Source organism: Acinetobacter sp. UC24323 (assembly GCF_024151445.1).
Taxonomy (GTDB): Bacteria; Pseudomonadota; Gammaproteobacteria; order Pseudomonadales; family Moraxellaceae; genus Acinetobacter; species Acinetobacter baumannii.
The window spans coordinates 1-56,518 of sequence record NZ_JAHIBY010000008.1; the positions used below are offsets into that span (position 1 = coordinate 1).

Consider the following 56,518-nt stretch of genomic DNA (forward strand, 5'->3'; position numbering starts at 1 on the left):
ATCTAAATAAGCTTGAATGACTTTTAATTTTAACTCTTTTGAATGCTTCGGAATTGGCATAGGGCACACCTCATAAGTTTAAAAAGTCTAACTTATGGGGTGCAGTTCAGGGCGAGGGAGGGACGCCTTGTGCGTGCTGATTCTTGTGTGTCAGTCTGTCAACCTTCTCTCGTTCTACCACCATCATTTGACAGTGATCAGGTAGAACTCCTTTACACACAAGGAGTCCGCACATGCGTACTATTTCATCTCTCTCATTGGCAACCTTCGCCAAAATCTTTGACTCTATACCCAACAGGTCTTTAAAACGGTTTAACCGACTCTAGGTTTTAAGCCATAGGTCATTACGACTAAAAAATCATAGCAACAATAAAACCCGAGATAGGCGAGCACACCATTTTGTGCGGCTTTTGCATGTCTGTTTTTAGCGCTCAATTTAAGAGCGACGGCATTTCTATCTCTTTTATTTACAACAAAAAATTATTTTAAGCGATATACATGAAAAATTTAGAAGCTTCATTTAGAGCATTGCGAGTGCTTCACACGGCAAAAGATTTATTTAACCAATACGGGTTTCATAAGGTAGGGGTAGACCGAATTATTGCCGACTCCCAAATTCCCAAAGCTACCTTTTACAACTACTTCCACTCAAAAGAAAGACTCATTCAGATGAGCTTAACTTTTCAAACAGACGCTTTAAAAGAAGAAGTATTTTCTACGATCTATTCGTACCGTGAACTGATGGTGTTCGATAAACTCAAGAGAATTTTCTTTTTACATGCTGACTCAGACGGGCTTTATCGTTTGCCTTTTAAAGCAATTTTTGAAATAGAAAAGTATTATCCGTCGGCTTATAAAGTGGTGGTTGATTATCGAAACTGGCTTATTCAGGAAATTCACAAACTACTTTTAACCGTAAAACCTGCCGCTACAGTTGAAGATGCGCATATGTTTTTGTTTGTGGTCGATGGAGCAATGGTGCAGCTTTTAGGCTCAAATCAAACGGATGAAAGGGAATATCTGATTGATTATTTTTTAAGTCGGGTTTAAGGGGGGAAGGCCTAGATTTAGGCCTTTTTAAAATTTAAAAATTTGAGTACTCAAGCATATATTTTATGGGGCTTAATCGCCTAAGGTAATTCTTAGTCTGTTTAATGCCCCCATTAAAGAAATACTTGCCGTTAAATCTACAATTTCTTTTTCACTAAAATGCTGAGCCAAACTTTCTCTGATCGCTTCAATTTGTTTCGGGTCATTTAAAGAAGTAATTGCGGATGCAAACTCCAAAACGACTTTTTGTTTTTCAGAAAAGGCTTTTGAATGTTTATAACCCGGTATTTGGTCGATAACTTCTTGAGCTATGCCAAAGTCTCTTAATTCCTTGGAATGAAAAGCACAACAATACGCGCAACCATTGATTTGAGATACATACAACTCGGCTAAAGCAATCAGTTTTGGGTCTAAATCTGAAGATCTAATAGATGAATGAGCTGAATATAAATGCCCGATGGTTTTCTTTGAAATTTCTTTATATTCCACAGTAAATATCCGTGATGGGTTAGATAGAAGCATTATTTATAATTAGGTATAGGTTGTAAATTAGGCATTTTTTTGTTATGTAGGTATATTTATTATACTTAGTAATCATCTATGAAAGATAACATTTCAGGCTGTACAGTCGAAGAAGCCATGACGGTGTTAGGCGGACGTTGGCGTATGCTCATTATTTCTTTTTTATTAGAAAGAACGATGCGTTTTAATGAGTTACGCAGAGCAATTCCTAATATTTCACAAAGAATGCTAACTTTAGAGCTACGTTTTTTAGAAGAAGAAGGATTTATTTTAAGAGAAGTCTATGCAGAAGTGCCTGTTAAGGTTGAATATTCTTTAACTGAGGAAGGCCGGAAATTAGAAAAATTAGTAGATGTATTAAAAGAAATTGGTGGATGGCTTAAATCGAGATAGTTTTATTTGTTGTAAGAGGAGTTGTTTGATTATTTTAAAGGTGGGAGGGGGAAAGGCTAATAGAGGCTACCTTAAAAGATTATTTTCTATTCAGTGTGTTAGAGCTATTATTTAAAAATTCTCCAAAAAAATATTCATCTTTGGTTTGAAAAAAGAAGTTAAATTCTTTGCTCATCATAGAGTCATGTTGAGCTTGCTTACGAAAAATAGGAGATATTTGGTTTAAATAATAATAAATACAGTCAGCTATATTATTAAATACTTTTAATGGTTTTAAGCTGGAATATAATTCTGTCAGTGCATTAATAATAGGCCGAATATCTGGGTTAAATGTCCATAGCAAAATTTCATTTTTCTCACATCTAATTACTTCATATTCTTCTAGTTTATTAGGTTGAATTGAGTAAATTTGTGCCCCATTTTTACTATAAGTCGAATATAATAATTTTGTGATTTCTAACTGTGAATGTGAAATTTCTTGTTCACGTATTAATTTAGATGTCTTCAATAAATTTGGTAGTTCATGAATATTCTGTTTCGTAAAATTATTGAAAGAAAGCATAACATTTTGGATAAGGTTTAATTCGCCAGTTCCTGTAATAATACCGTTTTCCCATGGAAAGAACTTTTGAACACCGTCTTGATATAAATATGAGCCATTATCCTGATACGATATAGTACTACGTGTGTCTGCTGCAATCACAATACTATCCTCAAGTTGAATAGCAAGAATAAAGGTCATAATATTAAGATAATTTAGTTAATTTCATGAAATCTATTGTAGGAAGACAAATAAATTTTTACCAGATAAGGTTTTGTATATGGCCGGCGGTTCTCAGATTATTATCAATAAAAATGGTATTACATTAATTACTCCAGCAAAGTTTGAGGTAAAGGCTGGACAGCACCTATTTAAAGGTGGGGCTGAAGTCGGGGTAAATATTCAAGGATTACCCGCTTATGAGGCATATAACGAGAAATTCCAAATGTTATTACCTTCGGGTGAACCCATGAAAAAAGTAGATTATAAAATTTCTACCGATGGAAATGAGTACATCTCTCAAGCAGATGACAAGGGTAGATCTAAGCGTATTCATACTTCAAAGGAAGAAAATTTAAAATTAGATTTAAATTGGATAAGTTTCGAGGCTGATTCTGCTGACAATAATGGTGATGGTAAATGAGTGGAAGTCTTGATTGGGACAGTAATACCAATACTACGGAAAATAGCTGTAAAACCGTTCAATGTGATTGCTTAACTTTCTGGGAAATTTATCAGCAAGAGGCCATAAAAAGAGTTTCTAACCTTAAAAGTGCGAATCATTACAAACTTGAACCTGGGTATGAGGCCAGAGCAAGGCGTATTGCTTCTGTTTATGCCAGAATTTATTTAGAACAAGAAATCTCAGGTACTAAACTATTTAAGGGGCGTTACTATTGGATGGGGCTTGGGGCATTTGCTTCTAAAACAGTAGCTGCTATTTTTAAACATGGATTGACTGCATGGGGATACAAGTGGGCACCTGTGATTTCTGGTGCCCTAGGCGGTGTTTTAACAGCTCCTGTTATTAATTCTATGATTCGGGATCCTGTACACTCTTTTGCTAAGGGCAATTTATGGTTATTTATGGATATTGCCCCATGGCATTATGCATGGAGTGCTTCATCAACCTCCTTTAAAACTTGTATGAAAGCCCGAAAAGTATCTGGTTTTAAACATATTAAAAAACAAGTCGAGAATTTACCTTGGTCTAACTCCTTATCAGTTATTAAACAATTAGGATGGACTGACCAAATAGAAGAAGGTTTTGGGTATTTACCTGATATTGAGAACACTTTTAAGCGAGTAGGGAAAACTCGAAATGATAATTTTAAAACAGCCTCTAAAAATCTTTTTGATCATCTAATGGCGATTGCAGTTCAAGAACAATATAATATTTTACAAGAACTTGTTTGGAAGGAGTGGAAAGTCCAGAAACAGGCTTCTTTACAACGATTTACTGGTTTACCAGATAGTACTCTTGTTTTAACTAGCGATTATGGGGTCGATGCAGTTAAACCTAATAAACAAGGACAGTATAAAGGGCGTCATGCAGGGGTTCTATCCCAATTGCCTGAAACGGTTTATAGCGAACCATTAGAGGGTACACAAGTTGAAGTTTATGATAGTCGTATGAAATGGATTAAAGTTGCAGCAGCTAAGTATCATCGATTAATGCAAAGTGATAAAGGAAGAGACTTTTTAGAAAAAGAATTAGAAACTATTGCAGGATGGGGAAATAGCAAAGCAGAGTTTAAAGTAGGGAAAGATAGTAATGATGGCAAAATTTAAACAATATTTCCTAATCTTTATTTTTGGATTATTACTTTCCGCTTGTCAGCCAACATCAGAACATAATGAGAATTTGACTATGAATCAGCAAGCCTACACTTTGCATATGGGTGAACAAGGTATTCAAGATTTTTCAAAGTATAGTAATGGTAATGTCGATAATCATCCGGCTGGCGTTAGCTTTAGAGAGCTTCAATTTTCTCCTCCTAACTTAGGAAAATTAACTATAGATAATGGTCCTAACAGTTTATCGATTGACCATGTTTTCTCTGTATTAGGAACTCAATATGACAAAAATGAAGGGATCCAAGTTTTAGATATTGATGCTGGCCTCACAAAAGAAGAATTTGCTACCCCAGAGCAGGTTTATCAAAGCTATGTAGCTTTAATGAAACGTATTAATCAGGCTGGCTGGAAAAACTATTTCTTTACAGATGCTCCGCGTATTGCTAAAGGAGATAATATTAAGCATCTATCGAAAAGTCGTGATGTCATTGATCCTAGTTATATTTTTAGCTTTGAGGAGTGGAAAAATATAATAAACAACAGCCCAACAAAATCATTGGGTTATAGATTGTACGCTAATGGGATTATTTTAGATATCAGTTTAAAAAGAACAGCTAAGAATGAGCGTAATGAAGAGCAATATATGCTTAGATTTAGCTTTCAGAGTGTTCGATACAATGAAAGAGACTCAATTCCTGACTCTGATAAAATGACACCTAGTGAATTCGAGCAAGCGTTTAAAAAGAGATTAATTGAAAATAAAAAATATCGGGAAAAGGAGGAGAGAAAAGCTAAGGCTGAGGGCTATCATATCGATGAAGAATATACAGATCCTGATGTTTGGTCATATGTTAAATAGAAGTTTTTAAAATAAAAAAAAGGCTTAATTTACTTAAATTTAAGCCTTTTAAATAATTCTATTTTTAGCTTTCACTCAAAACCAATTGTTTAATCTTCACAGCCTTCTCGAAGTGATCTAGCTTATGCTCCATAATCCATCAATGCGCTGCTTCCATAAGTAGTTCAGGGTTATCATTTTTATTTTTAAAAAAAGCATAAAAAGACAGACCGACATTATCTCCCTTCTTCTCAATTTTATCGTCGCATCCCTTAATAAAAATTTCTCTTAATTCATGTCTCATATTGAGTATCACTTTCAGTCTATAAAACTAAGAATTCATATTCCGCTCGCCCCATTGGCACATCATATCTAGCAAAGGAATTAAAGACTGTCCTCTTTCAGAAAGACGATACTCAACCTTTGGTGGAATTTGAGGATATTCCTTACGAATAATCAGTTCGTCTCTTTCTAACTCTTTGAGTGTATTGCTCAGCGTTCTAAATGAAATATTGCCAATACAGCGCTGCAACTCATTAAAACGCATAACGGTTTTTCCATACAGCCAATACATGATGATCATCTTATATTTGCCATTAATTAAAGAAAGGGTATAGCCAAAACCTGTTTCTTCTAATGGCGTATTTGATGGAAGGCAGTCAGTCATTTTTAAAATCTACACTATCTTTTAGTATAGTATATAACAAAAATTACCGTACTTATATTTAGGAAAGCACACTTCTATAATCGATTTATCTACTTTTCGATAAGAGTGTTTTTATAATGAAAAAGACATTAGTGATCGTTGCACATCCTCACATAGACCAGTCTGTAATTAATAAAAGATGGGTAGAGGAGTTAGAAAAATATCCCGACCAATTTACAGTTCACCAGATTTATCAAGCCTACCCAGATGGCGTAATTGATGTTGCCAAAGAACAAGCGCTTGTAGAAGAACACGAAAATTTAGTATTTCAATTTCCAGTGTATTGGTTTAACTGTCCGCCGCTTTTGAAACAATGGCTTGATGAAGTTTTGGCATATGGCTGGGCTTATGGTTCAACAGGCGACAAACTTAAAAATAAAAAATTTATGTTGGCTGTGTCTGCAGGTGCTCAAGAAAAAGTTTATTCAGAGCAAGGCGAATATAAGCTTTCATTAGAGCAGATTTTTAGTTCTTTTGAACTCACCGCTTTATATGTTGGGGCGGTCTATCAACCGCTTTACGCATTTTATGGTTTAGACACAAACCCTTCACCAGATGATGCTATTCCAACTCACCAAGAAATAGATAACAGTGCCGTTCAGTACGTTCAGAAGTTATTAGCGCTGTCTGATTAAGTTTTAAGAGGAGGAGGCCTGAACGTGAGGGTTTGGGTCTTTCCTTACAAATAAATAGTTTCAGTGTAAGATATCTTTATGATTTAAATAATTATTATTTTTTCAATTAAGCGACAATGGAAATTTAGAGGAGTAAAATTACAGCTTTACTTATAGATTACTAAAAATTCAGTTATGTTCAGTTCAGATTTAACAGATTATGTCATTCGACAATTAGGTCGGACTAAAAATAAACGTTATGAAGCATATGTAGTTAGTCGAATTATTCATTTACTTAACGACTTTACTTTAAAATTTGTCACTCAACAGTTTGTTAGATTATCAAATAAGAAAATTGCTTTAACTGATTTATATTTTCCTCAACTTGGTATTCATATTGAAGTTGATGAAGGGCATCACTTTTTAAGAAATAGTAAAATGGAGTATTCACTCAACCAAATAGATGAGCCTCTTTATAGTATCTCTCAAACAGAAAGTGACGCTATGAGAGAAGAAGATATTATTAGTATTACTGGACATAAAATTTTTCGGGTAAATGTTTATAAAAATCAGGAAGGTCAACCTCAAAATTTAGAGAGTATCCATCAACAAATTGATAAAATTATAGAAGAAATAAAGACTGCAAAGAATAAGCTAATAGAGGCTTCTACTTTTAAAGAATGGAATATAGAAACAGAATATAACCCTCAAACTTATATTAATTTAGGACGCATCAGCCTAGCTGACAATGTAGTATTAAAAACAACAAAAGATGTCTGTAATTGCTTTGGTTATAACTATAAAAATTATCAGAGAGGAGGGGCTATTCATCCGTATGAAAAAGATACCTTAATCTGGTTTCCTAGACTTTATGAAAATAAGGATTGGATTAATACTATATCGCCTGATGGCTTAACGATTACTGAAAAGTCGACGGATGAAGCTATTACCCTTAAAAAATTAGAAGAGTGGAAAAATGGTCCACAGAAAAGAATTGTCTTTGCAAGAGTTAAAGATAATTTGAGTAGTCGGGCTATGTACCGTTTTATGGGCTTATATGAATTTCAAAAAGCGGATTTAAAAGATGGAGCGGTATGGAAACGGGTGGAATGTGAAGTCCAAACGTATTCTCCCAAGGAAACCAAATGCTAAAGCCTAGAATCTTTATAACTATCGGATTACTTCTTGCTGGATTAAGTTTATTTGCAGTCCTTGAAGCATACGAGAAAAAGACTAACGTTGAAAAAGAACAGGCAAGTCGAGTTGCTATTTCCTTTTTTAATTCACTTTCTAATGGAGACTCAGCTACAGCATACAAATATATTTGGTCAGGCGAGAACTTAAATATTCGAAATGCTGAAATACCCCAAATTTATAAAGACTCAAAAGTTTTAGAAGTGCTAAAAGTTCGTTACGACTCGGCAAAAAATAGACCTGATTACTATCAACAATTTTATAAAATGATTTCACTTACCATAAAGATAAAAACAGTACATGCAGATCTTGCTGGTAACCCTGCGGGAACCTATATTGTGTTTGTAACTGTTGTAAAAAAAGATCCAAAATCTAATTGGCTCGTTACTGAGCTGGGCAGTGGGGGCTAATAAATAATTATTTTTAAATCGTTTGCAAAAACCAATTTTGTCTATAAGTTGAAAACACAATAATACGTCTTTGGAAAAACTATGAATATCGCACCTTTTCCATTTCAAATTACAAATTGGGAAGAAATAGAAGTCACTGAATATAGTGGTGAAACAGGTAAAGCTTATTGGAAAACTCAATTTTTTGGTGAAGAAGGAAATAAAATAAGAGTAAGGCTTGTAGAGTACTCTTCAAACTACTTAGCTGATCATTGGTGTGAAAAAGGACACATATTATTTTGTCTAGAAGGTGAGCTAGAAAGTAGATTGAAGGATGGCCGAACATTTACTTTAACTTCAGGCATGAGTTATCAAGTAGGGGATAACTCGGAGCCACACCAGTCTTTTAGCCTGAATGGTGCGAAGTTACTTATTGTTGATTAAATTGATTTTATTTAAGTTAAATAAAAAAGACCTAAATCAAAACGATTAGGTCTTTTTTGAATTCTGGCGGTGAGAGAGGGATTCGAACCCTCGATACGCGTAAACGTATACACACTTTCCAGGCGTGCTCCTTCAGCCACTCGGACACCTCACCAAGGCGTGCGATAGTAACTAAAAAAACGAGTCCTGCCAAGATTTAAGACGAGCTTTACAGAAAAAAAATAATAGAGGTGATAAGATTGCGCTAAAAATCATATTGGTTTAATTACACAATGCAAAATACGGCCAAAAAAGCGACCTTGCCTGCCACGGCTTTGGCAGCTCTTGGAGTGGTCTTTGGAGACATCGGAACAAGTCCGCTCTATGCCTTGAAAGAGTCCTTCCATGCAGCGCATGGGTTGGGAATTCAGCCTGAAAACGTATTAGGAATTTTATCCATTATTTTTTGGTGCTTAATGCTGATTATTAGCATCAAGTATGTCGCAATCGTGATGCGTGCAGACAACAATGGCGAAGGCGGCATCATGGCCTTACTCGCGTTGAATTTGCGTAAAGCGAAAATTGCCGACAACAAAAAAATCTACATGATTGCGATAGGCTTTATTGGAGCATCACTGTTCTTTGGTGACGGTATTATTACCCCAGCCATTTCGGTATTGTCTGCGGTCGAAGGGTTGTCTATTGCAACCGATGTATTTGACCCGTTCATTATGCCTATTGCAATTGCCATTATCGTCACGCTGTTTTTGGTGCAAAAGCACGGTACGGCGTTTGTAGGTAAGTTTTTTGGTCCAATTACGCTTGTGTGGTTCTTATCTTTAGGAATCTTGGGTATTCACAGTGTCATCCAAACCCCTGTGGTACTAGGCATGTTTAGTCCGCATTGGGCGATCCAGTTTATCTATCACCATCCGATCATGACATTTTTTGTGATGGGTGCTGTGGTGTTAACAGTGACTGGTGGCGAAGCGCTATATGCCGATATGGGACATTTCGGACCAGTTCCGATTCGTCTGGCGTGGTTCTTTGTGGTATTGCCATGCTTGGTTTTAAACTACGCAGGACAGGGCGCGTTATTACTCAGAGACCCAGCGGCAATTGAAAACCCGTTCTATTTACTGGTGCCGCAGTGGGCCTTGTACCCAATGATTATCATGGCAACCATGGCAACAGTCATTGCCTCTCAAGCTGTAATTTCTGGGGTGTTTTCTCTTGCGCGCCAAGCAATTCAATTGGGTTATTTACCGCGTTTAAGTATTAAACATACGTCTGAGTCCGAAGAAGGTCAGATTTATGTACCTTTCTTAAACTGGTTACTCTTAATCGCAATTATTATCTTAATTTTAATCTTCAAAACCAGCTCGAACTTGGCAAGTGCATACGGTTTGGCCGTAACCTTGACCATGCTCTGTGACACGATTTTGGTTGCCGTGTTTATCTACTCGGCGTGGAAGTGGAGCCTGCCAAAAGTGCTTCTCCTGATTATTCCGTTCTTTATTTTAGAGTCGGTATTGGTCGGTGCAACTTCACTTAAAATCTTGTCGGGCGGTTGGGTACCATTACTGATTGGTGCAATTGCAGTGACCATTTTAATGACATGGAAACGTGGCCGTGAGCTTACTTTTGCTAAGCTTGAACACGATACTTTGTCACTCGATTTGTTTGTAAAAAGTATTGGTAATAGTGTGCACTGGGTGCCGGGCGATGCTGTATTTATGACAGGTACACCGAACGTTGTGCCACATGCCATGCTGCATAATATTAAGCACAATAAAGTACTGCATCAGCGTAATATCTTGGTCACTGTAGTGATTGAAGATGTACCGTTTGTTGCACCTGAAGAGCGTATTACGACAGAAACCTTAGCCGAACATTTCTTCCGTATTAAAATTTTCTACGGCTTTAAAGATGAAATGAATGTACCGAAAGCATTGATGCAAGCCTATGAACAATTAGGCCTTGAATATGACTTGATGCATATCAGCTTCTTTATTTCGCGTGATCGTATTGTTCACTCTGTGGGAGACGGCATGTCGCCATGGAGAGAAAAGCTGTTTATTTCAATGCAGCGTAATACCAGTCCGGTCAGTGATTTCTATCAAATTCCAACTAACCGTGTTGTTGAATTAGGTAGCCAAATCGAAATATAAAATTTGATGTAATAAAAAAACCAAGACATAAGTCTTGGTTTTTTTATGGCTCGGATTATTGAGCTTGTGGCATAGGTGCATCTGCTGGTAACGCCCCATCTTTTGCCATTGGGTCTGCTGACTGGTTCGGGTTAGCAGCTGGCGGTGGAGTGTTCGGATCTTGTGGCGCTGGAGCCGCTTGATTCGGTGCAGGTGGCACTGCATCAGTTGGTGCAGCTGGAGGAGCCATTTCACCGCCTGCTGGAGGTGCTGGTGGAACATCTGCCGGAATAGGAGCACCGGTAGGCGCTGCGCTTGTTGGTGCAGCAGAAACTTGCTGTACTTGTCCGCTATTGACCAAATCGCTAATAGAACCTGGTTGGCCGTTAACGGTTGTAGTCACTTTTACTTTAGATAAGCTTTCTAAAGTATCACCTGGCTGGACTGCTGGTTCAGCCAAAGCAGCCATACTACACAATCCTGTGATTACGCCAATACCAATAATCTTTGAATGGATCATTAAATGGACTCCGATTATATTTTTATCCAAATTTGTGGAGCTAACCATGTCATAAGCCATAAGTGCATTTCAACGAAAGATACGCAATTGGCGCAATTCAATAGCCAAAGGCTCTCATAATGCCAACAGACTGTTACGTAAAACCGATTAGAGTTACAAAAAAGATGACCACGTTTTAACCATTTGAAAGATAAGCGATATACTTAAAAAAGCAGGATTGTTAAGCTGCGTGTGGACAGTGGTATTGATAGAAACATGGCAAGTAAAAAACGTAGTAAAGGTACAAATTCATTTTCTCTAAGTGAGCATTTTGGCAAGATTATTCTTGCTTGTATTGCAGCCGGAAGCTTTGCAATTGCTTTCGGCAGTGAAAAGATTTCGCAGTGGTTTTCGCCTTTAAGTACTAACTCGACTTGTCTTAACCAGTTTTATCGTGAAGTTCCGCCTGCGTTAAATAAAGAAAGCTTAAAAAAAGACAGCTATCCGCTGTGCTTTAACGGTTTTAATGTCCTCTATTCTGGCATTTCTAAAACACCATTATGGTCAGCCGAGCATTTAGATGCAGAACGTTTAAGTGTCAAAATTAAACGTGAAGATAACTTCCATGAAGAAACGCGTGTTCCTCAAAAGCACCGGGCGTTGTTAAGTGACTACCGTGGTTCAGGGTATGACCGTGGGCACATGGCACCAAATGGCGATATGCCAAATAAAGAATCACAGTCTGATAGTTTCTCGCTCAGCAACATGGTGCCGCAAGCGCCTAAAAATAACCAAGAAGTCTGGCGTAAACTTGAAGAAGCAACCCGTGCCATTGTCACCAAGCAAAAACAAGATGTATATGTCGTGACAGGACCTGTTTTTGAGGGTAAACGTCTCAAAACGATTGGGCAGGGTGTGATTGTACCTACCGCAGTTTATAAAGCGGTGTATATGCCAAAAACTGGCGCTATTGGGGCTTACTACGCACCTAACAATAACTCGCAGCAAGTGAAGGTAGTGAGTGTTTGTTATATAGAAGAAAAGCTTGGTATTAACTTATTTCCACAGCTTACAGAACAGCAAAAACGTAACGTTTACCGCTTACCGTTAACCGCTAGCCAAGTTAAACCCAACCAAAAGCTCGACTATTTGCATTGGGATGGTGAAAGCCAGTGCGAACAAGACCTAAGCGCAGAACAAATTCAAGCGTTACAAGATCAGTTTAAAAAGCAAAAAACTGGTTCTTCTGAACCGATGGAAGCAAAAGTTCCAAGTATTGATGAAGAAACTAGAAATGCCATTGTGAAACAATTGGTTGAAGCCTTGGTGAACTATTTCTTGCAGATAATGAAATAAGACGCTTAGCACTGTTGTGAAGCCTGAAACGATTCAATAAGATGAATAGACAGATCTGTCTGTTCATCTATTTATTCGAATAAGGATAATAACAATGTTTGCCTCGATGTTTCTTTTTTCTTTTGCAATGTCGATTACACCCGGTCCCGTCAATACAGTTATTTTATCGACCAGTTTAAATCATGGTTTAAAAAGATCACTTCCCTACATTTCAGGTGCCACCATTGGCTTTACCTTACTTTTGATTTTTATGGCCTTTGGCCTTCAAAGTGTATTAACTCAGTTTCCAGTTGTCTTAAAAATTCTTGCAGTTTGTGGAACGCTCTTTGTTTGCTATATCGGCATAAAAATTATTCTTTCTGCTGCCAATATTTCAATTTCAAGTGCACCTGTAGGGCACATGCTTATTCCCAATTTTAAAGATGGTTTCTTATTACAGTGGCTTAACCCAAAAGCGTGGTTGGCTTGTGTGTCGGGTATTACCATGTTTACTAGCATTGAAAACCCGCAGTCGTTGCCGATCTTTATTATTATTTATTTCTTCACATGCTATGCATGCTTGTTCTTTTGGGGATTATGTGGTGATAAATTTTCAGTGGTACTGAATCAGGGCAACCGTTTGAAATATTTTAATATCCTGATGGGCGCTTTCTTAATTTTGTCGGCTCTTTTAATTTTGATTGATTTTTTTTAAATTGGTCGTATTACACTGTGAAGATATAACAACGAGACAACAGCTATGTTTAAGCCATTTGAAAAGGGTACTGAGTCTTCTTCAATTGAAGATTTAACATTAGAAAATGATGTCGATTGCGTGAGCATTTATGGCAATTTGCAAATCACTAAAGACAAAGTCGGGTTAGAGCAGGCAAAGGCATTGCAGAGTTTTTTAAATGATGTAGTTGCAGCTTTGGAAAAAGAAGAATTGCCTGAGAAAATTGAACGTCCAGCTGAACAAGAAGTTAATAATCCGTTTTTGTAATAAATATATTTTACTCAATTTGCTATCGCGACGGCGGCACGGATGCCGCCTGTTTCACTGCGTTACATGGAAGTAACGTCAGTGAAACGAATGAGTTTTGTCACTTTTGCTCACTCAAAAGTGAGGCATTACCTATACAATTACAACTTGAGTGACCGTGGTGTTTGCGGTTGTGCAGTTAATCCTTATCCCCAGCAACTACCTTATAAATAATTGCCCCAATCACAGCCCCTAAAATCGGTGCTACCCAGAACAACCACAACTGACTTAAAGCAGCCGTTTCAGCAAAGAACGCAACACCTGTACTACGTGCTGGGTTTACCGAAGTGTTCGTAACCGGAATACTGATTAAGTGAATGAGTGTTAAGCCTAAACCAATCGCGATAGGAGCGAAGCCAGCAGGCGCACGGCGGTCAGTTGCCCCTAAAATAATGATTAAGAAGAAAGCGGTAAGAACCACTTCAATAATGAAAGCGGAACCTAAACCAAATTTATTTGGTGATAAGTCACCAAAACCATTGGTCGCAAACCCGCCAACACCACTAAAGCCTGCTTGGCCTTGAGCAATAATATAAAGAACAAATGCAGCAGCGGTCGCACCAACCACTTGCGCAACAATATACGGAATTAAATCTTTAACATCGAAGCGGCCACCGACCCAAAGGCCAACACTTACCGCGGGATTGAAATGTCCACCTGAGATATGCCCTAGAGCATAAGCACCTGTGAGTACGGTTAAACCAAAGGCAAGGGCTACACCTGCAAAGCCAATACCAAGTTCAGGGAAAGCTGCGGCTAAAACTGCGCTACCACAACCACCAAAGACTAGCCAAAACGTACCTAAGAATTCAGCAAAATATTTATTCATTGTGATTACTCATCTATTGATCTATTTTTTAATTAATGTGAAATACGTCACAAAAAATTAAGCATGTGACTATATGAAATTTTTGTTTTCAGTGTTGTTTTAATCAAGAAAAGATTTGTAAGTTTTGGTTGGTTATTCTTTGTTTAAAAATTGATCTCTCCACTGCTGTGGTGTTTGCTTGGTCCAATGTTTAAATGCTCTTTGAAAGGCACTTTGTTCTGAATAACAAAGTAAAAGCGCAATCTCTTGTAGGCTTAAATGTGGGTTTTTTAAATATTCAGTTGCCAGCATAAAGCGTACTTGTTGAACGCGCTCTTGAAAGGTGGTGTTTTGTTGTTGTAAATGTCTTTGGAGCTGTCGAACCGATAGGCCTAATTGAGCTGCAATATATTCAATTTGATACTGATTCTTTTGCAGACCAGTCAAAATTGAATGCTGTAAACGCTGATCGAGTTGGGTTGAATTGGGTAACTGTTCTAAAAGTGCTTGAGCCTGCTGAACCAATAGTTGCTGTAATGTGTGGTCTGCGCTGCTAAGCGGTTTATGAATTTCCGTAATGGGTATAAGTAACTCTGTACGGGGCTGGCTAAAACGAACGGGACATTGAAAGTACTGCTCGTAAACTCTGATATTTTTAGGGGCTGCATTTAAGAAACGTACTTCATGTAACTGCACATCTTCATGAGACATAAAAAGACGTAAGAATTGAATCACCAAGGCAATTGCGATTTCATCGGTAAGCTGGGTAGGGTGTAGCTCAGTCGCTTCCCAGCGAATAGAACCATATCTCCCTTGTAGCTCAACCACTAATGGGCTCCCGTCATAAATCAGACGGTGAAAGTCATGGTAACGAATTAAGGCTTCACCTAAGTTATCGCAAGAAAGAGCAAGGTAGGCAATAATGCCTAAATGTTTGGGTTGTACATATTTGGCAATTTCTAGCCCTAAACCCGGCTTAGGATCCAGTTTATAAATAACTTCTAATAGGTCGCGCCAAACCACATAGTCAAAGCGTTCCAGATTTTGGATTTGTTCTAATTGTTCAGGAATAGCTAACTCATTGGCTTCGCAATAAGCTTTTAATAAGTGCCCCAGTCCTCCATATACCGAGCCTGTATAATTTTTTAGTTGTGGCATCCTTAACCACCTCTTTCTTGTCGTGATTTGTCAATGAAACCATAAATTCTGGTCAATACCTAGCATAACGAATTTTATATGCTGAATAAAAAGAAAAAGGAGTTAGGTGATGTTAAAAGGGTTTATTGCCGGAATTGCAGTTGCGAATGCATTTGAATGGGTGGCACATAAATATATTTTGCATGGTGTGCACCGTGCCGGACAACCGCGCTATAGCCCAGTGCCGAAAAGTATGGAGTCGCATTGGGCACACCATCGTGAAGTCCGTAAACAACAATTTCATGATGATTGCTATGTGGAAGGCGTGGGAAACTGGCGAACTAAAAATGAGTTAATTTCGCTTGCTGTGGTGGCAACCGTTTCAAGTGCAATTTTTTACCCTTTTTCAAAAGGCATGGCACTCGCAGCTTGGTACAGTGCAGGAAACTATTATTATATTCATCGCCGTGCACATTTAGAGCCTGACTGGGCAAAGCGTAAAATTCCGTGGCATTACGACCACCATATGAACTCTAACCAAGATGCCAATTGGTGTGTGACCAAACCTTGGTTTGACTATGTAATGGGAACACGTGTAGTGTCTTCGGCAGATTTAAAAGAACAAAACCCTTTGGGGATACGGTTACCTACTGTGCTTGCTAGGCCACTCTCTCAAGTTGTAGAAAAAATCTTTCCAGCAAAATGGGTCGAGAAAAAAGAACAGCCTAAACTCGTTAGTGATGTAAATGCGATAGAAGGTGCTGCATAAAAAATTAAAGGGGCATATTGCCCCTTTAAATATAAATAAGCTTACAAGCGCATTTCGATGCCTTGTTCAGCCAAATATTGTTTAGCTTCTGGAATTGTATATTGGCCAAAGTGGAAAATACTTGCTGCCAATACTGCATCGGCACCACCTTGTAAAATACCGTCTGCAAGGTGTTGTAAGTTACCTACACCGCCTGAGGCAATCGTTGGAATGGTCACGCGGTCATTAATGGCACGCATTAAAGCAATATCGTAACCCGCTTTAGTACCGTCGGCGTCCATACTAGTAATCAGCAACTCACCCGCACCGTAGTCAGCCATTTTTACAGCCCATTCAATGGCATCAATACCAGTTGGTTTACGGCCACCATGAGTAAAGATTTCCCATTTGTTGTCACCAGTTTTTTTGGCATCGATCGCAACCACAATACATTGTGCGCCAAAATGCTGAGAAGCTTCTTGAACAAATTCAGGGTTAAATACGGCAGCCGAGTTAATACTCACTTTATCTGCACCTGCATTTAATAACGCACGAATATCTTCAACTTTACGTACACCACCACCGACAGTTAATGGCACAAATACAGTCTCGGCCATACGTTCAACAGTACGGTAAGTGGTATCGCGTCCATGATGTGTAGCGGTAATGTCTAAGAAAGTAATTTCGTCTGCACCTTGTTCGTTATAGCGACGTGCCACTTCAACAGGGTCGCCCGCATCACGAATATCGAGGAATTGAACGCCTTTAACTACGCGTCCGTTATCAACGTCTAGGCAAGGAATAATACGTTTAGCAAGCATAGCTTTTTCCAAAAATAATCGCCGTTGGTGAAAGTTCCTACACAGGCGCTACACCTTCATGGAGGGAAGAGGTATTCTATCAAACTTCACAGATGTTTTTTGCAGGTTTTCCATGTCGGTTTATACTCCGTTGAGTTTAGATGAAGTTCGCACCTTTGCTGCACCTTATGGATTAGAGGTGTTGGAGCTGAACCCAATTCAGGGAGGTATTCAAAACACCAATTATTTTCTGGTTGATGTAAACCGCAAACAATATGTACTCACCGTATTTGAAGAGTTAGATGCACAAGGTGCAGGCGAACTTATTCCTGTGCTTGAGCAATTAGGTACTCATGATGTACCCGTTGCCGTGCCATTAAAGCACAGCGGCCAAGCGGTTCATTTTATTGCGGGTAAACCTGCACAAATTGCACCACGTCTTATGGGCCACCATCCCATGCAAACTACAGTAGCCCAAGTTGCTGCAATTGCAGATGCACAGGCGAAGTTACATGTAGCTTTACAAGATTTTCCGCTTGAACGTGAATATCGCCGTGATCATCAATATTGGACAGGTGTTGCAGAGCAGCTTAAACCAAATATGACTCAAGATGACCAAACGTTACTTGAGCAGGTTTATCAAGCCTTTAATGCGAAAACAGCGCAGTATTCAAATCGACCGACAGGTTTTATTCACTCAGATTTGTTCCGTGACAATACTTTGTTTGAAGGCGAGCAACTACAAGGTATTCTAGATTTTTACGAGTTAAATCAAGATGAGTTGCTGTTTGATATTGCGATTACCATTAATGATTTTTGTACTGAATATCCAGCAGCGCATTTAAACTCAGACAAAGTCGACGCTTACTTAGCGGCATACCAAAAAATTCGTGCGCTGACTTCAGATGAACTTGAATGTTTAGATGTATTCTTGGCAATGGCGGCTTGCCGTTTTTGGTCAATGCGTTTACAAGTTGCTCAAAAAAATAAAGAAGAAGGACGTACCGGCGATGACATCTTGCAAAAAGACCCGCAAGAAATGCGAGCAATGATGCAAGACCGTTTAAGCCATGTAAAAGCATAAAAGGGAATAAAGATGCGAGATCAGGGGCGTTTAGTCGAATGGTTCGACGAAAAGGGTTATGGCTTTATTCAGCCGGATGATGCTGAAAAAGAGCGAGTCTTTTTGCATATCAAAGATTTTGCACGCCCTGGACCTCGGCCAATTATTGGCTGTGCACTGGAATATCTGGTAATCCTTGATGAAAGAGGCCGTTTTCGTGCTCAGCAGGTCACTTATTTAAAGGCATCTCAAACCCGTAAGGCTTTAAAACCTGCAAAAACACAATCTTCTTTTCAGGCCAGCCCATGGTCAGCAATGCAAATGGGGATTGTGTTTTATTTCGTCTTAATGGGAATTATGAGTTTTATTCATATTTTGCCGGCTTATACCTTATTGTTTGTCTTAATGATGAATGTGTTGAGTTACTGGCTATATTCACAAGATAAAGAAGCAGCACAATTGGGCAATCGCCGTGTTCCTGAGCAGACTTTGCACATTGTCAGTTTCTTAGGGGGCTGGCCAGCTGCGTGGTGGGCACAACAAAAACTGAGACATAAAACACAAAAACAACCATTTCGTAAGATTTATTTTTGTACCATATTCTTTCATTTACTTTTGATTTTGTGGCTAATTTCTCCTTTAAACGTTTTGCGGGGATCATAAAAGTAAATTGTTTTATTAAACTTGAGAGGTATAAAAATGAATAGTTCTATCGACCAAGATCCAAATCGCACTTTAACACTTATTTTATATGTACTTTATATTGTTGCCATTTTTACGGGCGGCTTACTTGCGATTATTGCTTTAATTATCAACTATGTAAAACGCTCTGATGTACAGGGTTCAATTTTTGCGAGCCACTTTACCTGGCAAATCAGAACATTCTGGTGGTACTTGGCTTGGAATATTATTGCCTTTTTGCCATTTATTTTCTTGTTCTTCACGGGTGAAAATACCGATCTATTTGCGGGTGTTGCTATCTCATCGACTGTGTTCTGTGTGGGTGTTATCGCAGCAGCATGGATCTGGATTGTATATCGTGCCATTCGCGGTTTGATTGCGTTAAATGATAACCGACCGATGTATCAATAAATCATGATTATTGAACATGTGCATTTGAGTATAAAGTCTGGGCAAAGTGAAGCATTCCTTAAGGCATTCGAGCAGGCTAAACATATTGTTTATCCAATGGAAGGCTTTAATGCTGTCCAACTGATTAAGCATGCAACCGATCCCCATCATTATATTTTAATGATTTTCTGGGATGAAATTGAAAATCATACAGAAGGGTTTAGAAAGTCGGAGGCTTATCAAGAATGGAAAAAATTGCTTCATCCATTTTATGATCCAATGCCGACAGTTGAGTACTACGAACCCTCTATTTTATTAAAGAAAAATGATATATAAAAAAGAGAGCGTTAAGCTCTCTTTTTTATTCTCGGACTCTTTTGTTTTTCTTAATCGGCAGCTTAATTTTTAACTCACTGACTAAAACACCTAACACCACTAAAGCACCCCCGAAAAGGGCAATAACTGGTAAACGCTCACCTGCAATTCGACCAATAATGCCTGCCCAAACAGGTTCTCCTGCATAGATAATTGCAGCACGCGAAGGGTCAACCACACGTTGAGCCCAGTTCATTACAAATTGAATGAGTGCACTTGCTAAGCCTAATGCGACAGCAATGAGTACTAGGGGCCATGAAAATGCTGGAATTGTATGTTCACCTACTATAGGCATAATGGTAAAAGAAAGTAGAGAGGCGACACCAAGTTGAATAATGGTGACGCGACGCAAATTTACCTTTCCAGCAAAATAGCTAATAAAAATAATTTCTAAGGCAATCGCAAAGGCGCCGAGCACTGTTAAAAGCTGTCCAAAACTCAAGGAAATTTGCTTAAAACCATTACCCGTCAATAAAACAAGGCCAGTAAAAGCAAGAGCTGCTCCCACCCAAGTCATGATATGTGGAATTTTTCTAAATATGAGCCACATTAAAATAGGAACAAGTGGAACATAAAGCGCCGTTAAAAAAGCTGATTCACTACTTGGAATAGTTTGCAGGCCGATTGTCTGCGTGCCATAGCCAGCCGCAATCACAAGACCAATTACACTGCCAGCGCCCAAGTCTTTTAATGTAACGCCTTTCATGCTCTTTAATGAAATAAGTAATAGCGTTAAGGCAGCTACGGCAAAACGGCAGCCGACAAAAAACATAGGTGATGAAAAATTCAGTGCGTACTGCACAGTAAGAAATGTTCCACCCCAAATGACCGTAATCAAAATGAGAGCTAATTGAGGAACTTTGCTTGAACTCAGATAAGTTGGTGACATACTCAAACTAAAAGAAATTGTGCAATATACTGCACATATTGCGCTATTCTTCTGTTTTGTGCAATATATTGCTCAAATTTTCTTTATTAATCTATTTTATGAGCCAGTCGAGTAGCGTTTTACAACATGTAGGCACAAATATCCGTTCATTAAGAGATGAGCGCAGTTTAAGCCAACAGGACTTGGCTGATCGGGCAGGTGTAAGTAGACGTACCATTGCTGCTTTGGAAACAGGCCAAGTCAACATTAGCTTAGCTAAACTCGATGCGATTGCGGCAGTATTGGGAGTAGATTTTAGAACAATTGTGAGTGCGCCTGAGCTAAAAGAACATGCCCTAGTAAATGCACTTGCTTGGCAAGGTGAAAAGGAGGAAAGCAAGGCAACTTTTCTTGCTTCAGTTCCTTCCCGTTCTCAAGTTGAACTTTGGACATGGTCTTTGGCTGTTGGGGAGTCTTATGTTGCTGAAGCCGATGCCGAAGGATGGCAAGAATTGATTTATGTGTTAGAAGGCGAATTGACTATACAATTTACAGACAGCTCAAAAACCATAGCAGCTGGTTCATCTTTTATTTTTGCCAGTTCAGTGACTTATACTTATATCAATAGTGGTAGCCAAGTACTGAAATTTATTCGTAATGTGGTGTATTGATTCGAAATATATTTTCATATCAGCAATAAAAAAGAGCCTAAAGCGGCTCTTTTTTACATCTTAAGAATTAAAGACGGTTTTCATCCAACAAAAGCTGCGCTTCACGAAGATTTAAAGTACCTTCATAAATTGCGCGGCCTGTAATCGCGCCTAAAATGCCCGGTTGGCCTTTTAAGTTACGAACGTCATCAAGGTTGGTAACACCACCAGAAGCAATTACTGGTAAACCTGAGTATTGAGCCAAGTTTACAGTTTGCTCAACGTTTACACCTTGCATCATGCCGTCACGTGCAATGTCTGTATAAACAATGCTAGACACACCTGCATCTGCAAAGCGTTTTGCTAAATCAGTTGCTTTCACGTCGGTAACGTTTGCCCAACCGTCAGTTGCAACCATACCATTCATGGCATCAATACCGACAATGATGTGGCCTGCAAAACGTTTACAAGCTTCTTCTACAAATTCAGGCTCTTGAACGGCTTTAGTACCGATAATGACAAAAGTCACGCCAGCTTCTAAATAGTGTTCAATGGTTTCTAATGAGCGGATACCGCCACCAATTTGAATTGGTAATTCTGGCTGAGCTTTTGCAATTGCTTCAACAACAGGTTTATGAATAGGCGTACCTGCGAAAGCACCATTCAAATCGACCAAATGCAAACGTCGTGCGCCTTCATTTACCCAATGCTGGGCAGTTGCAACCGGATCGTCAGAGAAAACGGTATCGTCTTCCATACGCCCTTGTTTTAAACGCACACATTTACCATCTTTCAGGTCAATTGCTGGAATGATTAGCATGCTTTCGCTCCTTGCTTCATCATGTTTATGAAATTGTGCACATCTTAGCAAAGTATTGATCAATCGCTAAGCCTTAGAAAAGACTTTTATAACTTTACCCTTGAAGTGCGGTTTGAATCTTTTCAGAAATATGTATCGGTAATACCTTTCGTTTTTTAAGCTCGAGAAATACCAATAGGGCAGCATAGGCGTCAGCAGCTGCATAACTGATTTGTTGTGAAGTAAGCGGTTTTCGCGCCCAATTTGAAGTTCCGACTTTCTTCGACTTGGCAAGATACTGACCAAGTAATAGTGCTACGGCTTTTTGTACACCCATTTGTTGTTTAAAACCAAAGTGGCTAAAACCTTTAGCAAGGTCAACGCAGCTTTCAAGTTCTATGCCTTTTTTGTGAAAAATATGCTTATCATTTTTAAGCCCAAAGCCGACTTTAATTTGTTTTGGATTAGACAAAATGGGCTGTAAAAATTTTAAAGTCGATGAATTGACATGAAATAAATAGGCTTTGTGTTCTGTAGCCAGCTGAATCAAATGTGGGCCAGTTGATACTTCACCTACCTGAAAAGTAGGTTTAGATTCAGAATCAAATCCTAAAAAGGTCGCTGCTTTTAATTCTTCTTCAATAGTTTTGCATTGCTCGCTATTTTCAATCACCACAATATTTTGATAGTTAAGATTTTCAAAAGGAGGGAGCTGCTGAATAGAAGTTTTATCAAGAAGGGCAGAGGCTTCAGACATATTTAACAGCGTACAAATGAATAGGGCTATTCACTTTATATATGAATAAAGCCTAGAGAACTAGGCTTTATGTACATCTTTAAAAATTATTCAGACTGAGATGGGCTACCAATTACAATACTTTCGCTTTTCTCGACCTAACCTTCATAGGTTGGAGCCATAATTACGGCAATAACACCAAAAATTAATGCAAGCGGAATAAGCACAATATAAATCCAGCCTAAAACACGCTCCCAGCTTGGCGTTGGACGCTTAGGTCCATAATCATTAGGACCTTCAGTTCCTTTTGCACAGAATAAATAAATGGCAAGGCCAATATTCACGACCGGTACTAGCATCAGTAAAGAGAGCCACCCTGTATTATTGCGGTCATGCAAACGGCGGATGGTAAATACGAAGTTAATATAAACACCGACTATATAAAGAATTGCTATACAAATTAAGCCAGGCGTAGAAAAGTCTGGGGCACCTTCAGGGTTTGTAAAACCAAAAGTAAACATAATAAGTAGAATGGCGGTAACAAGGACTAGCGTAAATAAGAATGTCCAAGCTGCATAAGAGAGTCGTCCAAAACGACCATTTGCCTTAAACGGTGAATCTTGTTGAAGTGGTTGATTTTCAAAAGGTGAATTCATTGTGTTTATCCTAATCATTTGATTTTATTTAAAAGTATGAATATTCAATATTTTGTTGAATAAAATATCATTCTATAAATGATTGGTTATTATTATAAATAAAAAAACAGATCAGGCTATCTTGACCTGATCTGTTTTAGTTTTTGAATCGAATTAAATATTCCATTCCACAAAGTTTTTCAGTAACTGCAAACCAGCAGTGTGACTTTTCTCTGGGTGGAATTGAGTCGCGAATAAATTATCTTTGTGAATTGCTGTGCAGAAGTTCACGCCATACTCACATGTGGCAGCCACAAGATTTTCATCTTTAGGTTCAACATAGTAGCTGTGTACAAAGTAAAAGCGGGCATCTTGTTCAATGTTGTTCCACATCGGGTGGCTTGGGTCCATTTGGTGAACTTGGTTCCAGCCCATGTGTGGGACTTTTAAACCTTCCATTTGAGGGAAGTGTTTTACTATCCCGTCAAAAATACCCAAGGCATCTACACCGCCGTTTTCTTCTGAGCTTTGTAGTAGTGCCTGCATGCCTACGCAAATTGCAAGAACAGGTTTATTAAAAGCTGCTTTGCGTACAACTTCATCAATCCCTGCTTCACGCATGCCTTGCATACAGTCACGCATTGCCCCCACACCAGGGAAAACAATTTTGTCGGCTTGTGCAATTAATTTTGGATCATTTGTCACATCGACGGTTGCACCTACATATTCAAGTGCTTTAGCGGCTGAGTGCAGATTACCCATGCCATAATCAAGCAATGCGATACGTGTCATTAGAGGCTACCTTTTGTCGATGCAATCGTGTTTTCAGCACGTGGATCAATTTCACATGCCATACGTAAAGCACGAGCTAATGCTTTAAATACACTCTCGATTTGATGGTGGCTATTTTTACCTTTCAAGTTATCGATGTGTAAGGTCATAAGCGCATGGTTTACGAAACCTTGGAAAAACTCGGAAAATAAATCTACGTCAAAGGTACCAATGCGCGCACGAGTAAATGGAATATCCATAAATAAACCCGGACGACCAGACAAATCTACAACCACACGAGATAAAGCTTCGTCTAATGGCGCGTAAAAATGCCCATAACGACGTAAACCTTTTTTATCACCTAAAGCTTGTGCAAAAGCTTGTCCAAGCGTGATACCGCAGTCTTCTACGGTATGGTGATCGTCAATCTCTAAGTCTCCATCACAATGAATATCGATATCAAATAAGCCATGTCGCTTGATTTGATCAATCATATGGTCTAAAAATGGAACTCCGGTGTTTAGTGTGCCTTGACCAGTACCATCGAGATTTAAACGAACTCGAATTTTGGTTTCATTGGTATTTCTAACCACTTCACTGATACGTTGCGTCATGGACACGTTCCTCAAAAAACGTCAAAAATGATTGGATGTTAACGACAATTTCGCTGTGACGAATTCGTGACAGCATCATAGTTTGCTCAGGAGGGTTAATCAATGCCTATTACCGTACATGCTTATAGTTCTCTAGATAATTCAGAGATCCGCGATCAGCTTGAGCGACTGTATGACACAAGTCCGGAGTTTGGTGACGGGCACGATGCGATTGAACAACTTGAACAAGATTTACAACAGTATACCACGCTATACACTGCCGAATTTAACACCAAAATTATAGGTGCAATCTGGTGTTCAGGACAAGGTGAAAGCAAGGTGCTTGAATATATAGTTGTACACCCTGCAAATCGTGGACGCGGAGTAGCAGAGCGTCTAGTTGAAGAAGCTTGTCGTATAGAAGAAGCAAAAGGCGTTAAAATTTTTGAGCCAGGTTGTGGTGCAATTCATCGCTGCTTAGCTCATATTGGTAAATTGCATAGCTAAAATCCTATTTTTACGGCACTTGTGATTTAAAATTAAACACTTGTTACAAAAAATGCGGAAGTTGCTTGACGTCCTCCTATAAACATTGTTTAATACGCCCACTTCGGCGTGATAGCTCAGTTGGTAGAGCAACGGATTGAAAATCCGTGTGTCCCCAGTTCGATCCTGGGTCTCGCCACCATTATTTGTGTTTTCAATCCCTGATCCCATCAGGGATTTTTTTTTGAGTATAAAAAATACTCATTTAAATCAAAAACTCAGGATAATTGTTGACTATTGTTCTGAGATACGGCTTAATACAGGCCATCGGCGTGATAGCTCAGTTGGTAGAGCAACGGATTGAAAATCCGTGTGTCCCCAGTTCGATCCTGGGTCTCGCCACCATATTCGAAAAAGCCCCATACTTTAAGTATGGGGCTTTTTTCATGCCTATTTATTTGATTCGTGAGTAGAATGATTTCACCTGTGTATAACTCTCATTTTATCCACAAGTAAAGTGGGTTATCCCAAGGTCTAGCTTTATTTCCTAAAGGCACTTCATTTGAAGAGGCGCCTTTAGTCATGAGGGTTGTCACTAATAAGACGTTTTCCTAAACATACCGCTTCTACTTCGTCATAGCCGAGCTGCTCGTAAAAATTCAACACATTCAGATTATCTTTACGCACTAATAATTGTAATTTGGGACAGCCACGCGCCATAAGCCGCTTCTCAAGCTGTTGAACAAGCGCTGTGGCTATTCCTAAGCGTTGTTGGTGGGGGTGAACAGCCAGATAATTAATCCAGCCTCTATGGCCGTCGTAGCCGCCCATAAGCGTGCCAATCAGTTGCTCATCCTTAATAGCAACGAGGAATAAATCATCCTGCTGCGAAACTTTCCTAAAAATATCCGTTTCAGGGTTATTCCAAGGGCGAGTTAGGCCACAGCTTTCCCATAAATTGACCACATCATCCAGATCTGCATTTGTAAATTGGCGAATAATGAACATATGGATTTCTACTTTTTGTTTTGATGTATTGAAAAGATAAAATAAAAATTCGAACTTGAGCAGTAGTTTGTGAATAATTTACACAAATAAAAAAGCACCCCCGTAGGAGTGCTTAAATTAAAAGTATGTCTTAAGCTGATTTTGCAACTGGTGTTGGTTGAAGCATTTGGCCTGTTTCTTCAAAGTTTGCATGCCAAGACAATGCTTCACGAAGTAAGTGAGGTGTATGTCCGCCTTTAGCACATGCACGATCAAAATAGTCATTTAATGCATCACGGTAAAGCGGGTGTACGCAGTTGTCGATAATAGCGCGAGCGCGTTCACGAGGTGCTAAACCACGTAAGTCTGCTAAACCTTGCTCTGTCACTAAAATATCAACGTCGTGTTCACTGTGGTCAACGTGACTCACCATTGGCACGATAGAAGAAATATCGCCGCCTTTAGCGATTGATTTGGTTACAAAGATTGCCAAGTGCGCATTACGAGCGAAGTCACCTGAACCACCAATACCGTTCATCATTTTAGTACCACACACGTGAGTTGAGTTCACGTTACCGTAAATATCAAACTCAAGTGCAGTATTAATACCGATAATACCTAAACGACGTACAAGCTCAGGGTGATTAGAAATTTCTTGTGGACGAAGCACTAATTTGTCTTTGTAAGCTTCGATATTACCAAAAACTTTTTCACCACATTTTGCTGAAAGCGTAATTGAACTACCAGAAGCAAATTTCATTTTGCCTGCATCAATTAATTCAAAAGTACAGTCTTGTAGTACTTCTGAGTACATGATGAGGTCTTCAAAATTAGAATCTTTTAAACCTGTTAGTACAGCGTTTGCAATTGAACCGATCCCTGCTTGGAGTGGACCAAGGTTTTTCGGTAAACGACCTTCAGCCACTTCTTTTTCAAAGAATGCGATAAGGTGATTGGCAATGCCTTGAGTCTCATCATCTGGAGGAGTGACTGTCGATGGAGAGTCATGTGTATCGTTAAATACAATACCAACAATTTTCGAAGGATCGATTTGGATAGCTGTTGTACCAATACGTTCGTCCACTTTTGTTAATGGAATTGGCGTACGTGTTGGACGATAAGTTGGAATATAGATATCGTGCAAACCTTCAAAGCTTTCGCTTAAAGAAGTGTTGATTTCAACAATTACTTTTTCGGCAAAAATTGCAAAACTTGCAGAGTTACCAACAGAAGTTGTTGGAATAATGCCACCATCTTCAGTAATCGCAATTGCTTCAATGACCGCAACATCTGGACGTTTAAGTTGCTGGTTACGCATTTGCTCAACAGTTTCTGACAAGTGTTGGTCAATAAACATGACTTCGCCGTTATTAATTGCGCGGCGTAAAGTGTTATCCACTTGGAATGGCATGCGACGAGATAAAACACCTGCTTCCGTGAGTTGTTTGTCTAAGTCATTACCTAAGCTAGCACCCGTAATTAACGTGATTTTTAACGGATTCTTTTTTGCAAGCTCTACAAGTGCTTGTGGAACAGCTTTAGCTTCGCCAGCACGAGTAAAACCACTCATACCAACGGTCATTCCATTTTCGATGAATTGCGCAGCTTGTTCAGCACTGATGACCTTGTCATGAAGAGAAGCTAGGCGAATACGACTTAAAGACATTGGACATCCTCAATATTGTCAAAACATACCGGATTTTAGCTATGAAAAAATGAAAAGTGCATAGGTGTTAGGCTAAGGTCTAATTTTTTAAATAAATGCGGGTATAACTTATTTTTATGATTTTTAATATATTGATTATTATTGTCTTTTTTGGGGTTTAAAATAGCGCTTTAAATGTTCAATTGCTCAAATTAAAAGCGCTCACTTAAAGTTTGTTTGATTTTTTCTAAAGGATTGTGTGTTGTATTTTCTTCAGGGGCGGGTTTTGGAATTGGTAAAGAAATAATAACCTCTAAACCGCCTTGTTCACGATTGTGAATCTGTATTTCACCTTGGTGAATATCGACAATACGTTTAACAATGGCAAGACCCAAACCGCTTCCCTGAATCGTTCTAGCCGAGTTGCCTCTTACAAAAGGCTGCATTAATTCTTCAATTTGATCTTCTGGAATGCCTTCACCATGGTCAGCAACCGTAATTAAAATATGTTCATTTTCAACCTTTGCACTGAGTTCGATTGGTTCAGCACCATAACGCTTTGCGTTATTAATGAGGTTGGCAATAAGTCGTTTTAAAGAGAGGCTGCGTGCAGGAATAATAGGAACATCCTGCATGTTAAAGCGAATATCAAGGGGTTTAAACTGAACCACCAATTCTTGTAAAAGAATATTGATATTAGTGTCTTTTAATTCCTCATCTGAACCATCGCGCATATATGAGATGAACTGATTTAGAATCGCATCCATATCATCTACGTCATAAACCAGACCTTCACGTAGAAACTCATCAGGTAGCATCTCTGCAGTTAAACGAATACGTGTGAGAGGAGTCCTTAAATCATGTGAAATTCCCGCTAGCATGATTCGTCTTTCACGCTCCGTTTGTTCAAGCGTATATACCATACGGTTAAATGCTTGGTTTACTTGGCGAATTTCTAAAGGGCCATGGTTAGTATCTAAATAAGGTGCAGTTCCAGACTTACTGTATTCGTTGGCAGCATTTTGCAAACGACGTAATGGTCGGTTCATTTGTCGAACCAAAATTAAAATAATGATGGCCGAAACTAATGGGACACCCACAACCCAACCTACCAGTAGCTCGGGGCTATAGTTGGCATAGGTTTTTAAAGGTTCACGAACCCAGTTACCATGCATTTCTGGCGTTTGAATCCAGATACGTGGGCTAGGTTTAAATTGGAAATAGACAGTAACGTCTTTTGCGCCAATTTCATTTGCCAGTTTTTGCTCAACTTGGTTGGTAAAAAACTCGGCAATAATTTTATCGCGGACACTTGGATATTCTTTGGGGTTCGTGACATATTCAATGCCAACCCGATTGCGTAACCATGTGTCGACGTCAACTTCGCTATCGCGATGAAAAATACGAATATTAGGGTTATTTACCAGTTCTAGTTCAACTGCTAGATAGCGCGCATGTTGCTGAATTTCAGGTAAATAGAGGGTTCGCCAAAAAAACCACAATGACATAAATAAGCTAAAGAGTACCACCAGCAGTACCAAAATTGTGGTACGCATGGCCGCAGAACGTGGCTTAATCTTGTCGAGAAAACGTTCCCATCGGGTCCGTTTACGCTCTGAGTACGCAACGTAGTCGGTAAAGGTTTGCGGTGGTATTGGCTCTAAACTCACTCTATTTTATCTCAAGCTTATTCAGCACCATCCGGAACAAACACATAGCCTACGCCCCATACAGTTTGAATGTAACGTGCGCGTGCCGGGTTATCTTCAATTAAGCGGCGTAGACGAGACACTTGAACATCAATAGAACGTTCCATTGCACCCCATTCACGGCCACGAGCCAAGTTCATGAGCTTGTCGCGTGTTAAAGGTTCACGTGGATGCTGTACCAAAGCTTTTAATACGGCAAATTCACCTGTAGTCAACGTAACGATTTGACCCTCACGAGTCAGTGTACGTGTAGATAAATCTAGAGACCATGGACCAAAGCTAACCACTTCAACTTGTTGGCTTGGCGCACCCGGGACTTCACGTACCTGACGACGCAATACTGCGCGAATACGTGCTAAAAGTTCATTTGGGTTAAATGGTTTTGGTAAATAGTCATCTGCGCCGGCTTCAAGACCAGCAATACGGTCAGAGTCACTACCACGTGCAGTTAACATGATAATTGGAGTATCAATATTTGACTGACGTAAACGACGACAAATACTTAAACCATCTTCAACGGGCAACATAAAGTCGAGCACGATAAGTGAAAATAACTCACGTTGTAATAAACGATCCATTTGTGAGGCATCATGGGCAGTTTTTACAACAAAGCCTTTATCTTCCAAAAAACGTTGCAAGAGGGTACGTAAACGCACATCGTCATCGACCACTAAAATGCGCTCGACACGATCCGTTTCGTTATGTACGGTTTCAGGATGTTCAGCAGGTACAACTAAACTCATGATGTACTCCCTTTTAAAGTCATAATTTATATATTATTGGATCGGTTAGGCTTATTGCCAACAAGCCCTCAGTATAATGCCGATGTTCTTGTTAAGACTATGTATCAATTTGCTCAAAATTACAATTTTCGTAGGGGCTTGAAACCAAAAAACAACATCTTATGCCCATAATTTAGCAAAGCCTTAAAGAAAAACTCAAATATTTGGCTATTTACCTCTTTCTCATCAATTAAATTCTAATAAATATTTGTTTCAAATAAATTATTTTAAAAATGAGTTTCGGTTTTTAAGTTCTAACTTTTAATTTATTCATTTGTGGTTTAAGTATGAGAACTTAATAATTTATTTAGAAAGATAAGAAAAACTATATTTTGATCGTTCTGGCAATGTATCAATATGTTCTTTTTCTCATAATTTATATTAAAAATTTTCTTTAATTAAAGAAGAATCTATAAATTTCATATTTTTTAAAAGGTAAAAGGCTAGCTTAAAGGCCCAAATGAGTCACAGAAAAAACTTTTTTTACGGCCATAAGAATGTGAAAAATTCATAGTCAATACAAAAAAACGTTTTGAATACGCAAACAAGTGTGGATTTTATGGTCTTGGTCTTTATAATCAGTGCTTTTAAACTTTATCCTTGTGGGATCAAACACGATGACTGACTTAGTTCAGCAGTTGGCAAGTGAGCTTGCCGTACGTCCAAACCAAGTAGAAGCTGCCATCCGCTTAATTGATGAAGGTGCCAGTGTTCCATTCATTGCCCGTTACCGTAAAGAAGTAACACAAGGTTTAGATGATACGCAGTTACGCCAATTAGATACTCGTTTAGCGTATTTACGTGATTTATATGAGCGCCGTGAAAAGGTCATTCAGTCATTGCAAGAACAGAATAAATTGAATGATGACTTGTTGGCGCGGGTGAATGCAGCCGAAACAAAAAATGCTTTAGAAGAAATTTATGCGCCGTACCGTCCTAAACGTACGAGCAAATCTTTCAAGGCGAAAGAAGCGGGCCTTGGACCAATTGCCGAAAAAATTATTTCAGAACAAATTGATCCGACAGAAGCATTGGCTGGTTTTAGTCATGAAGACTATCCGGACGTTGAAAGTCAGTTAGACGCAATCCAGCATATTCTGATTGATGACTGGGCACAAAACATTCCTCTTACTACAGAATTAAAAGCGACTTTCGCAAAAACAGCAGTGTTAAAAAGTACTGTTGCATCTGAAGAGAAGAAAGAAGTAGGCAAAAAGTTCCGCGATTACTTTGAATTCTCTGAAGGCCTAAACAAATTACCATCACATCGTTTATTGGCGATGTTACGTGGCCGCCAAGAAAACGTACTTGGTTTAAAAGTTGATGGTGAAGATGATGCACCACTGGCTCGTATTGAAACTGAATACAACCTTGATCAGGTTCAGCCACAAACACGTCAAGATTTCTTAAAACAAACTGCAAAATTATTCTGGTTAGGTAAAGTCCGTCCTCAAATCGAGCATTCATTACTTACAGAAAAACGTCTTGCTGCTGAAGCAGAAGCAATGCAGGTGTTTGCTGAAAATCTTCGTCACTTATTGTTATCAGCGCCAGCTGGTAGCCGTACGACTTTGGGTGTCGACCCTGGTATTCGTACTGGTGTGAAACTAGCTGTGGTAAGCGAAGCTGGTGATGTACTTGCACATAGCACGATTTATCCATTTGCGCCTAAAGAAGATAAAGAAGGCTCAATTGCTGAGCTTGCACGTCTATGTCGTGAATACAATGTCGAGCTTATTGCTATTGGCAATGGTACTGCGAGCCGTGAAACAGAAGCTGTTGTAGCTGAAATGATGGCTGCAAATACAGATCTTAAATTAACTCGCGTAACCGTAAGTGAAGCAGGCGCCTCTGTTTACTCTGCAAGTGAACTTGCTGCGGCGGAACTGCCAGAGCTTGATGTTTCAATCCGTGGTGCAGTTTCTATTGCGCGCCGTTTACAAGACCCGCTTGCTGAGCTTGTTAAAATTGATCCGAAGTCGATTGGCGTAGGTCAATATCAACATGATGTGAACCAAACTGGTTTAGCAAAAACACTTGATGCAGTTGTAGAAGACTGTGTAAACGCTGTTGGGGTAGATGTAAATACTGCTTCACCAGCAATCTTGGCTTATATTGCAGGTTTGAATAAAGCAATTGCACAGCAAATTGTTGAATACCGTAAAGAGCATGGCCGTTTTGACACACGTCAGGCACTTAAAAATGTACCGCGTCTTGGCGAACGTACTTTTGAACAGGCTGCTGGTTTCTTGCGTATCCAAAATGGTTCAGAGCCATTAGATGCATCTGCTGTTCACCCTGAAAGTTATGGTCTTGTTGAGAAAATTGTTGCAGCAAAAGCGACAACGGTAAAAGACATTATTGGTAATACCGAAATTATTCGTCAGGTAAAAGCAGAAGAGTTTGTTGATGACAAATTCGGTTTGCCAACCATTCAAGACGTTTTAGCAGAACTTGAAAAACCGGGCCGTGACCCTCGTCCAGAATTCCGTACAGCTAAATTCCGTGAAGACATTACTGAAGTTGCTCAGTTGACTGAAGGTATGCAGCTTGAAGGTGTTGTGACGAACGTGACGAATTTTGGTGCTTTTGTTGATATTGGTGTGCATCAAGATGGTTTGGTTCATATCTCTGAATTAGCCAATGAGTTCGTTTCTGACCCGCATAAAGTGGTAAAACCAGGACAGATCGTACAAGTGCGTGTTATGCAGGTTGATGTTGAACGTAACCGTGTGAACTTGAGTATGCGTGCAGAAGGTGCGGCACCTGTGAAAGCACAGCGTCCACCGCGTCGTGAGCAAAATAACGAACAGCGGTCTGAGCGTAAACCACAAGGTAAACGTCCACAACCGCGTAAAGATCAAGTTGAACGTCCGCAGCGTAGTAAGCAAGAAAAACCACAAGAGCAAAAAATTGGTGGTTTTGGTGCATTATTATTGCAAGCAGGAATTAAGGGTTCTAAATAAGAGCCTTTAGAGAACTTAAAAAAGCCTCCTAAACGGGAGGCTTTTTTATTGTTTCTAAATCGTCTTCTAAATGGCTAGCGCTATGTTTTATTAAAACATCACGCTCATAAAGATGAGGTGAATCTTAAGATCAACAAAAACGTCGTGAAATCTACAATCAACTATACAACGTTATAGCATAACTCAACTTTAACCCGATTCAGTTGTCAGACAATATCGATAAAGCCTTGAAGTAAGTTCCTCACTTTCAGGCAGTTACATTAAAAATTGATTGTTTTTTTATATTATAAATGGTTGTTTTTATGCCGGCTTTAGAACTGAAAAATAGATTTCACGTAAACGACCTCCTTTCGGGAGTGGTCGTATTTCTCGTGGCTTTACCCTTATGTTTGGGTATTGCCTTAGCCTCAGGTGCTCCAATTATTTCTGGCATTATTGCTGGAATAGTGGGTGGAATTATTGTTGGCCTGCTGAGTGGCTCTCATATCAGCGTTTCTGGCCCAGCAGCAGGGTTGACTGCGGTCATCCTTGTACAACTCGATCAATTAGGCGGCAATTATGCCGCCTTTTTATTGTGTATTGTATTTGCAGGAATTTTACAAATTCTGTTTGGTGTATTTAAGTTGGGTTTCTTTGCTAACTTTATTCCAAACAATGTCATTTTAGGATTATTGGCAGCCATTGGTGCCATTCTGATTGTGACACAGTTACCTTATTTATTTGGGTTGACTGATTTTTCATGGAAAGAAGTTTGGACTGCTACACCGGATACGTTTATCCAAAAATTTGATGCTGGAGCAGCATTGATTGGACTGCTGAGCTTATTTTTAATTTTAGCTTGGGACAGTAGCCCACTTAAAAAGTTAGCGTTGCCTTCTGCCTTAATTGCCGTGGTACTCGCAGCAGTTTTTAACTTTGTTTTAATAAGTATCGGTTCTTCATGGGCTGTGCAAAGTAATAATTTGATTCAACTACCAAATATATTACAAGCACCAGAAGAGGTATTGGTTTTTCCTGACTTTAGCTATTTAGCTGAACCATTAATTTATACTGGAGCCATTACACTTGCGATCGTGGCATCTTTAGAAACATTACTAAATTTAGAAGCAGCCGATAAGCTTGATCCTCAAAAGCGTTCATCTCCACCTAATCGTGAGTTATGGGCGCAAGGAGCAGGTAATATTGTGTCGGGTTTGATTGGCGGAATGCCAGTGACCTCAGTGATTGTCCGGAGTTCTGTAAATGCCAATACAGGTGCACGTAGTAAATGCTCAACCATTATTCACGGTGTGTTGTTACTGCTTGCAATTCTATTTTTTGTCCCACTCATGAACATGATTCCTTTGTCTGCACTTGCAGCAATTTTGATCGTGACTGGTTTTAAACTGACTCATCCAAAGTTATTCAAACAGCTTTACCAAAAAGGTTGGAGACAGTTTTTACCATTCATTATTACCTTGGTTGCAATCTTGCTGACAGATTTATTAACCGGAATCTTGGTGGGGCTATTTACCAGTAGTGCATTTATTTTATATGGCAACTTCAATAAAGGTGTTCGTGTTTATAAAGAAAAGCATTTACATGGAATCGTGACGCGTATTGAGCTTCCTTCACAAGTGACTTTTCTGAATCGTTCCGCACTCATTTCTGCCTTGGAACATGTTCATAAAGATCAACAGTTGATTATTGATGCCACTCAATGTGATTCGATTGATCCAGATATTTATCAAGTTATTCAAGACTATCAAAATGAGACGGCAGTTAAACGCCAAGTCGACCTTAAGCTTATTGGATTTAAGCAGCACTATGAAGAGGTAGATGATGCAGTACTGGATATCTACATTAGTACGAGAGATTTACAACGTAAATTAAGTCCACAGCAAGTCATTACTTTACTTAAAGAAGGAAATGAACGTTTCGTAAAAAATGAGCGCTTGCAACGTGATATTTATCGCCAAATTCGTGTTACTGCAGATGAAGGCCAGCACCCAATTGCTGCCGTTTTGGGTTGTATGGACTCACGTGCTCCAACTGAAATGATTTTTGATGTGGGTATTGGTGATCTATTTAGTTTAAGGATTGCAGGTAATATTGCAGGTCAAAAGGTATTAGGCTCGCTTGAGTTTGCTTGTCAGGCCAAAGGCTCAAAAGTCATTTTAGTTTTAGGCCATACTGACTGTGGTGCAGTGACTAGTGCATGTCAGTTACGCTTACAGCAAAAGCAAATCTCCGATGTCAAAGAGATGCCGCATATTCAATATGTGCTTGGTCCGCTCATGCATTCGGTAGAAAGCGTATATGACATTATGCAACCCCGTGAATTAAACAAGACCTTCGTAAATCAGGTAACTGCTATGAATGTTCACTACAATATCCAATATATTATTAATAACAGTACGGTACTTAAAGACTTACTGGATCGTGGTGAAATAGCGATTGTTGGCGCGATTTACGATGTTAAAACAGGGCATGTCGAGTTTTTAGATACGTAAATAGAACCAAATAAAAAAAGCGCCTTTCATGAGGCGCTTTTTTATTTAAGCTCGCTGAATATTTTAAATTACCAATGCTCACCAGGGAAAATGCGTGCATATGCTTTTTGCACCCAGTTAAGTTTTTCAGCTTTTTTGCCTTTTGCGGCGTCTGAACTTGGAAACAGACGGAAACCAATCGACATAAACATATTGTTAATGCCAGGGGCCACTGAATAGGTCATAGAAGCCAAACGGCCTAAGTTAGTTGCAATACGTTTTGGACGTTTCACAATCGCATAAGCAATTAAATCGGCTGCTTGCTCAGGTGAGAGAGTCGGTACATATTTATAAATCTTAGTTGGTGCAATCATTGGTGTACGCACTAAAGGCATGTAAATTGAAGTAATTGCAATTTTATGTGCATGAACTTCTGCCGATAGACAACGGCTAAATGCATCAAGCGCAGCTTTAGAAGCAACATAAGCCGAGAAGCGGGTTGCATTTGCTAATACACCAATCGAACTAATATTAATAATTTGCCCATCTTTACGTTGAATCATGTGAGGCAAAATATTGAGCACTAAACGTACAGCGCCAAAGTAGTTCAATTGCATAGTACGTTCAAAGTCGTGGAAACGGTCATAAGACTCATGAACGGCACGACGAATAGAACGACCTGCGTTATTAATTAAAATATCAATATGGTCAACAGAAGCTAAAATCTCTTTAGAAACCTGATCAATCATTTCCATGTCATTCAGATCACATGGGAAAATTGATGCCTGACCGCCACGGCTTTCAATATCTGCTTTGACTTCTTCTAATGTTTCTTGAGTACGGGCAACCAGTAAAACATGCGCACCAGCGTCAGCAAGTTTATTGGAAATCGTTAAACCGATTCCACTTGAGGCGCCTGTCACTAAGATGACTTTACCTTGTACCTTTTCCTGGAACAGAGCTTCTAATTTTTTATTCACAGCATTTTACCTAAGTAGGGGCAGGGGCTATTTATTCCGGTATGTAATTTTTATTTTTACAACCGTTGGTTCATCCTGATGAACTCCTAAATATTGCCTTATCTTAATAGATGTTTAAAAATTGTCTAGTATGTAAATATATGAAATTTAACAATTTATTTAGAGTAAAAACTCTAAATTACTACCCTAATCCATTAATTATTCTTAATAGTTAAATCACTTGAAAATAAAAAAGCCTCTAAATTCCAGAGGCTTGTTAGATGAGTTTAAAATTTATACGGATGAAAGTGCTTGTTCTAAATCGGCAATGAGGTCATCAACATGCTCGATACCAATTGAAAGACGTACCATATCTTCACTTACACCAGCAGCTTTTAGTTCTTGTTCGTTGAGTTGGCGGTGAGTTGTGGTTGCAGGGTGACACGCCAGACTTTTCGCATCACCAATGTTCACAAGGCGGGTAAATAGCTGGAGGGCATCAATGAAGCGAGTACCGCCTTCACGGCCATCTTGAACCCCAAAAGATAAAATTGCAGAAGGTTTACCTTTTACATATTTTTGCGCAAGTTGGTGTTGTGGATGATCTTTTAAGCCTGCGTAATTGACCCATTTTACTTTCGGATGATTTTGCAAATATTCCGCAATTCTTTGTGCATTTTCAGTATGACGTTCCATCCGTAAATTAAGCGTTTCTAGACCCTGTAAAATTAAGAAAACACTGAGCGGGCTAATAGCTGCGCCTGTATTACGTAATGGTACAACCCGAGCCCTTGCTATATAGGCAGCTTCACCTAATGCCTCGACATAGTTCACACCATGATAGCTTGGGTCTGGCGTGTTCAATACTTTAAAACGCTCCGGATATTTACCCCAAGGAAACTTACCGCTATCGATAATCGCACCACCAATACTATTGCCATGACCACCAATATATTTAGTCAAAGAATGTATGACGATATCGGCGCCATATTGGAATGGTTTTAATAAAGCAGGGGTAGCGACTGTATTATCAACAACGACAGGTACGCCATATTCATGGGCGATTTTCGAAATTTCTTCTAGATCGATGATATTTCCAAGCGGATTGCCGATTGACTCAACAAAAACAAGTTTAGTTTTATCATCAATTAAGTTACGTAAGCTTTCAGGCTTTTGATAATCAAAAAAGCGAACTTCAATGCCTTGTTTTGGCAGGGTATGAGCAAATAAGTTGTACGTTCCACCATATAAAGTTGAGACTGAGGCAATATTATCTCCAGCTTCAGTAATGGTCTGAATTGCGTAAGTAATAGCTGCCATTCCCGATGCCAAAGCTAATGCCCCAATACCGCCTTCTAACGCAGCAAGGCGCTGCTCAAGTACGGCTGTGGTTGGATTCATAATACGGGTATAGATATTGCCTTGAACTTTTAAATCGAAAAGGTCGGCACCGTGTTGTGTGTTATCAAATGCATACGAAGTTGTTTGATAGATAGGGACTGCAACAGCTTTAGTGGTTGCTTCTGGAGTGTAGCCTGCGTGAATGGCTAAGGTTTCATCTTTATAAGTCATGATTACTTCATCTTCGTGAGTTAAATATTGAGCGAGTCTAGCTTAAAATTTATATAGAAAATTGCAGAAATTCTGGTTTGTTATCCAATTTTAGGAATATGGATAGAAAAATATACGCTGAAACGTTGTATAAATCTTATACATAAACATTTTGCAACTTATTGAAAAAGAAAATTGTTTGATAAATCCGTACGATGGAAATCATAACTTCAAGTCATTAGTGTTTTCATCGTATAATACGCGCGATTATTTTGTCGCGTCTTGCGATGTATTGGTTTTTCAATTGAGGAGTCCTGCGTGGCCCAATATATTTATACGATGAACCGAGTGTCTAAGATGGTTCCGCCAAAGCGCGAAATCTTAAAAGACATCTCTTTATCATTTTTCCCGGGTGCCAAAATTGGTGTTCTCGGTTTGAACGGTGCGGGTAAGTCTACCTTGCTTCGTATTATGGCTGGCGTAGATAAAGATTTCTCTGGTGAAGCTCGTGCACAACCTGGAATTAAAATCGGCTATTTAGAGCAAGAACCGCCACTTGATCCGACTAAAGACGTTCGTGGTAACGTTGAAGATGGTGTGCGTGAAGCTTTAGATGCTTTAGAGCGTCTTGATCAGGTATTTGCAGAATATGCAGACCCAGATGCTGATTTTGATGCGCTTGCGAAAGAGCAGGAAAAATTAGAATCAATTATCCATGCTTGGGATGCACATAACCTAAATAACCAGCTTGAAATCGCGGCAGATGCCTTGAACCTTCCAGCTTGGGATGCAGATGTAACTAAGCTTTCTGGTGGTGAACGCCGTCGTGTAGCACTTTGCCGTTTATTGCTCTCTAAACCAGATATGTTGCTTCTTGACGAACCAACGAACCATTTGGATGCAGAGTCTGTATCTTGGTTAGAGCGATTCTTAAAAGATTTCCCTGGCACAATCGTGGCGATTACGCACGACCGTTATTTCTTAGATAACGTTGCCGAGTGGATCTTGGAGCTTGACCGTGGACACGGTATTCCTTACCAAGGTAACTATACTTCTTGGTTGGAGCAAAAAAATGCTCGTTTAGAACAAGAGCAGAAACAAGAAGAATCTTTTGCTAAAGCATTGAAAAAAGAACTTGAATGGGTTCGTCAAAATGCGAAAGGTCAGCAAAAGAAAAACAAAGCGCGTATGGAGCGTTTTGAAGAGCTTAACTCACGCGAATTCCAACAGCGTAATGAGACCTCTGAAATCTATATTCCACCTGGTCCACGTTTAGGTAACAAGGTTGTTGAAGTAGAAAATATCAGCAAGTCATTTGGTGATCGTTTACTTTACGAAAACTTGTCATTTACCGTACCACCAGCAGCAATTGTAGGTATTGTTGGTCCTAACGGTGCCGGTAAAACGACTTTATTCCGTATGATGACAGGTGAGCAAAAACCTGACACCGGTACTGTAACACTTGGTGATTCAGTTAAAGTGGCTTACGTGGGTCAGATTCGTGACACTTTAGATGATAACAAAACGGTTTGGGAAGAAGTTTCTGGCGGTTTAGACATCTTGAAAGTGGGCGATTATGAAATTGCATCACGTGCTTATATTGGTCGTTTTAACTTTAAAGGCCAAGATCAGCAAAAACGCGTAGGTGAATTGTCAGGTGGTGAGCGTAACCGTTTACAACTTGCGAAAATTTTACAGCAAGGTGCAAACGTTATCTTACTGGATGAGCCATCAAACGACTTGGACGTAGAAACTTTACGTGCACTTGAAGATGCAATTTTGGTATTCCCGGGTACAGTCATGGTTGTATCGCATGACCGTTGGTTCCTTGACCGTATTGCGACTCATATCTTGTCATTTGAAGATGAGCAACCAGAGTTCTATACAGGTAACTATACCGAGTTTGAAGCTTATCGCCGTGCTAAGCTAGGTGATGACGCTCAGCCTCATCGCAAGAAATACAAAAAAATTAGCGGTTAATTACTGCTAAATTTAAAAACCAGCCTAAGGGCTGGTTTTTTGTTAGAAGGCAAGTTTACTAAAAGCTTCTTGTAAGCAACGTTCAGCATCAGGATGTCCCTGACTTGCTGCTTTGTTTAACCACTTTTCAGCTTCAGTGTAGTTTTTATCTAAACCAAATTGACCATTTAAATAGCCAATACCAAGTTTAAAGGAAGCGTCAGCATTACCTCTTAAAGCTGCACGGAGGTAGCACCACATCGCATTGCGGTCATTTGAGGTAATATCTAACCAATTCTGCATACGTTCATGATCTTGTATGGCTAACTCTTCAAAGCGTAAGCCTTGTTCAATTTCATCCTCAGCTTGTGAATGCATATCGGCTGGTAAGTTTTCAAAGGCAAACAAGTGATTAAGCCCATGCTTGATTGTTTTCATATTCATGACAGTCTCCCCTTGTTCCTCAATTTGATTGAATTGACTCACACTTTTAAGCTAGTCCCTTATATGAAAATCTTATGTTATTTTTTGTAAATCTGATATAGCGCATTTGGATGAAAAATGATGAAGTTTTAGCTTACATAAAAGTTACACGTGTTTTTACGCTTAGCGAAATTTCTATAAAAGTATTGGTATACAAACATGAAAATAGAATTTAAAAAGTTTAAGAACAAATGATTATTCAAAATAAAAAAATTGAGAAAATTTATAAATATCAAACAAAAGAAATTTTCTTAAACAAAACCAGCCTAAGGGCTGGTTTTGTTTTTAGATTAGTAAGGGTGCTTATTTAGTAAAGTCACCTCGTAAATCTGACAAGATGAGAGAAGGGGCTACCGTCACTATATCAAATGCCATCGCTAAAGGATAAAGCGCCATACGCGTTACACGTTTAAACGGATGTTTCTTGGTTATTTCATCTTTTTGTTGTAAGGCGATTGGATATGGAGTTGGAATCGTTTGTTGAACTTTTAAAGTAGGACTGGTTTGATAAATTTGGCCTTTAAAACGAATAATAGCGTAGGGATATAAAAGCTGTGTTTGGTTCTCCATAACCATAAAATGATTTTTAAAACCTAAATTTTTTAAATTTTCTTTCTGTTGATCAGAAAGTTTTGAAGCGGGAATATTGTATTGAAACTTGAGTTCACCATGAAAATGCGTAGGGTCATCCATTTCAAGTAGCAGAGGAGATGGAATAATTAAAGTTCTTTGATTTACAGGAATATTTTTAATGATATTTAAAAATTCCGAACTTCCTTCCGTCATTAAATAATTAAAGTCTTGTCCTATAAATACGACGCCTTGTTCTTGCTGGTTTTTAATGGTTTGCCCCAGTGCAATAATTTGATCTGTCTTTAAAATAGTTGTTTGGACCTCAGTCGTCTCATTCGGAAGGGCAGTCGATAAAATAGAAGTTGCACATCCACTTAAGCCAAGACAAGTTACTAGTAGGCTAGTGGTCAATGTTTTATACATGAACATTACTCTTAAAAATTATTTTTAAAAAACTTAGGAAACATCTGGGTTAAGAATGGAACCCATAAATCAACGTTTTGTAATTTTATTACATGTAGCTCGCCTGCTATAGTTGCTTCGTGCAATTTCTAACAGCCATGGTGTACTGTTGCCACGTTCTGCAATTTTCATGTCCGTCTTATTCTGTTTGCTTATATTCCAGAGTTTATGGAATATAGCAGCGGCTTTTTGCGCGCATGAAAATCAAGAAAAAGCACTACATCATTTTGGTCATCATGCAGCTTTAAATGTATATCAAACGTCTTCACATACCCATGTTGAACATACTGAGACTTTAGATGCTGCTCATAAAGCACCTTTAAACTTACAAGACCATCATGATCATTTACCGACATGTTTTCATGTCGTCATGACAGAAGTTGCAAAACAAGCTCAAACCCCTGTTTTGCATGTGCATGAACTTTCACAAATTTATCATTGGTCTAATTCTTACCAGTCTCCACATCTTAGTGCCTTAAAACCGCCTCCTGTTTTAACCCCGCTATAGGTGGGGTAGCCAAAAAAAGCCCACCGCATCTTTTATTTATTGCGGGGCTAAAACATGTCTTCTATTTTTTCAAATCGGGTGAACCATCCCGACTTATTGGGTTGTAACGTTAAGATAACGTTGAAAAAGGTTGTAACCATCTCAAGCCTGTCTATTGTCATGTTATTGGCGGGACAAATGGCAAATGCTGCTTCTGATATTCAACAGGGCTCTTATACCCAAAAAGCAGCTTTTAGTTTTGAACAGGCATTAGCGCGAGCACAAAGCTATCAAACTCAACAAGGTGTCTGGCAGGCACAGCAGCAAATGGCTGAGGCGCAATTAAAACAAAGTCGCTTATGGGCAAATCCAAGTCTTTCTATTGAGCAAACAGGTTTGCAGAGTGACCAAGAAAAAGAACTCGCGATCGGCATCTCTCAGCCTTTAGATATTTTTGGGCAGCGTAAGGCCGCACAGCATTTAGCTAAAGTAGAAATGTCAAAGGTTGACTTGGCCGAACAACGTTATAAGGCTGAGCTTGAGTTAATAGTTAAATATTTCTGGTCACAAGTGGCCTTGCTTGAACTTGAAAAGTCTCTCATTGGAGAACAGTTAGCAGTTAGCCAAGAGAACTTGTCTGCATCGGAAAAGCGTTATCAGGCAGGGAGTATTGCTCAGGTTGATGTAGATCGGGTACGTATGTCTCACTTGGAAAACCAGCGTTTATATCAGCAGGTCGATTTGAAACTACAAGTTGCTAAACAGCAACTGGCCAACTTATGGGGCGGTGATTCAAATCAGATCCAACTATCTCAAAGTTCTAATCAGCTGTGGGTATTGGCAGCGGATGTAGAGTCTGGTCAAGATCGACAAAACAATTTGCTAGAGCGCTCTTTTCAACTAGATGCTCTTGCGCAGCAAGCCACTATTCAACAGCTGAAGGCAAAAGCAAGACCACAACCTGCGGTAACTTTGGGGGTGAATAACACTCGTTCCCCAGAGCAGCGTACGGAAAATCAAATCCGCTTAGGGGTGGAAATTCCTTTAAATCTTTTTAATCGTCAACAATACGGAATCAAGATTGCTCAGGCCAAACAAGAGCTGTCTCAACGACAACAGAGCTTTTATCGACAGCAGAATCAAGTGGATATTGAAACTCTGATGTCAGAGTTAAAAGGCTTACATATTCAGTTCAAGCAATTAAATGATCAGCAAGTTCCTCTTGCCGTTCAGGTTCAACAAAAAACATTGCAAGGTTTCCGTTTGGGTAAGTTTGCCGTTACCGATGTGCAGCAAGCCACAATGCAGTTGCAAGATGTGCGCTTACGTAAAGTCGAGCTATTAAAACAGGCTTGGCAAAATTCAATTGAAATTCAAAGTTTACGTCTAGGGCTAGAGCCAGAACAGATCATGGCGAAAGATGCCTTAATGCAACTTAATCAACGTGCTTGGCAACAAGCTCAAACTTTTCCAACTCAGGCAGGAGAATAATAATGTCGGCAAATTTAAAGAAAAATTCTCAATGGCTTTGGGTTGGAGTAATTGCTGCCATTACTGCAATATTAATTGGTTTACTGGTTTTAAATTCAAAAAATAAATCTAATTCTTCGGAACCATCGGAAGGCCACGGCCATGCTGAAGAAGAGGGTGAAGAGCACCATGATGAGGGAGAAAAACCACTACTACTCACTGCTCAGCAAATGCAGGAACAAAATTTAAAAATTGAACAAGCTGAACTAGGTGAAGTTCCTCAACTTCAGACTTATCCAGGCAAACTAGTAGTCAATACAGACCGCCAAGCCCATGTTTCGCCAAGTTTTAGTGGTCGTGTCGAAGCGGTGTATGTTGAACTAGGACAACAAGTTAAAAAAGGCCAGGCACTTGCAAGCTTATTAGTGCCAGATTTAGTCGATCAGCAAGCCAATTTGCAAATAGCCCAGTCTAATCTTGAGTTAGCACGTCAGGACTATGAGCGTGAACGTAGCTTATGGTCTCAAGGAATTTCAGCGAAACAAGATTATCAACGAGCTTATAACGCTTATCAGCAAGCACAAATTCAGGTTAAAGCAGCTCGCTCACGCTTAAGTGCATTCGGGGCAGGTTCTGGTTCAGCAGGGCGTTATACCTTAACAGCGCCAATTGCGGGTATCGTGAGTAATAAGGATATTGTAGTGGGTGAAAACGTACAGTTAGCAGATCAGCTTTTTATTATTAATCAGCTTGATCAGTTATGGCTGGAATTCATTTTACCAAGCAATGCAAATATCAATGTACAGCCAAATCAACAGATTGAATTTAAATCTTTACAAACTGGGAATTCTTTTTCTGCTCAGGTTCAAAGTTTAACAACAGAGGCAGATGCTCAGACTGGACGCTTACAAGTACGTGCCAAAGTTTTGGCAAATAGCAGTGAGCTGCGTCCAAACTTGATGGTTAATGTTGAGCTAAATGCAGGATCAACACAAAAAGTGACTCGTGTAAAAGCGCAAGCAGTTCAACAAGTTGAAGGTAAAGACGTTATCTTTACACCAAAAATAGTCAAAACAGGTTTTGAGTTTGAACCTGTGACTGTACAGCTGGGCCAACGTTCTAAAGATGGTCAATGGGTTGAAGTTGTAAAAGGAATTAATCCAAGCCAGCGCTATGTTGTAGAAGGCAGCTTCTTACTGAAGTCCGAATTGGAAAAAGGAGAGGCTGAGCATGGACATTAATAAACCTGAGCTGCCCAAGCCAGAAGGACTGTTTGACAGAGTTATTCAGTTTGCTATTCAAAATGCCATTTGGGTCATGCTTTTTGTTCTGGCGTGGATTGGTGTTGGCATTTGGAGTTATCAAAAACTCCCTATTGATGCTGTTCCAGATATTACCAATACCCAAGTCCAGATTAATACTCAAGCCAATGGGTATACCGCTTTAGAGGTTGAACAGCGGATTACCTATCCTATTGAAAATGCGATGGCAGGAATTCCAAATCTGGAACAAACTCGCTCCATTTCTCGTTATGGGCTTTCCCAAGTCACCATCATTTTTAAAGACGGAACCGATATTTATTGGGCAAGACAACTGATTAATCAGCGTTTACAAGAAGCGGACGGACAGCTACCTGAATCGGTTGACCCCGTGATGTCTCCTGTTTCAACGGGACTGGGTGAAATTTACCAATGGGTGGTAAAAGCAAAATCTGGTGCTAAAAAAGCAGATGGCACGACCTATACAGCCATGGATTTGCGTGAAATTCAGGACTGGATTGTACGTCCTCAATTGCAACGTGTGAAAGGCGTGGCTGAAATTAACAGTATTGGTGGCTACAACAAAACCTATATTGTGTCACCTGATTTAAAACGTTTGCAGCAGCTTCAAATTTCAATCAATGAATTTCAAACTGCTCTGCAAGAAAACAATGAAAATCGCGGTGCAGGTTTCATTGAAGAAAACGGAGAGCAACTTACTGTTCGTGTACCAGGCATGTTAAGTAGTGTTGAAGATATTCAAAACATTACTGTGAGCACCAAAAGTGGATTACCAATTCGCGTGGCAGATGTGGCGAATGTCTCTATTGGGCATGATTTAAGAACAGGGGCTGCAACTTACAACGGTGAGGAAACTGTTCTTGGCATTGCCATGATGATGATGGGAGAAAATAGCCGTACCGTTGCTCAGGCGGTTGATACCAAAATTAAGGAAATTCAGCCTACATTACCTAAAGGTGTGGAAATCGAAACGGTTTATGACCGAACGAGTTTAGTAAACAAAGCAATTACAACCGTACAGAAGAACCTTGTTGAAGGTGCAATTCTGGTTATTGTGATTTTGTTTATTTTTCTAGGAAATTTTCGAGCTGCTTTAATCACAGCCTGCGTTATTCCACTTTCGATGTTATTTACCCTGACAGGTATGGCTGAACAAAACATTAGTGCCAACCTCATGAGTTTAGGAGCGCTTGATTTCGGGATTATTATAGATGGTGCTGTTGTTATTGTAGAAAACTGTATTCGACGTCTGGCAGAAGCACAGCATGCTTTACATCGGCCTCTTACGCGGTCTGAACGATTCAAAGAAGTTTTCCTTGCAGCAAAACAGGCCCGTCGCCCACTGATTTTTGGGCAAATGATTATTTTAGTGGTCTATTTACCTATTTTTGCCCTATCTGGTGTTGAAGCCAAAATGTTCCATCCAATGGCGATGACAGTGGTGATGGCATTATTGGGTGCCATGATTCTTTCTGTGACATTTGTACCTGCGGCAGTTGCTCTTTTTGTTACGGGTGAAGTGAAAGAAAAAGAAACACGTTGGATGTTGCTTTTAAAGCAGAAATACCGAGATATCCTCGATCAGGCTTATCAACTTAAAATTGTGGTCGTTAGTTTTGCATTAAGTATTTTAGTTCTCACAGGTGTATTAGCTACCCAAATGGGTAGTGAATTTGCTCCGCAGCTCAGTGAAGGTGACTTTGCCCTGCAGCAAATGCGTTCACCAAGTACTGGTCTCGAGCAATCACTGCGAATGCAGGAAAATACTGAAAAGCTCATTTTGAAAAACTTTCCAGAGGTGAAAGCTGTTTTTGCTCGAACAGGGACAGCTGAGGTTGCAACTGATGTGATGCCGCCTAATATCTCTGATGCGGTCATTTTGCTTAAACCGCATGATCAATGGCCAAACCCGAAAGAGACGCTAAGTGAGCTACGTTCACGTATGGAAGCTTTCTTGGCAACCTTACCGGGTAATAACAGTGAGTTCTCTCAACCGATTGAGCTACGCTTTAATGAGCTAATTTCAGGGATTCGTAGTGATATTGGCGTCAAGATTTTTGGCGACGATATGCAAGTACTTAATGAGCAGGCACAAGCACTCGTTCAGAAAGTGCAAAAAATTTCAGGCGCTACCGCGGTTAAGGTAGAACAAACTAGCGGTTTACCGGTGCTGAGTGTCGAAATTAATCGTCCTCTGGCCGCGCAATACGGATTATCTGCCAAAGCTATTCAAGATATTGTTGCTGCAAGTGTTGGTGGACAAAATGTTGGACAGATTTTACAAGGCGATAGACGATTTGATTTTGAAATTCGCCTAGAAGACCAGCAGCGTACCATCCAAAACTTAGCTCAACTTCCGATTCAGTTGCCAAATGGTGGACTTATCCAACTTCAAGATGTAGCTAAAGTTGAACGTACCTCAGGCCTAAATCAGGTGGGACGTGAAAATGGGAAGCGCCGTGTCATTATTACTGCGAACGTAGAAGGCCGTGACTTAGGGTCATTTGTTCAAGAGTTAAGAACAACACTCGCAAAAGAACAACTGCCAGCGGGTTATTGGTTGGAATATGGCGGTCAGTTTGAAAATTTAGCTTCAGCTGCTGCACGAATGAAAATAGTTGTTCCATTGGCGCTTGCTATGATTTTCATTCTGCTCATGGCTGTATTCCATAATGTGAAAGAAAGCTTACTGGTGTTTAGCGGTGTGCCGTTTGCTTTGTCGGGTGGTCTGATTGCCCTTTGGCTAAGAGATATTCCACTGTCCATGTCGGCTGGTGTTGGGTTTATTGCCTTATCCGGCGTCGCTGTTTTGAATGGTCTGGTAATGCTGAGCTTTATTAAAGAGCTTAGAGAAAAATTTGATATTCAAACAGCCACGTGGAATGGGGCGATCTTACGTTTAAGACCGGTACTCATGACGGCTTGTGTTGCTTCACTTGGTTTTATTCCAATGGCTTTGGCAACAGGAACTGGTGCAGAAGTTCAGCGGCCTTTGGCAACAGTGGTTATTGGTGGCATTATTTCATCTACGATATTAACTTTGGTTTTATTACCGGTCATTTATCGATGGATGAATGAAGGCAAGACAAAAAGTGTTGAGCATTCATAATGTCATCGATTTGAGATATCTTTTTTGATTACAAAATTTAAGTCGAAAAAGTGTTTGTAAGAGTTAAAGGTAATGATGTCTTCATCTTTACTTTTAACTCACCATAAAGATAAATAAAAAGGAGTCCGCAAAATGGGTGGACATCATGGTCATGATCATAGTCATGCTGTAGTGACTGAAGGTAATGCTAAAAAATTAACGATTGCCTTGGCGCTTACCACGACATTCTTAATTGTTGAGGTGATTGCAGGTTTAATCACACAAAGTTTGGCATTGCTCTCTGACGCTGCACATATGTTTACAGATGCAGCTGCTTTAGCAATTGCTTTGGTTGCCATACAGATTTCTAAACGTCCTGCCGATAATAAACGTACTTTCGGTTATCAGCGCTTTGAAATTCTGGCCGCTTTATTTAATGCACTTATGCTTTTTGTGGTGGCAATTTATATTTTATATGAAGCCTATATCCGCTTTTCGCAGCCACCTGAAATTCAAAGCTTGGGAATGTTGATTGTCGCGACCATTGGTTTGGTAATAAACCTCATCTCAATGAAAATTCTTATGTCGAGTGCCAATAACAGCTTAAATGTGAAAGGTGCTTATCTAGAAGTATTGAGTGATGCACTAGGCTCAGTTGGCGTTATTATTGGTGCAATTATTATTTACTTCACTAATTGGTACTGGATTGACACGCTTATTGCGGTACTGATTGGATTTTGGGTGTTGCCAAGAACATGGGTTTTACTTAAACAAAGTATTAATATTTTGCTCGAAGGTGTACCCGAAGAAGTCGATATTGAAAAGCTACGTGCAGATTTACTTTCATTAAATGGTGTGGAGAGTATTCACCAACTCAAAGTCTGGGCGATTACGTCTAAAAATATCCATTTAACCGTACACTTATTTGCGCCTGAAGCTGACCGTAACAAGCTCTATCAAGATGCAGTTGAAATGCTTTCTCATGAGCATGGTATTGGTGAAGTGACATTGCAAATTGAAGATGATGCTGAGATCAACTGTCAGCATATTGCTCAACATGCTTCACACGAACATAACGATAATGACAAGACGCATTCACATCAGCATTAAGCTGATGTGAATATAGTTTTAAATTTCCCACTCATGATTGCAGTCACGACATTTCCAATGTTTTTGTGACTGCATAAATGCTTGCATAGACAATTTAAAATCAGGCAAATCGCGCCAGAACATAAAACCTGCACCTACAGTAACCACAAATGCAACTACTGTTGCAATTTGAAGAGAGCTGCCTGCACCATTGCCAAAAATCCACATAAAAATACTAATCACAACCAAGAGTAAAAGTACAAAAATGGCAGGAACTAAAATCACTAAGCTTTTAGGCACAACAGGTTTAGCACTATTAACACCTTGGCTCACCGGCATAATTTTAACACTTTGACATTGAGGGCAACGATATTGCATGACAGCTCCACATTAAATTTGAATCTATTCTAACGGAAATGCAAAGAAAGAAAAAAATTTGTAGCTGATTAAAAAGTTGAGGTGAATATCCGATATAAAATACTTTTTTGAAACAAGGATATATAAAAAAACGATGATTTATGCGTACACATAAAAATTAAAATAATGCTGTAGAGCATGCTAATCTAGATAAAAACCAAGTGTGTCCAACACTGGAAATGAGCTGAAATACTCATTAATAGGATGTGAAAGAAATATAAAAAGGAGAGGGACTTGGGTCAAGAAGATGACAATAAGTCGAAGCCTACAACGACATCAACAGTTTCAGGGAATCCTGACCCTATAAAACTGTCATTCTCACGCCGTTTGCTGCATAAAACATTACAGCATGCGCAAGACGCCGTCGGGTTTGCTAGTGATACTACACGTAATCTTGCTGAAGTTGCTGATGCAGCCTTAGATGCTTTGGATCAGGTGACATCTCATACAAAGCGTGGAGTGGTGGGCATGACCAACCTGGCAGCAGGGACTGTCAGAGATATGGTGTCTGAAACAAGTGAAACTGCAAGACAGGTTGCCTTAATCATGGCGCGTACTTTTCTAGGTAAAAGTACCTTGAATTTGTATTTGCCAGAAATGCTATTAAACAGTCAAATTCGTAAACGCATAGATCGTTCGGAAATTGATGATATTAAAGTTCAATGTGGCAATGATCGGTTTCAGGTTGAAATCGATGGGCACTATCACCGTTTTCTATATCGGCTTAGTTTAGATTTTCGAGTATTGGAATGCCGCATTGGACAAGAAAAGTTCTTACGCTTACGTCAAATGGATGAAAGTCTGGATGTGCAAATACGTCATGGTGGAACATTATCGAATTGGGCGGTTCGCCGTATTGGTCGAGTAGGTTTTGAAGTGATTAATATGTTGCCTATTCCATCGCTGATTAATCATTTGATTCGTGATATTCCGGGTATTCAGCGTGATGGTCATCGCATGTGGTTCATTGACCTTGAGCAAGCGGGTTTTATTGATTTCATTAATAACCGTTCATGGATGGTAGAAAAACTTTTAAATTTAACCGACTTTAGTATTCTACCGGGACTCAATATTTTAAGAGAAAGTCGTGAGCTTGTGCAGCAACTGGTAGATCAGTTCGAAATAAAAGGACTACGTGTTCAATCAGGCCGTCTGGAAGTTCAAGTTGGAATCGCAAATTAAATAAGTATGATGGGAAGCTGGTTTATGATCAGCTTTTTTTATTGTCTAGATAAGAAAAAAGCCACTGTCGTTATGCAGTGGCTTTTTAGAATTTGGCGTCCCTACGGGGATTCGAACCCCGGTTACCGCCGTGAAAGGGCGATGTCCTAGGCCTCTAGACGATAGGGACTTATATGAGGCATACATCTGAAAAATATTGGCGTCCCTACGGGGATTCGAACCCCGGTTACCGCCGTGAAAGGGCGATGTCCTAGGCCTCTAGACGATAGGGACGTTTCAGAGGTGGGCGTATATTAGGTCGATTTAATAAAAGTGTCAAATAGTTTTCTGAAGAAATATTAAAAAAATCAGTTAAGCGCTTAAAAATAACTCAAATTGTAGAAAATATATACGTTTATAGATGTTTTTTATTGGAAAGGCTCAATAATTGTTTTTACCACAGCATGATGCTGTAAGTAACCGACAATTTCATGAGGTTGGTTGGCAAAAGTAAAAATCTCTTGATTAATAATGGGGGGAGTAAAATTAAAAGGTGCCTCACTTAATGGAAAAGCGGTTAAAAAGTCATCTTTAGAATAAAAGTTATACCAGTCGCCCTTTAAGCATTTAGGACGTTCAATGGGAGTGGGGAGTTTGCTTTGTATGACGCGAAAAGAAAGAGGGGATGCTAAGGTAATAAAGCGCTGTACTGAAAACTGATAAGAAGGATCTGATAATAAATGATAGGCAATCACAGAACCCAAAGAGTGGGCGACTACAATACAATCTTCATCATCATGCATTTGTTTTAAAATTCTTTGATGAACCTCATACATAAAATCAGGATTAGATAAATACATATAAGTTTCAATCAAGAATTGCTGAATTAAGCTTTCATGTAATTTTGGAAAATTATTTAAAAGAACCACCATTTCCTTAAGAACGCGATCTTTCACCATCTGTGAAGTTAAATATAAACGCTCTGATAAGCTTTGTGCTGGTTGATCGGGTGAAAGAGGGAGATGGGGTATAAAAGGAGTATGTTCCTTGGGGGGTGATGGCTGATGATGTAAATGGATGGGTAAATGAAAATTAAAAGTTTTTGGAAGTAAAGTATTAAGATCAAGTTGATTGGATAATTGATACTTCGTCATTAAATCGCCATAAAATGGCATATGTATATGTAGATCTCTTAAATTAACTCTACAGTGCAATTGTTTTAAGCCCAGTTTAAATACTTTTAGCCAGTGCTCTTTTAAACGATGTGCTGTGTAATTCTGCTGATTCATCCCATGGATAAATATAATTTTCATTGTATACAAGGAATTGTTTTTTAATATAAATTTAAATCTACAACGGTAGATTATATAAAGCCAGTCTCTAAGCAAAAAAAAGTGTAGCTTTTTGCTACACTTTTTAAATTACAAATACTTAAGCTTTATTTCGATAGAAAATAAAGTAGCTGAGATAGCACAAGGCAGTAAAAATTAAGCAACCTATAAAGCCAGCACGCATTTCAGGGTCTGCTGCCATACTTAAACATGTAATAAAGCAGAAAAGAAAACCTAAAATTGGAACGATAGGGAATAACGGTGCTGCATATTTTAAATCGCTAACCGAATGTCCAGAACGGTACCATTGACGACGGAAATTGAACTGACTCAAACAAATACTCATCCAGACAATAACCATGGTAAAAGCTGCAACACCTAGCAAGTTTTTAAAGATGGTTTCAGGAGCAAATTGCTCTGATAATAAGCCTGGAATTGCACCGAACATCGTTACAACTAAAGCAACAATAGGTGTTCCGCTTTTTGAAAGTGTTGCAAATACACCCGGAAGGAGTTTTTGCTCCGATAAAGACCACATCATACGTGAAGCTGCATATAGTCCCGAGTTTGCGGCTGAGAGTAGTGCAGTAATAATAACAAAACGGATGATGTCATCTGCATATGGAATACCGATGTAATTAAATACGGTAACGAAAGGACTATTACTTACGTTATCACCACCTAAACCAGCAAGTTGGAAAGGAAGTAATGCACTAATTACAATAATAGTGCCCACAAAGAAAATCAGAAGACGCCAGATTGCAGCATTAATCGCTTTAGGGACATTCTGAGCAGGATCTTTAGTTTCGCCAGCAGCTACACCAATTAACTCTGTTCCAGAGAAAGCAAAGTTAACAATGAGCATAGTGGTGAAAATAGGAAGAAAACCGTGTGGGAACCAACCTTGGGCGGTTAAATTACTAAACAATGGAGCAGTTTGAGCGCCGTGGAAAGGAATTAAACCAAAAATTGCTAATAATCCAAGCACAATAAAAGCAATGACGGTAATGACCTTAACTAGCGCTAGCCAGAACTCTGACTCGGCAAATACTCGGGTTGAACTGATATTTAACCCGAAAATAGTTACTGCAAAAATAAGTGTCCAGATCCACATTGAAATTTGTGGAAACCATTCCTGCATAAGTAGAGCAGCGGCGGTAAACTCGGTTCCTAGCGTTGCTGTCCATGTTAGCCAGTACATCCATGAAATCATGTAACCTGTACTTGGACTAATGTACTTTCGAGCGTATGCGCCGAAAGAACCCGAAACGGGCATATGTACAGCCAGCTCGCCTAAACAGAGCATGACCATGTAAGCAATTGCACCCCCAAGAATATAGGCAATAATTGCGCCAATAGGTCCAGTTTGTGAAATGACTTCCCCTGAACCCAAAAATAAACCAGTACCGATTGCTCCACCTAGCGATAACATGACAAGGTGGCGGGTACTCATGGCTCTTTTTAAAGGTGCAGTACTGTTCTGATGCTGGGCATCTAGTTGTTTGTCAGATGGCTGCATATTACACATTGAGAGAATTTGAGAAAGACGCTATTTTAGATAAAATAGACAAATGTGCAATCAAGAAGCAGTCAAAGAATAGACAGGAAGATGACGATAGAGTCTTTAAAAGGAATTTTTAAAATAGAAAATGGCGTCCCTACGGGGATTCGAACCCCGGTTACCGCCGTGAAAGGGCGATGTCCTAGGCCTCTAGACGATAGGGACTTGATGAGGCAAACACAAAGGAGCTTGGTGGAGCCAAGCGGGATCGAACCGCTGACCTCTACAATGCCATTGTAGCGCTCTACCAACTGAGCTATGACCCCAGTTTGTGTGAGCGCAATATTAGGGTGAATGCGCTCACACGTCAATAAAAAAATGAATTAAGCTTCGCTAGTTGCTTCATTTTTCGGCAATTTTAAACTTTCATTAAGCTTTTCCCAGTTTTTTACCTCTTTTTTACTCGGTGCACCCACAATTTCTAGCGCATGTCGTAAGCGAGCAAAGGTTAAGTCAGGGCCAAGCGTAACCATTGACTGCATAACTGGTGTTGAACTTGTTGAGCCAGCAATTGCAATAAAGAATGTTGGCATGAAGTCACGTAATTTAATGCCCATCTGATTTGCCAAATCCATTAAAGTTTGGCTAACTGTGTCGTTATTCCAAGTAAACTGACTTTCAAGACGCCAAATTGCGAATTGTAAACTTTGACGAACTTGCTCTTGAGTCAATTTTTTACTTTCAAACATTTCAGCCGTAATTTGTGGCATATGGTTAAAGTAGAAACCAGCCCAATTTACCGCTTCAGAAAGTAAATTAATACGTGGTTGAATAGCGGCAGCAATGTCTTCTAAAGTGCTGCGATCACTTTTCCATGTCAATAAACGGTCTAATAGTTGTCCTGGGGTTAACCCTTTAATCCATTGACCATTTAACCAATTGAGTTTTTCAACGTCAAAAATTGGCCCACCTAGTGATACGCGTTGAATATCAAAGTTATCCATCATGTCTTGTAATGTGAAAACTTCTCTTTCATCCGGCATTGACCAACCCATACGGCCTAAATAGTTGAGTAAGGCTTCTGGTAAAACGCCGATATCACGGTAGTAGTTAATTGAGGTCGGGTTTTTACGTTTAGATAACTTCGATTTATCCGGATTACGAAGCAATGGCATATGGCAAAGCGTTGGCATTTCCCAACCAAAGTATTGGTAAAGCAATTGATGCTTCGGTGCAGATGGAAGCCATTCTTCTCCACGCAATACATGAGTGATTTCCATTAAATGGTCATCAACAACGTTAGCTAAATGGTAAGTTGGTAAACCATCTGTTTTAAGAAGCACTTGCATATCGACTTGTGCCCAAGGAATTTCAACTTCACCACGGAGTAAGTCGTTAAATTTACACACGCCTTCTTCAGGCACTTTCATACGGATAACATGAGGTTCACCCGCTTCAAGACGTCGAGCTACTTCTTCTTGAGACAACTTTAAACCACGACCATCGTATTTTGGTGTTTCGCCACGAGCTTGCTGCTCGGCACGCATTTGGTCAAGTTCTTCTGCTGTAGCAAAACAATAAAAAGCATGACCTTTTTCAACAAGTTCTAACGCGTATTGCTTATAAATTCCCATACGCTCTGATTGGCGGTAAGGAGCATGAGGACCACCTACATCCGGACCTTCAGACCAATTTAAGCCTAACCAGCGTAGAGAGTCTAAAATCATTTTTTCAGATTCTGGCGTAGAGCGAAGCTGGTCTGTATCTTCAATTCTTAAAATGAATTCCCCGCCATGCTGTTTCGCAAAACACATATTGAATAGGGCGATGTAGGCAGTACCAACATGTGGGAAACCGGTAGGAGACGGTGCAATACGAGTACGAACTTTCATAGTTAATGGGTCAAAATAAAAATTGGAACTATTATAACGAAAAAGCCCAGTATTCTGACGTTTTATTTAACGACAGTCTGGGCTGAAATTGAAACGATGAGGGGTCGTTTCAAATATTAAGAAGTGTGTGGCTGGAAGATTGCCTGAACAAAACGTGAAAAACGTTCATGCTGTGCTGCAAGAAAGTTTTGAGTTGGTGTAACACGGATAGTATTAAGTACTTTTAACTCATCATCTGTTGATGGAAGTACAATAGTGTTACGTTTTTGCTGATCTAAAGCTTTTTCAATAAGTGAAGACTGTTTATCTGAAAGACTTTTACTTGGTGTATCTTTCAGTACGGCTGCTGTAGACAGTTGCGATGCAAAACTAAGCACCAAACCCAAGCTTAAAGCTTTTCCATAATGAATTTTCATTTTCTGTTCATCCCCTCAGTACATTTCGTCTATTTTTTGAGTTTAACCAAATGTAAAATTACGGTAACGCTACGATTCAAACATAAATTTTAATAAAAAAGTAGAACTATGTCACACTTTTTACAAAAAATACCTTTATTTTACGCTGGTACCTTTAAATGTAGCCTATGTGTATCCATTACGTCTCATTATTTAACAAATTAATGTGTAGATAAAGTGAAGACTATAAATAAACTATAAGAATAATTACAAAACTTTTCAAAAAGGAGAAGGAAAAATTAGAGTTAACTATATCTTTTAAAGTGATTAGTAAAACATTTATTTATATAACTATCTGATTGAAAACTAAAAAAATAAAAATATAGTAGACGTTAAAAGTAAAATTGGTTTTTATAAATGAAAAGAATAGCAATAATTGCAGTCGCTACATATATGGGGTTGGCAGTAAGTGCTGTGCAGGCGGCGACTACATTTTTAAATGTTTCTTATGACCCAACTCGAGAGTTTTATCAGGAATATAATCAGGCATTTGGAAAGTTCTGGAAACAACGTACCGGACAGGACGTGGATTTTAAACAATCCCATGGGGGCTCAGGAAAACAGGCTCGTGCTGTGGCAACTGGTCTTGAGGCAGATGTGGTGACCTTAGCCTTAGCCAATGATATTGATGAAATTGTAAAAGCAGGCTTTATCCAGCCAAACTGGCAAAAAGAATTCCCTAATAATTCTGCACCGTATACCTCTACAGTTGTCTTTTTAGTAAGAAAAGGCAATCCGAAAAATATTCGTGACTGGAATGACTTAAC

Annotated in this window: 57 protein-coding genes, 7 tRNA genes and 1 pseudogene (1 of these 65 cut by a window edge); 32 read left to right on the top strand and 33 right to left on the bottom strand. The window is 39.3% G+C overall.

Annotated features, from left to right (window positions below; all coding sequences use genetic code 11):
* Positions 1–498: 498 nt before the first annotated feature.
* The gene (locus KNQ97_RS11755; RefSeq protein WP_193329415.1) at positions 499–1,050 is read left to right on the top strand and encodes a TetR/AcrR family transcriptional regulator; all 552 of its coding nucleotides are present in this window, start codon (positions 499–501) and stop codon (positions 1,048–1,050) included.
* A 72-nt stretch (positions 1,051–1,122) separates the two neighbouring features.
* Here the strand turns inward: KNQ97_RS11755 and KNQ97_RS11760 are convergent, their stop codons facing one another.
* Positions 1,123–1,539: a carboxymuconolactone decarboxylase family protein gene (locus KNQ97_RS11760; protein ID WP_253612277.1), complete on the bottom strand. Its 417-nt coding sequence runs from the start codon at positions 1,537–1,539 to the stop codon at positions 1,123–1,125.
* Positions 1,540–1,650: 111 nt separating this feature from the next.
* Between KNQ97_RS11760 and KNQ97_RS11765 the strand changes: the two genes are divergently transcribed.
* Positions 1,651–1,965 carry a helix-turn-helix domain-containing protein gene (locus KNQ97_RS11765; protein ID WP_000654307.1) on the top strand — a complete coding sequence of 105 codons (315 nt, stop codon included), beginning with the start codon at positions 1,651–1,653 and terminating at the stop codon, positions 1,963–1,965.
* 79 nt (positions 1,966–2,044) lie between these two features.
* Here the strand turns inward: KNQ97_RS11765 and KNQ97_RS11770 are convergent, their stop codons facing one another.
* Positions 2,045–2,707 carry a hypothetical protein gene (locus KNQ97_RS11770; RefSeq protein ID WP_253612278.1) on the bottom strand — a complete coding sequence of 221 codons (663 nt, stop codon included), beginning with the start codon at positions 2,705–2,707 and terminating at the stop codon, positions 2,045–2,047.
* 79 nt (positions 2,708–2,786) lie between these two features.
* Here KNQ97_RS11770 and KNQ97_RS11775 point away from each other — a divergent pair, with 79 nt between their 5' ends.
* The 3 genes from KNQ97_RS11775 to KNQ97_RS11785 are packed head-to-tail and all read left to right on the top strand — an operon-like array spanning position 2,787 to position 5,162.
* Positions 2,787–3,149, top strand: coding sequence for a DUF2345 domain-containing protein (locus tag KNQ97_RS11775; RefSeq protein WP_253612279.1), 363 nt, complete (start codon positions 2,787–2,789; stop codon positions 3,147–3,149).
* Positions 3,146–4,297, top strand: a complete 1,152-nt coding sequence (locus tag KNQ97_RS11780) for a hypothetical protein (RefSeq protein WP_000016867.1) — start codon at positions 3,146–3,148, stop codon at positions 4,295–4,297. Before KNQ97_RS11775 ends, KNQ97_RS11780 begins: the two co-directional genes overlap by 4 nt.
* A complete protein-coding gene (locus KNQ97_RS11785) occupies positions 4,281–5,162 on the top strand; it encodes a hypothetical protein (RefSeq protein ID WP_000968049.1) in 882 nt (293 codons plus the stop codon). Before KNQ97_RS11780 ends, KNQ97_RS11785 begins: the two co-directional genes overlap by 17 nt.
* Before the next feature lie 64 nt (positions 5,163–5,226).
* Here the strand turns inward: KNQ97_RS11785 and KNQ97_RS11790 are convergent.
* Both KNQ97_RS11790 and KNQ97_RS11795 read right to left on the bottom strand, forming a co-directional pair.
* Positions 5,227–5,445, bottom strand: a pseudogene (locus tag KNQ97_RS11790) (DUF6500 family protein).
* A 27-nt stretch (positions 5,446–5,472) separates the two neighbouring features.
* Positions 5,473–5,808, bottom strand: coding sequence for a helix-turn-helix domain-containing protein (locus KNQ97_RS11795; protein ID WP_000128772.1), 336 nt, complete (start codon positions 5,806–5,808; stop codon positions 5,473–5,475).
* Between the two features lie 116 nt (positions 5,809–5,924).
* On the opposite strand from KNQ97_RS11795, the gene KNQ97_RS11800 reads away from it, so the two are divergent.
* The 4 genes from KNQ97_RS11800 (at position 5,925) to KNQ97_RS11815 (ending at position 8,488) form a co-directional block, all read left to right on the top strand.
* A complete protein-coding gene (locus tag KNQ97_RS11800) occupies positions 5,925–6,482 on the top strand; it encodes an NAD(P)H-dependent oxidoreductase (protein WP_072618079.1) in 558 nt (185 codons plus the stop codon).
* Positions 6,483–6,656: 174 nt separating this feature from the next.
* A complete protein-coding gene (locus KNQ97_RS11805; protein ID WP_072618078.1) occupies positions 6,657–7,613 on the top strand; it encodes an AbaSI family restriction endonuclease in 957 nt (318 codons plus the stop codon).
* On the top strand, positions 7,607–8,065 hold the full coding sequence (locus KNQ97_RS11810) for a hypothetical protein (RefSeq protein WP_000917505.1): 459 nt from the start codon (positions 7,607–7,609) through the stop codon (positions 8,063–8,065). The genes KNQ97_RS11805 and KNQ97_RS11810 overlap by 7 nt, the downstream gene beginning before the upstream one ends.
* A gap of 81 nt (positions 8,066–8,146) precedes the next feature.
* Positions 8,147–8,488 (top strand): DHCW motif cupin fold protein, encoded by a 342-nt coding sequence (locus tag KNQ97_RS11815; protein ID WP_001017480.1) that lies wholly within the window; start codon positions 8,147–8,149, stop codon positions 8,486–8,488.
* Between the two features lie 64 nt (positions 8,489–8,552).
* On the opposite strand, the gene KNQ97_RS11820 is transcribed toward KNQ97_RS11815, so the two are convergent.
* Positions 8,553–8,642 (bottom strand) — tRNA-Ser (locus tag KNQ97_RS11820).
* A 118-nt stretch (positions 8,643–8,760) separates the two neighbouring features.
* Between KNQ97_RS11820 and KNQ97_RS11825 the strand changes: the two genes are divergently transcribed.
* Positions 8,761–10,638, top strand: coding sequence for a potassium transporter Kup (locus KNQ97_RS11825; protein ID WP_001181667.1), 1,878 nt, complete (start codon positions 8,761–8,763; stop codon positions 10,636–10,638).
* A 55-nt stretch (positions 10,639–10,693) separates the two neighbouring features.
* Here KNQ97_RS11825 and KNQ97_RS11830 read toward each other — a convergent pair whose 3' ends face one another.
* Positions 10,694–11,137 (bottom strand): hypothetical protein, encoded by a 444-nt coding sequence (locus tag KNQ97_RS11830; protein ID WP_000581860.1) that lies wholly within the window; start codon positions 11,135–11,137, stop codon positions 10,694–10,696.
* A gap of 255 nt (positions 11,138–11,392) precedes the next feature.
* Here KNQ97_RS11830 and KNQ97_RS11835 point away from each other — a divergent pair, with 255 nt between their 5' ends.
* The 3 genes from KNQ97_RS11835 to KNQ97_RS11845 all read left to right on the top strand — a co-directional run bounded on the left by KNQ97_RS11835 (position 11,393) and on the right by KNQ97_RS11845 (position 13,454).
* Positions 11,393–12,472 carry a DNA/RNA non-specific endonuclease gene (locus KNQ97_RS11835; protein ID WP_000157128.1) on the top strand — a complete coding sequence of 360 codons (1,080 nt, stop codon included), beginning with the start codon at positions 11,393–11,395 and terminating at the stop codon, positions 12,470–12,472.
* Between the two features lie 94 nt (positions 12,473–12,566).
* Positions 12,567–13,166, top strand: coding sequence for a LysE family translocator (locus tag KNQ97_RS11840; protein ID WP_000458293.1), 600 nt, complete (start codon positions 12,567–12,569; stop codon positions 13,164–13,166).
* Between the two features lie 45 nt (positions 13,167–13,211).
* A complete protein-coding gene (locus KNQ97_RS11845; protein ID WP_000476056.1) occupies positions 13,212–13,454 on the top strand; it encodes a hypothetical protein in 243 nt (80 codons plus the stop codon).
* A gap of 178 nt (positions 13,455–13,632) precedes the next feature.
* Here KNQ97_RS11845 and aqpZ read toward each other — a convergent pair whose 3' ends face one another.
* The gene (gene aqpZ / locus KNQ97_RS11850; protein ID WP_001045987.1) at positions 13,633–14,322 is read right to left on the bottom strand and encodes an aquaporin Z; all 690 of its coding nucleotides are present in this window, start codon (positions 14,320–14,322) and stop codon (positions 13,633–13,635) included.
* Between the two features lie 132 nt (positions 14,323–14,454).
* Complete coding sequence (locus KNQ97_RS11855) at positions 14,455–15,459, bottom strand: AraC family transcriptional regulator (RefSeq protein ID WP_253612280.1); 1,005 nt, start codon at positions 15,457–15,459, stop codon at positions 14,455–14,457.
* Positions 15,460–15,568: 109 nt separating this feature from the next.
* Here KNQ97_RS11855 and KNQ97_RS11860 point away from each other — a divergent pair, with 109 nt between their 5' ends.
* Entirely contained in the window at positions 15,569–16,207 is a 639-nt protein-coding gene (locus tag KNQ97_RS11860) for a hypothetical protein (RefSeq protein WP_000911631.1), read from the top strand.
* A 41-nt stretch (positions 16,208–16,248) separates the two neighbouring features.
* Here the strand turns inward: KNQ97_RS11860 and hisF are convergent, their stop codons facing one another.
* Positions 16,249–17,007, bottom strand: a complete 759-nt coding sequence (gene hisF, locus KNQ97_RS11865; RefSeq protein WP_000880078.1) for an imidazole glycerol phosphate synthase subunit HisF — start codon at positions 17,005–17,007, stop codon at positions 16,249–16,251.
* 112 nt (positions 17,008–17,119) lie between these two features.
* On the opposite strand from hisF, the gene KNQ97_RS11870 reads away from it, so the two are divergent.
* From KNQ97_RS11870 to KNQ97_RS11885, 4 genes are read left to right on the top strand one after another with little or no spacing between them, the layout of a single operon-like run.
* Positions 17,120–18,070, top strand: a complete 951-nt coding sequence (locus tag KNQ97_RS11870; protein WP_253612281.1) for a homoserine kinase — start codon at positions 17,120–17,122, stop codon at positions 18,068–18,070.
* Between the two features lie 12 nt (positions 18,071–18,082).
* Positions 18,083–18,712 (top strand): DUF1294 domain-containing protein, encoded by a 630-nt coding sequence (locus KNQ97_RS11875; RefSeq protein WP_001205591.1) that lies wholly within the window; start codon positions 18,083–18,085, stop codon positions 18,710–18,712.
* A 36-nt stretch (positions 18,713–18,748) separates the two neighbouring features.
* Positions 18,749–19,141 (top strand): membrane protein, encoded by a 393-nt coding sequence (locus tag KNQ97_RS11880; RefSeq protein WP_001088854.1) that lies wholly within the window; start codon positions 18,749–18,751, stop codon positions 19,139–19,141.
* Between the two features lie 3 nt (positions 19,142–19,144).
* Complete coding sequence (locus KNQ97_RS11885; RefSeq protein ID WP_000582728.1) at positions 19,145–19,456, top strand: antibiotic biosynthesis monooxygenase; 312 nt, start codon at positions 19,145–19,147, stop codon at positions 19,454–19,456.
* 25 nt (positions 19,457–19,481) lie between these two features.
* Here KNQ97_RS11885 and KNQ97_RS11890 read toward each other — a convergent pair whose 3' ends face one another.
* Complete coding sequence (locus KNQ97_RS11890) at positions 19,482–20,384, bottom strand: DMT family transporter (RefSeq protein WP_253612282.1); 903 nt, start codon at positions 20,382–20,384, stop codon at positions 19,482–19,484.
* Between the two features lie 98 nt (positions 20,385–20,482).
* Here KNQ97_RS11890 and KNQ97_RS11895 point away from each other — a divergent pair, with 98 nt between their 5' ends.
* Entirely contained in the window at positions 20,483–21,034 is a 552-nt protein-coding gene (locus KNQ97_RS11895; RefSeq protein WP_000083600.1) for a helix-turn-helix domain-containing protein, read from the top strand.
* Between the two features lie 67 nt (positions 21,035–21,101).
* Here KNQ97_RS11895 and hisA read toward each other — a convergent pair whose 3' ends face one another.
* From hisA to hisB, 5 genes are all read right to left on the bottom strand, one after another.
* The gene (hisA, locus tag KNQ97_RS11900; protein WP_000905538.1) at positions 21,102–21,833 is read right to left on the bottom strand and encodes a 1-(5-phosphoribosyl)-5-[(5-phosphoribosylamino)methylideneamino]imidazole-4-carboxamide isomerase; all 732 of its coding nucleotides are present in this window, start codon (positions 21,831–21,833) and stop codon (positions 21,102–21,104) included.
* Positions 21,834–21,927: 94 nt separating this feature from the next.
* Positions 21,928–22,569, bottom strand: a complete 642-nt coding sequence (locus tag KNQ97_RS11905) for a 3'-5' exonuclease (protein ID WP_029424109.1) — start codon at positions 22,567–22,569, stop codon at positions 21,928–21,930.
* A gap of 137 nt (positions 22,570–22,706) precedes the next feature.
* Positions 22,707–23,204: a DUF805 domain-containing protein gene (locus KNQ97_RS11910; protein ID WP_253612283.1), complete on the bottom strand. Its 498-nt coding sequence runs from the start codon at positions 23,202–23,204 to the stop codon at positions 22,707–22,709.
* Between the two features lie 153 nt (positions 23,205–23,357).
* Positions 23,358–23,975, bottom strand: coding sequence for an imidazole glycerol phosphate synthase subunit HisH (gene hisH, locus KNQ97_RS11915; RefSeq protein WP_000196730.1), 618 nt, complete (start codon positions 23,973–23,975; stop codon positions 23,358–23,360).
* Positions 23,975–24,568: an imidazoleglycerol-phosphate dehydratase HisB gene (gene hisB, locus KNQ97_RS11920; protein ID WP_000194096.1), complete on the bottom strand. Its 594-nt coding sequence runs from the start codon at positions 24,566–24,568 to the stop codon at positions 23,975–23,977. The genes hisH and hisB overlap by 1 nt, the downstream gene beginning before the upstream one ends.
* 102 nt (positions 24,569–24,670) lie before the next feature.
* Here hisB and KNQ97_RS11925 point away from each other — a divergent pair, with 102 nt between their 5' ends.
* The 3 genes from KNQ97_RS11925 (at position 24,671) to KNQ97_RS11935 (ending at position 25,438) form a co-directional block, all read left to right on the top strand.
* Positions 24,671–25,054, top strand: coding sequence for a GNAT family N-acetyltransferase (locus tag KNQ97_RS11925; RefSeq protein WP_001123235.1), 384 nt, complete (start codon positions 24,671–24,673; stop codon positions 25,052–25,054).
* A 105-nt stretch (positions 25,055–25,159) separates the two neighbouring features.
* A tRNA-Phe gene (locus KNQ97_RS11930) sits at positions 25,160–25,235 on the top strand.
* Between the two features lie 127 nt (positions 25,236–25,362).
* Positions 25,363–25,438 (top strand) — tRNA-Phe (locus tag KNQ97_RS11935).
* A gap of 171 nt (positions 25,439–25,609) precedes the next feature.
* On the opposite strand, the gene KNQ97_RS11940 is transcribed toward KNQ97_RS11935, so the two are convergent.
* The 5 genes from KNQ97_RS11940 to ompR form a co-directional block, all read right to left on the bottom strand.
* Positions 25,610–26,041, bottom strand: a complete 432-nt coding sequence (locus tag KNQ97_RS11940) for a GNAT family acetyltransferase (protein ID WP_000469967.1) — start codon at positions 26,039–26,041, stop codon at positions 25,610–25,612.
* Positions 26,042–26,171: 130 nt separating this feature from the next.
* Positions 26,172–27,686 (bottom strand): acetyl-CoA hydrolase/transferase family protein, encoded by a 1,515-nt coding sequence (locus KNQ97_RS11945; RefSeq protein ID WP_000059344.1) that lies wholly within the window; start codon positions 27,684–27,686, stop codon positions 26,172–26,174.
* Between the two features lie 35 nt (positions 27,687–27,721).
* Entirely contained in the window at positions 27,722–27,850 is a 129-nt protein-coding gene (locus KNQ97_RS11950; protein ID WP_085940512.1) for a hypothetical protein, read from the bottom strand.
* 27 nt (positions 27,851–27,877) lie between these two features.
* A complete protein-coding gene (locus tag KNQ97_RS11955) occupies positions 27,878–29,335 on the bottom strand; it encodes an ATP-binding protein (RefSeq protein WP_000051217.1) in 1,458 nt (485 codons plus the stop codon).
* Between the two features lie 17 nt (positions 29,336–29,352).
* A complete protein-coding gene (ompR, locus tag KNQ97_RS11960; protein ID WP_000060753.1) occupies positions 29,353–30,117 on the bottom strand; it encodes a two-component system response regulator OmpR in 765 nt (254 codons plus the stop codon).
* A gap of 656 nt (positions 30,118–30,773) precedes the next feature.
* On the opposite strand from ompR, the gene KNQ97_RS11965 reads away from it, so the two are divergent.
* Positions 30,774–33,122: a Tex family protein gene (locus KNQ97_RS11965; protein WP_000131196.1), complete on the top strand. Its 2,349-nt coding sequence runs from the start codon at positions 30,774–30,776 to the stop codon at positions 33,120–33,122.
* A 302-nt stretch (positions 33,123–33,424) separates the two neighbouring features.
* Positions 33,425–35,614 (top strand): bifunctional SulP family inorganic anion transporter/carbonic anhydrase, encoded by a 2,190-nt coding sequence (locus KNQ97_RS11970; protein ID WP_001111066.1) that lies wholly within the window; start codon positions 33,425–33,427, stop codon positions 35,612–35,614.
* A 68-nt stretch (positions 35,615–35,682) separates the two neighbouring features.
* Here the strand turns inward: KNQ97_RS11970 and KNQ97_RS11975 are convergent, their stop codons facing one another.
* Complete coding sequence (locus KNQ97_RS11975) at positions 35,683–36,573, bottom strand: SDR family NAD(P)-dependent oxidoreductase (RefSeq protein ID WP_001035486.1); 891 nt, start codon at positions 36,571–36,573, stop codon at positions 35,683–35,685.
* A 273-nt stretch (positions 36,574–36,846) separates the two neighbouring features.
* Entirely contained in the window at positions 36,847–38,124 is a 1,278-nt protein-coding gene (locus KNQ97_RS11980; RefSeq protein WP_000221152.1) for an O-acetylhomoserine aminocarboxypropyltransferase/cysteine synthase family protein, read from the bottom strand.
* A 297-nt stretch (positions 38,125–38,421) separates the two neighbouring features.
* On the opposite strand from KNQ97_RS11980, the gene ettA reads away from it, so the two are divergent.
* Positions 38,422–40,083, top strand: a complete 1,662-nt coding sequence (ettA, locus tag KNQ97_RS11985; protein WP_000090021.1) for an energy-dependent translational throttle protein EttA — start codon at positions 38,422–38,424, stop codon at positions 40,081–40,083.
* A gap of 42 nt (positions 40,084–40,125) precedes the next feature.
* Here the strand turns inward: ettA and KNQ97_RS11990 are convergent, their stop codons facing one another.
* Positions 40,126–40,506: a tetratricopeptide repeat protein gene (locus KNQ97_RS11990; protein ID WP_253612284.1), complete on the bottom strand. Its 381-nt coding sequence runs from the start codon at positions 40,504–40,506 to the stop codon at positions 40,126–40,128.
* Positions 40,507–40,848: 342 nt separating this feature from the next.
* A complete protein-coding gene (locus KNQ97_RS11995; RefSeq protein ID WP_103236229.1) occupies positions 40,849–41,541 on the bottom strand; it encodes a hypothetical protein in 693 nt (230 codons plus the stop codon).
* Positions 41,542–41,689: 148 nt separating this feature from the next.
* On the opposite strand from KNQ97_RS11995, the gene KNQ97_RS12000 reads away from it, so the two are divergent.
* The 5 genes from KNQ97_RS12000 to KNQ97_RS12020 all read left to right on the top strand — a co-directional run bounded on the left by KNQ97_RS12000 (position 41,690) and on the right by KNQ97_RS12020 (position 49,015).
* On the top strand, positions 41,690–42,088 hold the full coding sequence (locus tag KNQ97_RS12000; protein ID WP_001138085.1) for a cation efflux protein, CzcI-like: 399 nt from the start codon (positions 41,690–41,692) through the stop codon (positions 42,086–42,088).
* 54 nt (positions 42,089–42,142) lie between these two features.
* Positions 42,143–43,558 (top strand): TolC family protein, encoded by a 1,416-nt coding sequence (locus KNQ97_RS12005; RefSeq protein WP_253612285.1) that lies wholly within the window; start codon positions 42,143–42,145, stop codon positions 43,556–43,558.
* Between the two features lie 2 nt (positions 43,559–43,560).
* Positions 43,561–44,778: an efflux RND transporter periplasmic adaptor subunit gene (locus KNQ97_RS12010; RefSeq protein WP_253612286.1), complete on the top strand. Its 1,218-nt coding sequence runs from the start codon at positions 43,561–43,563 to the stop codon at positions 44,776–44,778.
* Entirely contained in the window at positions 44,768–47,926 is a 3,159-nt protein-coding gene (locus KNQ97_RS12015; protein WP_253612287.1) for an efflux RND transporter permease subunit, read from the top strand. Before KNQ97_RS12010 ends, KNQ97_RS12015 begins: the two co-directional genes overlap by 11 nt.
* 132 nt (positions 47,927–48,058) lie before the next feature.
* Positions 48,059–49,015, top strand: a complete 957-nt coding sequence (locus tag KNQ97_RS12020) for a cation diffusion facilitator family transporter (RefSeq protein WP_064479331.1) — start codon at positions 48,059–48,061, stop codon at positions 49,013–49,015.
* Positions 49,016–49,033: 18 nt separating this feature from the next.
* Here the strand turns inward: KNQ97_RS12020 and KNQ97_RS12025 are convergent, their stop codons facing one another.
* Positions 49,034–49,372 carry a hypothetical protein gene (locus KNQ97_RS12025; protein ID WP_001200011.1) on the bottom strand — a complete coding sequence of 113 codons (339 nt, stop codon included), beginning with the start codon at positions 49,370–49,372 and terminating at the stop codon, positions 49,034–49,036.
* A gap of 273 nt (positions 49,373–49,645) precedes the next feature.
* On the opposite strand from KNQ97_RS12025, the gene KNQ97_RS12030 reads away from it, so the two are divergent.
* Positions 49,646–50,593 carry a hypothetical protein gene (locus KNQ97_RS12030; RefSeq protein WP_000529525.1) on the top strand — a complete coding sequence of 316 codons (948 nt, stop codon included), beginning with the start codon at positions 49,646–49,648 and terminating at the stop codon, positions 50,591–50,593.
* Positions 50,594–50,686: 93 nt separating this feature from the next.
* Here the strand turns inward: KNQ97_RS12030 and KNQ97_RS12035 are convergent.
* The 8 genes from KNQ97_RS12035 to KNQ97_RS12070 form a co-directional block, all read right to left on the bottom strand.
* Positions 50,687–50,762 (bottom strand) — tRNA-Glu (locus KNQ97_RS12035).
* Between the two features lie 28 nt (positions 50,763–50,790).
* Positions 50,791–50,866, bottom strand: a tRNA-Glu gene (locus KNQ97_RS12040).
* A 134-nt stretch (positions 50,867–51,000) separates the two neighbouring features.
* Positions 51,001–51,885 (bottom strand): hypothetical protein, encoded by an 885-nt coding sequence (locus tag KNQ97_RS12045; protein WP_253612288.1) that lies wholly within the window; start codon positions 51,883–51,885, stop codon positions 51,001–51,003.
* 118 nt (positions 51,886–52,003) lie between these two features.
* Complete coding sequence (locus KNQ97_RS12050; protein WP_001183123.1) at positions 52,004–53,422, bottom strand: amino acid permease; 1,419 nt, start codon at positions 53,420–53,422, stop codon at positions 52,004–52,006.
* A gap of 131 nt (positions 53,423–53,553) precedes the next feature.
* Positions 53,554–53,629 (bottom strand) — tRNA-Glu (locus KNQ97_RS12055).
* A gap of 25 nt (positions 53,630–53,654) precedes the next feature.
* Positions 53,655–53,730: transfer RNA gene (locus KNQ97_RS12060), tRNA-Ala, on the bottom strand.
* 57 nt (positions 53,731–53,787) lie between these two features.
* On the bottom strand, positions 53,788–55,296 hold the full coding sequence (gltX, locus tag KNQ97_RS12065) for a glutamate--tRNA ligase (protein WP_000868422.1): 1,509 nt from the start codon (positions 55,294–55,296) through the stop codon (positions 53,788–53,790).
* Positions 55,297–55,412: 116 nt separating this feature from the next.
* A complete protein-coding gene (locus KNQ97_RS12070) occupies positions 55,413–55,712 on the bottom strand; it encodes a hypothetical protein (protein WP_000690905.1) in 300 nt (99 codons plus the stop codon).
* 396 nt (positions 55,713–56,108) lie between these two features.
* Here KNQ97_RS12070 and KNQ97_RS12075 point away from each other — a divergent pair, with 396 nt between their 5' ends.
* Positions 56,109–56,518: the beginning of a sulfate ABC transporter substrate-binding protein gene (locus tag KNQ97_RS12075; protein WP_001981590.1), read on the top strand. It continues 592 nt past the right edge of the window; 410 of the gene's 1,002 nt are visible here — the first part of the coding sequence; it begins with the start codon at positions 56,109–56,111; the stop codon falls past the right edge of the window.

What these genes read in the sequence shown, in the direction of transcription:
- KNQ97_RS12015 (WP_253612287.1), top strand. Translation starts at nt 44,768, where the DNA reads ATGGACATTAATAAACCTGAGCTGCCCAAGCCAGAAGGACTGTTTGAC.
- KNQ97_RS11970 (WP_001111066.1), top strand. Translation starts at nt 33,425, where the DNA reads ATGCCGGCTTTAGAACTGAAAAATAGATTTCACGTAAACGACCTCCTT.
- KNQ97_RS12020 (WP_064479331.1), top strand. Translation starts at nt 48,059, where the DNA reads ATGGGTGGACATCATGGTCATGATCATAGTCATGCTGTAGTGACTGAA.
- KNQ97_RS12025 (WP_001200011.1), bottom strand. Translation starts at nt 49,372, where the DNA reads ATGCAATATCGTTGCCCTCAATGTCAAAGTGTTAAAATTATGCCGGTG.
- KNQ97_RS12045 (WP_253612288.1), bottom strand. Translation starts at nt 51,885, where the DNA reads ATGAAAATTATATTTATCCATGGGATGAATCAGCAGAATTACACAGCA.
- ompR (WP_000060753.1), bottom strand. Translation starts at nt 30,117, where the DNA reads ATGAGTTTAGTTGTACCTGCTGAACATCCTGAAACCGTACATAACGAA.
- hisA (WP_000905538.1), bottom strand. Translation starts at nt 21,833, where the DNA reads ATGCTAATCATTCCAGCAATTGACCTGAAAGATGGTAAATGTGTGCGT.
- hisH (WP_000196730.1), bottom strand. Translation starts at nt 23,975, where the DNA reads ATGACACGTATCGCATTGCTTGATTATGGCATGGGTAATCTGCACTCA.
- KNQ97_RS11775 (WP_253612279.1), top strand. Translation starts at nt 2,787, where the DNA reads ATGGCCGGCGGTTCTCAGATTATTATCAATAAAAATGGTATTACATTA.
- KNQ97_RS11765 (WP_000654307.1), top strand. Translation starts at nt 1,651, where the DNA reads ATGAAAGATAACATTTCAGGCTGTACAGTCGAAGAAGCCATGACGGTG.
- KNQ97_RS12050 (WP_001183123.1), bottom strand. Translation starts at nt 53,422, where the DNA reads ATGCAGCCATCTGACAAACAACTAGATGCCCAGCATCAGAACAGTACT.
- hisB (WP_000194096.1), bottom strand. Translation starts at nt 24,568, where the DNA reads ATGACGCAACGTATCAGTGAAGTGGTTAGAAATACCAATGAAACCAAA.
- KNQ97_RS11840 (WP_000458293.1), top strand. Translation starts at nt 12,567, where the DNA reads ATGTTTGCCTCGATGTTTCTTTTTTCTTTTGCAATGTCGATTACACCC.
- KNQ97_RS11800 (WP_072618079.1), top strand. Translation starts at nt 5,925, where the DNA reads ATGAAAAAGACATTAGTGATCGTTGCACATCCTCACATAGACCAGTCT.
- hisF (WP_000880078.1), bottom strand. Translation starts at nt 17,007, where the DNA reads ATGCTTGCTAAACGTATTATTCCTTGCCTAGACGTTGATAACGGACGC.
- KNQ97_RS11830 (WP_000581860.1), bottom strand. Translation starts at nt 11,137, where the DNA reads ATGATCCATTCAAAGATTATTGGTATTGGCGTAATCACAGGATTGTGT.
- KNQ97_RS11880 (WP_001088854.1), top strand. Translation starts at nt 18,749, where the DNA reads ATGAATAGTTCTATCGACCAAGATCCAAATCGCACTTTAACACTTATT.
- gltX (WP_000868422.1), bottom strand. Translation starts at nt 55,296, where the DNA reads ATGAAAGTTCGTACTCGTATTGCACCGTCTCCTACCGGTTTCCCACAT.
- KNQ97_RS11905 (WP_029424109.1), bottom strand. Translation starts at nt 22,569, where the DNA reads ATGTCTGAAGCCTCTGCCCTTCTTGATAAAACTTCTATTCAGCAGCTC.
- KNQ97_RS11990 (WP_253612284.1), bottom strand. Translation starts at nt 40,506, where the DNA reads ATGAATATGAAAACAATCAAGCATGGGCTTAATCACTTGTTTGCCTTT.
- KNQ97_RS11940 (WP_000469967.1), bottom strand. Translation starts at nt 26,041, where the DNA reads ATGTTCATTATTCGCCAATTTACAAATGCAGATCTGGATGATGTGGTC.
- KNQ97_RS11945 (WP_000059344.1), bottom strand. Translation starts at nt 27,686, where the DNA reads ATGTCTTTAAGTCGTATTCGCCTAGCTTCTCTTCATGACAAGGTCATC.
- KNQ97_RS11780 (WP_000016867.1), top strand. Translation starts at nt 3,146, where the DNA reads ATGAGTGGAAGTCTTGATTGGGACAGTAATACCAATACTACGGAAAAT.
- KNQ97_RS12005 (WP_253612285.1), top strand. Translation starts at nt 42,143, where the DNA reads ATGTCTTCTATTTTTTCAAATCGGGTGAACCATCCCGACTTATTGGGT.
- KNQ97_RS11810 (WP_000917505.1), top strand. Translation starts at nt 7,607, where the DNA reads ATGCTAAAGCCTAGAATCTTTATAACTATCGGATTACTTCTTGCTGGA.
- KNQ97_RS11925 (WP_001123235.1), top strand. Translation starts at nt 24,671, where the DNA reads ATGCCTATTACCGTACATGCTTATAGTTCTCTAGATAATTCAGAGATC.
- KNQ97_RS11785 (WP_000968049.1), top strand. Translation starts at nt 4,281, where the DNA reads ATGATGGCAAAATTTAAACAATATTTCCTAATCTTTATTTTTGGATTA.
- KNQ97_RS11910 (WP_253612283.1), bottom strand. Translation starts at nt 23,204, where the DNA reads ATGAATTCACCTTTTGAAAATCAACCACTTCAACAAGATTCACCGTTT.
- KNQ97_RS11890 (WP_253612282.1), bottom strand. Translation starts at nt 20,384, where the DNA reads ATGTCACCAACTTATCTGAGTTCAAGCAAAGTTCCTCAATTAGCTCTC.
- KNQ97_RS11980 (WP_000221152.1), bottom strand. Translation starts at nt 38,124, where the DNA reads ATGACTTATAAAGATGAAACCTTAGCCATTCACGCAGGCTACACTCCA.
- KNQ97_RS11860 (WP_000911631.1), top strand. Translation starts at nt 15,569, where the DNA reads ATGTTAAAAGGGTTTATTGCCGGAATTGCAGTTGCGAATGCATTTGAA.
- aqpZ (WP_001045987.1), bottom strand. Translation starts at nt 14,322, where the DNA reads ATGAATAAATATTTTGCTGAATTCTTAGGTACGTTTTGGCTAGTCTTT.
- KNQ97_RS12070 (WP_000690905.1), bottom strand. Translation starts at nt 55,712, where the DNA reads ATGAAAATTCATTATGGAAAAGCTTTAAGCTTGGGTTTGGTGCTTAGT.
- KNQ97_RS11795 (WP_000128772.1), bottom strand. Translation starts at nt 5,808, where the DNA reads ATGACTGACTGCCTTCCATCAAATACGCCATTAGAAGAAACAGGTTTT.
- KNQ97_RS12010 (WP_253612286.1), top strand. Translation starts at nt 43,561, where the DNA reads ATGTCGGCAAATTTAAAGAAAAATTCTCAATGGCTTTGGGTTGGAGTA.
- KNQ97_RS11770 (WP_253612278.1), bottom strand. Translation starts at nt 2,707, where the DNA reads ATGACCTTTATTCTTGCTATTCAACTTGAGGATAGTATTGTGATTGCA.
- KNQ97_RS11875 (WP_001205591.1), top strand. Translation starts at nt 18,083, where the DNA reads ATGCGAGATCAGGGGCGTTTAGTCGAATGGTTCGACGAAAAGGGTTAT.
- KNQ97_RS11995 (WP_103236229.1), bottom strand. Translation starts at nt 41,541, where the DNA reads ATGTATAAAACATTGACCACTAGCCTACTAGTAACTTGTCTTGGCTTA.
- KNQ97_RS11815 (WP_001017480.1), top strand. Translation starts at nt 8,147, where the DNA reads ATGAATATCGCACCTTTTCCATTTCAAATTACAAATTGGGAAGAAATA.
- KNQ97_RS11835 (WP_000157128.1), top strand. Translation starts at nt 11,393, where the DNA reads ATGGCAAGTAAAAAACGTAGTAAAGGTACAAATTCATTTTCTCTAAGT.
- KNQ97_RS11755 (WP_193329415.1), top strand. Translation starts at nt 499, where the DNA reads ATGAAAAATTTAGAAGCTTCATTTAGAGCATTGCGAGTGCTTCACACG.
- KNQ97_RS11805 (WP_072618078.1), top strand. Translation starts at nt 6,657, where the DNA reads ATGTTCAGTTCAGATTTAACAGATTATGTCATTCGACAATTAGGTCGG.
- KNQ97_RS11885 (WP_000582728.1), top strand. Translation starts at nt 19,145, where the DNA reads ATGATTATTGAACATGTGCATTTGAGTATAAAGTCTGGGCAAAGTGAA.
- KNQ97_RS11895 (WP_000083600.1), top strand. Translation starts at nt 20,483, where the DNA reads ATGAGCCAGTCGAGTAGCGTTTTACAACATGTAGGCACAAATATCCGT.
- KNQ97_RS11965 (WP_000131196.1), top strand. Translation starts at nt 30,774, where the DNA reads ATGACTGACTTAGTTCAGCAGTTGGCAAGTGAGCTTGCCGTACGTCCA.
- KNQ97_RS11845 (WP_000476056.1), top strand. Translation starts at nt 13,212, where the DNA reads ATGTTTAAGCCATTTGAAAAGGGTACTGAGTCTTCTTCAATTGAAGAT.
- KNQ97_RS11855 (WP_253612280.1), bottom strand. Translation starts at nt 15,459, where the DNA reads ATGCCACAACTAAAAAATTATACAGGCTCGGTATATGGAGGACTGGGG.
- KNQ97_RS11825 (WP_001181667.1), top strand. Translation starts at nt 8,761, where the DNA reads ATGCAAAATACGGCCAAAAAAGCGACCTTGCCTGCCACGGCTTTGGCA.
- KNQ97_RS11870 (WP_253612281.1), top strand. Translation starts at nt 17,120, where the DNA reads ATGTCGGTTTATACTCCGTTGAGTTTAGATGAAGTTCGCACCTTTGCT.